Source organism: Vibrio sp. Vb339 (assembly GCF_902751245.1).
GTDB classification, from domain to species: domain Bacteria; phylum Pseudomonadota; class Gammaproteobacteria; order Enterobacterales; family Vibrionaceae; genus Vibrio; species Vibrio coralliirubri.
In genome coordinates this window covers 1956754-2009645 of the sequence record NZ_CADDIS010000001.1, presented here as the reverse complement: position 1 = coordinate 2009645, position 52892 = coordinate 1956754, and the positions used below count along the sequence as shown (strand labels likewise).

Genomic DNA, 52892 nt, shown 5'->3' with positions numbered 1-52892 from the left:
CTTTGAAACCGCGTCGCTAGATGTGGTGGAGTCGTCCTTGAAATACCACCCTTGTAGTTTTGATGTTCTAACGTTGGTCCCTGAATCGGGATTACGGACAGTGCCTGGTGGGTAGTTTGACTGGGGCGGTCTCCTCCCAAAGAGTAACGGAGGAGCACGAAGGTGGGCTAAACACGGTTGGACATCGTGTGGTTAGTGCAATGGCATAAGCCCGCTTGACTGCGAGAATGACAATTCGAGCAGGTGCGAAAGCAGGTCATAGTGATCCGGTGGTTCTGAATGGAAGGGCCATCGCTCAACGGATAAAAGGTACTCCGGGGATAACAGGCTGATACCGCCCAAGAGTTCATATCGACGGCGGTGTTTGGCACCTCGATGTCGGCTCATCACATCCTGGGGCTGAAGTCGGTCCCAAGGGTATGGCTGTTCGCCATTTAAAGTGGTACGCGAGCTGGGTTTAGAACGTCGTGAGACAGTTCGGTCCCTATCTGCCGTGGGCGTTGGAAAATTGAAAGGGGCTGCTCCTAGTACGAGAGGACCGGAGTGGACGAACCTCTGGTGTTCGGGTTGTCATGCCAATGGCATTGCCCGGTAGCTAAGTTCGGAATCGATAACCGCTGAAAGCATCTAAGCGGGAAGCGAGCCTTGAGATGAGTTTTCCCTGGCRCTATAAGYGTCCTAAAGGGTTGTCGTAGACTACGACGTTGATAGGCAGGGTGTGTAAGTGCTGCGAGGCATTGAGCTAACCTGTACTAATTGCCCGTGAGGCTTAACCATACAACACCCAAGGGGTTTTGTGGACTCAAAGACAGACCTTGAATGAGTTTGAAGAGACTTTTAAATCAGCTTTCCAGATTATTTTGCCTTCAGTTTTTAAAAAACTGAAAGTAAAAGCAAAATTTGCTTGGCGACCATAGCATTGTGGACCCACCTGATTCCATGCCGAACTCAGAAGTGAAACACAATAGCGCCGATGGTAGTGTGGGGCTTCCCCATGTGAGAGTAGGACATCGCCAGGCTTTAAATATCGTTACCTGTGTATACATGTAACAACATCTACAGTGTACTAATCTGTTGATGACAATTTGTTGGAGGGATGGCTGAGTGGTCGAAAGCACCGGTCTTGAAAACCGGCAACCGTTAATAGCGGTTCTAGGGTTCAAATCCCTATCCCTCCACCACTTATTCTTAGAAAAAAGCCTTTGATTATCAAAGGCTTTTTTTGTATCTGAAACATAGAAGAGTCACCTAACACAGATAGGTGATACATATGTATTTGATAAAACTGGCTTCTGGCGTGTACTATACATGCATTGCCACCCCTGTTTTTCTACAAAACTCCCATGACTACCCAAAGGAAGTCCGCTTCTCTTTGCTTACCAAAACGCGCCGTGAAGCGATCAAACGCAATACTCGTTTAGCCAGTGCGATCTGCTCTCTGTTCGACAGAGCACTTAATCAGTACATGCCATACAACACGTTTAAAGCCATTCTGTTGGTGTTGATTAAGCGTGTACGGCAAGAGTTTGATGCTCAAGTAAGGAATCAGCCTTGTCAGTATAATATTGTTGCTGATACCGCTCCACCAGCGCCTATCCTGGTTGCAACTAATAATCCTTTCAAGGATTTCAAATTCTTTGCCAACGAGTTGGATGAGTTCATTCAATCAAAAAGGCTAGAAAGCATTACGCATCTCTCAGTGACGCAACTGAAGCAACGTTGCACCGACTTCATTTACTTCATCAGAAAACGCAAGTTACCTGCGACCGCCAAAACCTACAGAGATAGCCTATTAAGCCGAGGGCTAAGTTCAAAAACAATCAAAGACTACCTTGCTGCCATAAGGCAGTTTTTCACTTGGTGTGTTCAGCGAGAAACGATTGCCAGCAATCCATTTCAATCCATCAAAACACCTAAATCAAGGGCCACTAAAGCGTCTGAACAGCGTTCTCGGTGGACTTTGGACGAACTCACGAAACTATTAACTTCAAGCGAGTACTGTCGCAGGGATAATCAATTTGATTGGGTAACAAGATTGCAGATCTACCATGGCTTAAGGCCCGCAGAAGCGTGCCAGTTATCAACAGCAGACATCAAGAAAGTTAATGGGATCTATTGCATCACATGTTCTGATTCAAATGAGAAGCAACGACTTAAAACCAAGAATGCTTACCGTTTGGTGCCCATCCATCAATCTATGATTCAATCAGGGTTTATTGAATATCTAGAAGAACGCAACCATAAGCGCTTGAAGCAGTTGTTTGACTATAAACCACACGGTAAGAACCATGACTGGTCTTTCCGATATAGAACACACCTCGGCAAGATACAAACGGATATAGGCATGAAGCCCAAGGAACGGCCAACCGCATATTCATTCCGCCATACGTTTATTGATGAGCTAAAAATGGCCGAGGTTGCCGAGCACGTTGTGTCGGAAATCGTCGGCCATGCTCACCCTAACATCACTTACGGGCGTTACGGAAAGAACACTGATTTACAGAAGCTCCATGAAGCTGTTAACGCCTTTCCTGTATTAGCGGGAGGAGATAATCATGCGTAAGCTCGCTCATTTTGAATTGAAGTCTGTATTAAGTGCTCTAGACGATGCTGAGTTCACCCAAAATTATGACTTCTCGAATCTAGTCGCATGCGGCATTAGCCTTGAAGCCATTAGGCTTGTCTACCGTCTAAAGACGGCATTAAAGCAAGATAGTGATTTAACGGTGGCGAATTACATCCAACATGTAAATCAGGTGTATACCGTTGTGGATTCATTCTACGGATTTAAAGAGATGCTCGGTTACGATGTGCTTTCTCAGGAGTTCGAAAGGGAAGAAAAGCTATTGCAGTTGATTGATTTCGTACAAAGCCATGGCATGGATATCAGCATTAAGACCCAAGGAATAGCATGGGCGATATCCGTGCGGCTTGAGTAAGGTGACTTGACACCTGAGCGCCGTGTACGGCGCTCTTATTGGTGTTCACAGTGATCACTCTCTACCTGCTAGTTCAGAAATGACAAAACTTTGTTAGGCATTTCAGGATACTGGAAAATTTCAGATAAACTCTGCTACTTCATAGTATTCGATTAACTACAAAGTAGTGTTTAGTGTTGATGGTGGAGAGCTCTTATCTGTGATATCAAGTCGTCACTCACACCCTCACCAAATGTACTGACCAGATTACGGCCTGGAAACGATTTTAAGCGCTCATCCAATGCCATCTCTCCGCAGACATACCACTCATCAACTTCTAGCGCTTGAGCGTGTGCGAACATGCGTCTATAAGGGTCATTGTCATCAGGGCGCAGCATTACGTTTTTATATGGAGCTAATTGGTTATCTGTAAACACATTGTGTTTGATGAGTAGATCTCTAGTGTAGTGTTCACCCGTTGGGTAAAGTAAGAGACCTGCTTCTGTTGCTGCGCGTGCTAGTTTCTGGGCTCCCGCACGATCTGGCTCGACATGTCTTAAAAAGTGGTCACTTGTGCTAAATGGTTTTTGTGATTTAAACGCCTCTCGTACTTTATCATGTCGGCTAAGGTATGCACTTGAGTATATAAGTGAGTGAGGGTCGAAAAATAGGATCTTCACAGCATTCTCCTTGGCTAACTAGAGTTGTTTCACCCCGACAATAATAATAAATGAAGTCGCGCTAACACAAATAATCAATAAGTTAAAATTATGTTTCTGCGAACTGATTAGTAAATTGTTTGGTGAGCACAAATTATGAGTTGCCGTTCTGAATCGTTGTTGGACACTTATGAGTTACGAGGTGCCAACAACCGTGAAGACTGTAGACGCATAAACATGTTAGTTTTTTTCAGCGTTATCTGCCAATTTGGTTTCGCAATGAATCGCTAGCGCTATCTAAACTACGGTGCGTGAAATCGTGTTTTAGTACCAATTCATTTTCAATGCTTTTACCTTGAAATAACACTTGGGAGTCATCTACAGTCGTAACAAATATTGGTCTGGATTCAAGCATAGCTTTGGATGTGCCCGATGCATCACAATAAGCGTTCAGACCTTCAATGCTTGTTGCCCATGAACACCCTAAGTTATCCACACATTCTGTTTCCCTACCTATTCTGTATAAGGTAATGACTTGGTTACTCGGAGTATAGATTTGTGGGAATTTAGATAAATCAAAGCGAAAACAATCATAAGCACCTGAAATTACGCCAGAAGTATATAGCTCAATAAACATTTCGTCTTGAGCATTTCCACGCATCATCTCAATAATTATGCCTTTATGACATGTAAAGAAATGCAGTAAACACTCCAAATTTTCGCCATGCTTGCTAGTATAAAAATCAAGATTAAGATCTTTACCCGATTTAATTGTTTTGTTGAGGTAATCTAGTTCGTTCTTGTTCAGGAACTCACGCTGTAAGTGATCTATATCGATGGCTATAGCACTGAGTAATGAAGTTAAATATTGGTTCAAACAGATATTCCTCAACGAATTTATAAGAGAAGGAGATATGCGTTTATCTCACTGTTAAAAAGAAAACAAATGACGTGATTCTCGAGAGTTAGGCATAATATGCGTCATAGTGTGGCTTGTCGTTCGTTTCTATGGCGTTTGTAATGATCTCCCAAGCGTTAGTTAACTGCGGCTGCACAGCTTCGGGGAACTGAACGCCTAGTTCCATTGACCTAGCGTGGCATTTTTCATTCATGTACTCATACAACGTATTTGCTTTAACTTCCGCATCTTCAATGTTTTTCAATAGATTAGGTGCTATCTGGTCTTTGCCGTTACCCCTGAACTCAGTCAGATTGAAACGGAATGAAAAATACACTTCCAGTATCTTCCTCACGTACGATTGCACTGCAACAGAATCACAATTTTCTGGTCGCTCTACAGCTTCTTTAACCTTGCTGATCAAGTAAGCATACTCGGATCTGTGATCTTTAAGTAGCTTAGGCAATGGGTCAATCTTAGATTGATCGCCTGTACGATTAACTAAGAAGAACTGTGCTCGCTTTGCTGTGCCCGTCTTAGTCCTACTGAAATAGGACAACCACGTTTTTACTAAGTTAAAGAACTCAAAGTTATGCGTAGAAATGAAAAGCTGTTCGACCTGCTCATGACCTAGCTTACTTTTGATAATGCCTAGAACGTTATAAATGTGGTTTGAATCAAGGCTACAGATCGGGTCATCCAAATACACGATAGGTTTGATGCCATTTAAGGATTCATCTTCTAATTGTGTAATGAAGTACGCAAATGCTATTGCAGTACGTTCACCATCAGATAAGTGCTTTGCTTCTCGATCTTCACGCATGAACTTATACGTGCCATCTACAGGCTTAATCTCTATATCAGTCTTACCGAAGTACTGTCGCAAGTTGTCGTTTAGACTATGCGCTCCCTGTTTAGTGTTATTAAGTTCAGCCTTTATCGCATCAATACGTGCCTGATTAGCGTTGATCTCGTTTTGTACGGTGACAGCAACATCTTTAAACGCCTGTATATCAAGCTGTGCTTGCGGGTGGTCGTAGTTCTGTGTTTCTTGGTACACATAGTGACATTTGATTGCTTCAATAGCCTGACGCTGCTCTGTGGAATGGTTAGCAGCCCGCTCATTGTGCGCTTTTATCGATGCGTTGAACTGCTCCATCAAGTCTGTAACTAGCGGTAAAGGGTAGTCTGATGCATTAAATGGAAGTACCTCAGCCATGTGCTCTTTCTTGTCAGTGAGTAACTTAACCAGTGACGCTTTTAGTTCTTCGACAGAATCATCGATTGGCTGGATTTGGCTTCTTAATTCGTCAAAACCTTTCTGTAGATCTGGGTAAAGTTGACTGGTATCTGGAATACTTAATGTGAATGTTTGTGATTGAACCGAAGTGATAGCAACATCAATCCTTTGGCTAAGGTCTTTGTACGCTTTCGAAAAATAAGCATTTAACTCATCAATTCTTGCCTGACTAATCGTGTTGTGACAGAACTGGCAGGTGGTATGTCCAGCGTTACGCTCTATCCCTTCTTCTACCCAGCTTCTAAGGCTTTTATCTGCATCCAACTCAGCAATAGTTATCTGTGTTACTGAAGTCGCCATGATTGATTCAATGTCACCCAAAATACCTTTCATTTCTGTGGTGCTAAGTTTAACTTTAGGCACGCTTGAAACAGCACTGGCTCTCGCTGTATCAATGCAAGCACTCATTTGTTCTGGTGTTAGATCATGGCTAGCTTCAGCAGATGCAAGCATGGATCTTACGCTTGAAGCGTTGAATGTAGACCTACCTAGAATACTCAATACCGCAACGTTTCGACCTACTTCAGTTAAACGATTGTTTTTCTCTTTTTCTTTGCTTGCTGCGAATCCTGTGTTTTGATCTCGCTTAACTTCCTTTACAGGAATAGCCTCTTCCAATCGTTGAAGCTCTGTTTCTATTTCGATGTTACGTTCACCTACGATCAAAACAGGGCTTACGCTTGATTTATCAAAATTAACGTTTTTAGCGATGTAATCTGAATTGAAAACACGTAGGTTTTCTATTTTTTGTAAGTTGTTACTTTTGATGGAGCTAGCTTCATGACAATCGACTTCAAAAGATGCCCCAGTGAAGCCTTCTGGTATTTCACCAAGCTGCATTGCTTGGAAAACACGTGAAAGCGTGGTCTTTCCAGAATAATTAAAGCCATAGAATAAGTTAAATTGATAGAAAGGTTGACCAGCGTTAGTGTTGGTATCCTTGAAGATACCGAAGTTTTTTATAGACTTTACGTTCTTAAACATGCAGATACCCCAACTAGGTGACTCTTCATTCTACTATGCATCATCTAAGATTGGATGTGACTGCTATCAACTTAGTTGCTTAATTTAATTAGGCGTTTGAATTACCATCCCTGAAGGAATTCTTCATGGTTGCCAGCACGGAATGGGGCAGATGTGAGTTAACTCATTCATGCCTGTTAGCGGTCGATGTTGGCAACTTGCCTCTAATTTAGGCCGAAAAAAACATACAATTATGTCGATCTCATGAACATTTGGGTGTTGGTACGGCAGTATCACCATGGTCTTGATTGATGTTTCTATGAGCGTTTACACCTAACCCATTTAGGCGATCATTTTCCCTCTTAAGGTGAAAGATCTTTTCTTTCAACACTTCAGTGTTAGTTTTCGATTCGGAAAGATCACTGGTTAATGTCTTAATCGTTTGTTCTGCTTTCTCTAGTGATTTGTGGACACTTTCAGAACGGGTGGTGGATATCACGAGCTGTTCTTTCGTTGCATCCAAAGCATTGTCAAGCTCGAGATACTTGAGCTCCAATTTCTCAAGTTCTAAGCGCCTTTCTTCTAACTGAGTCGTCAAAACGGTTTGCTCATTCAGTGCCACCGCATTTTTGGCGGTTAACTCGTTGATCAAGCGCAGAGAGCCATCCAGCTTAGTTTTGAGTTCATTGAAATCATTCTCCATCAGTTTCAAGCTCTGCGTATATTCAGAGTTAGCCTGTTCCAGTTCCAAATTCCTATCTACGAGTTCATAATTTTGTTGTTCAAGGCTTTCATTAATTGAAACCTGAGCGCGTACGCGCTCCTCTGTCGCTATTGTGAGTGTTTCGGCAGTGGTTCGAGCTTCTATCGCTTGTTCTTTCTCATTGAGCGCTCCTTGAAGCCTTGTTCGAGTCAATTGTTCATGATGGGCGTTTGTAATTTCATTGAGACGAACAATAAGCTCAAACATCGATTTTGCTAGTGCGGCCTCTGACAGTTTATAAGCTTCCTGAATCTCTAGAGGCAAAGGTTCAGGGTCAGTTGCGACGGTGCTGGGTAGAGTTTGGATTGCATCAGGATGTTTCACGAAAGCGGGGAGTATTCCCATTTCCGTAAGACGCTTTATATCGTTATCGAATGAGGTTGTTTTGCCTTTGAGTAGTACTTCTCGCACACGCCAGCCTTTCGGTTCTATACCTCTGTTTAGCAAGTCATTAACGACATTGATTAACTCTTCTTCTGTATATGATTTTGGCCTAGCCATCTTGATCACCTTTGTTCTCGTTATAAGTAGTGAAGTGTGTTGGCAACGTTAGTTAGTTTGTTCGTAACAAACTAACTTTGCTGCGTCTTCACTGGAAAAGTACGATGATTTGGTGATGTTCGTCAAATGGTGTTTTTTAAGAAAGTTGAATAAAATTAATTACTTAAAATGAAAGTTATCTATAGTAAAAACAAAAGACATTTCAAATTAACGGTTGTTTTTCAACTATGTGGATTTCGGTTGTACTGGTTATATTTGGTAAGCGAGTAGGGGAAATAGCGCTTTTTTCTAGTGATTAAAATTGAGATCTTATTCACAAATGGATGGATGGGCTGTTTCTCTAGGAAATACAGCTAAGCTAATACTCATTAGTCTAATGGTTGTTAGTCTAACGTTCGTTAGGCTAACGTTCGTTAGGCTAACGTTCGTTAGGCTAACGTTCGTTAGCTTAACGATCATTAGCTTAGCTTTCTCTAGACCAAATAAGCCCGAAGTATTTTGATGAAGTTTGATTCTGTAGGGGTGTTATAAGTCCATTATTAAGGACTTATAACGGTGTAAGCCCCTGGCGATGGCTATAAGGGCATTATAATGGACTTAAGAAAGGTGATTTTCTGACAGCGAGATGATGGTATTGCTTGTTAGCTGAACTGACCCATCAAACACAAACTATATTGTCTGGTATTCAATGGGTTGGTGGAGGTGAGTGCGTACTAAGAGAAATCTCCTGTTTCAATTCTAGCTATCATTTCGAGGACTTGTGCTTTTCCATCCGATCTTTTTAGTGCTTCTAAAGGGCTTACACCACCGAGTGGCTTTTTACTATTGCTTAGCCATTCATCGCATAACGCTTCATCATTAAAAATGGCCATCAGGCGTGACTTAATTTCAGCATCTAACTGTTCATTCATTTCTATTGTCTCCTAGAAGCAAGCAAAACCATGTTATTAGCCAGGTGCAGCAGAATCGGGCTTCGTGCATGTACATGGTTAAATCGATTTGATTGTTATCTATCACAAATTGTGGATCTTAACTTAGCAGAAACGGTGGTGAGCGTACAACGATAGACAATGAAATTTTGATCCCTATAAACTAATGATTTAACTAAGTTTTGTAGTGTTAGGTTTTAGCAATTCTTTAAGGTCGGTCATACAATGGTTCTGATTCTAGCTAGACGACCATCGTTGTTATGGATGATTGGCCGTAGATAAATGTGGTTTTTAGTATGTTATCGAATAGATACTGTCGTAACATCAAGTCTACAATGATGAATTAGTATTAAATGTTCAAATAAAACAAAAGCTTGAAAGTTGGTGTCGGTGTCGTTTCGTTAAAAACCTTTATGATCGGTCATGCTGTGGTTCTTAGTTCAACTAGCGCTGTATTTCATGATTGCTCGTAGATAAATTTGGTTTTCTAGTATTTTATCGATGAAGACAGCCATAACTCCAAGCCTACAATGATGAGTAATTCATAAATATTGAAATAAAACAATACGTTGAGATTATGTGGTGGTGTGATTTCTTTTAAATTCTTTAAGATAGGTAATGCAATGGCTGTGATTCGAGTAGGTAGCCCATCGTTGTTTCTCATGATTGGTCGTAGTGAAATGTGGTTTTCTAGTCTTTTATCGACGAAGACAGCCATGACTCCAAGCCTACAATGATGAATAATTCATAAATATTGAAATGAAACAATTATTTGGGATTGTGTAGTGGTTTGATTTCATTGAAATTCTTTAAGATCGGTCATGCAATGGTTCTGATTCTAGTAAGCAGCCCATCGTTGTTTCTCATGACTGGTCGTAGATAAATTTGGTTTTCTAGTCTTTTATCGACGAAGACAGCCATGACTCCAAGCCTACAATGATGACTAATTCATAAATATTTAAATAAAACAATACGTTGGGATTTTTTGTGGTGTGATTTCTTTGAAATTCTTTAAGATCGGTCATGCAATGGTTCTGATTCTAGTAGACAGCCCATCGTTGTTTCTCATTATTGGTCGTAGAGAAATGTAGTTTTCTAGTATTTATCGAACGAATACTGTTGTACTACCAAGTCAACAATGATGAGCTAGTGTTTTATGTTCATATAAAACAAGAGCTTGATAATTGGTGCAGGTGTGGTTTCGTGAAAAACCTTTAAGATCGGTCATGCTGTGGTTCTGATTCTAGCAGGCAGCCCATCGTTATTTCTCATGATTGGTCGTAGCGAAATGCGGTTTTCTAATATTTTATCGACGAAGACTGCCATGACTTCAATGATGACTAATTCATAAATGTTGAAATAAAACAATATGTTGGGATTGTGTGGTGGTGTGATTTCTTTGAAGTTCTTTAAGAGCGGTCATGCAATGGTTCTGATTCTAGTTGGCTGACCATCGTTGTTTCTCATGATTGGTTGCAGTGAAATATGGTTTTCTAGTATTTTTGAACGAATACTGTCGTAATACCAATTCAACAATGATGAATTAGTATTAAATATTTGTTTAAACAATTAGTTGTAGCTTTATATCGGTGTGGTTTCGTGGAAAATCTATAAGTTCGGTCATGCAACGGTTCTGATTCTAGTTGGCTGACCATCGTTGTTTCTCATGATTGGTCGTAGTGAAATGTGGTTTATTACCCTTTACCCTGCAATAGGACAGATCTTGCTTTCGTTTTGTCATGCATAAGTGTGGTGGGTTCGCCCATGGTGACTAATTTTTGCCCCTTTATAGTTTAGCTAGATTTTAAGCTGATAAATCTAGCTACTAGTTTTCGATACATTACCTAATTGTATGACGTTATCGATCTATGATCAAAAACAGCCGTATTCGTCCATCAAAGGTGTTTATAAAAAGTGTTTTTTTGTGTGTATTGTTATGCAAATCTACTGGGTGTGAGATCCTGAAAGTGGGCTTACAGAACAGAGTTGGTAGCGCAGATAGACTTCTATTTACGCTACCGTTTCATGCAAAAAACTATCGAGTTGAATATATCTTGCTCGTTCCGTTCAGTTCAGCATTGTCAAAATAAAATGATCCACTAAATTCTATACGACCATAACGGTGGTTTGAGCCTATGGAGCCACCGATAACACCTTTTTCACCTAGAAGTGTCCACACTATATCTAAGTTATTCTCATTCAACATTATTAAGAATGGCTCTTTCTTAATAAGTAAATGTGTTTTAGAGTCAGTCAAAGCCTCAGCTGCGAAACAAACAATATTTCCATCCTTATCCTCGTAACTGCTCTCGGTTTCGCTACTGATCAACCCCATCTTCTCAAAGATTAATGAACTAGGCTTAATAAAGCTCAAAGTGTCAGTTTTTGATTTATCGAATTCTTCTTCCCATAAGTAATTGATCGAAGTGACACTAACATCAGCAATCCTAGTTCCAGAATCTTGATCTGTTACCTCAGTCCAATCTGAACAGCTATAATAGTCTGATTTGAAAGACTGGAATGCTTCAGACCAATAGAATTCTCTATTAAATAATTCGTACCTATCGCTTCCTTCTGGTATCCACCTGCCCATATAATGCTGATTTTCTGCCCAAGCTTTAAAAGTGTCAAATTCTTCTGATTTGACTAAATACCCTCTGATGTGACACCAAACTTCTTTTCGAGGATGTCCCCACTTTTCATTACCTATAATTTTGGGTTCTTTCCATGACGGGTAGCTTTCTAATACCAACCACTCAGTGCCATTGTTATCTTTTACTTCAATTAAGCCATACGGATTGCTTATCGTAGAAGGATTGCTAACCCATTCTTTATAGGTACAACCCCAATCAAATACTTCTTCATTCGCCCACCACATGTCTTGATGGCTTAGCTTATTTACTCTTGTATTTCTGAGTAAGATAGTTGGATCTATGTCTCTTACATATGGTTCCCAAGGTCCTTGAAAAGGACTTTCTTTTCGTTCTGTGCCATACCCTTCAAAACGAATATAGTTATCAGAAAGCATTGCCATGTATTCATAGTAGGCAATCCATTGATATTTTTTCCCGATCCGCTCTTGGAAAGACTCTCTACGTCCTCGACCTGTCCCAATTTGTTTATCAAATTCTCCATGCTTTTCGGGATCCCATCCAAGTTCTATTACACGATTAAAAATAAGTCGCTCAGCAATTCTCAGGTCAAAGTGCTTGTCAGTATCGAGTACGTTATTATTGTGATCTAAATATGGCTCTATATCTCTTTCAAACTTAGTCAATAAGTCTTCTGACAATGATTTCTTAAACGCACCTTTGCTGGCCGAAATTTCTTCTTCACTCTTTCGGCCTACTGAGACATCCAGCCTAATAGTAGTTTCACCTAACGATATTTCTTTAGCGTTATCATCGTAAATAATAGGATCTGTAGAGTCATAGAGTTCTTTCTGCTCATCAGTTAATTTACTTTGGAAATTTTTAAAAACCTGCTTACGATCAATTGGGGATTCACCAAATTTACAACCTGACCAATTTGAGTGATTGCTATTTGTTCCAATTGTATATCTAGAGAAATCACCACCCATTATGGAGCCCCATAGAGACCAATATCCATCCTTTTTATAAAGTAACTTTAGCTCATTTTTAGTTGGTATATTTTCAGGCCATTTACTTTTGTATGGAGGCTTAGTTTTTGATAGTTCGAGATTTTCTGGTAATAATCCAAGGTATGAGACGTACTCGATAATCTCCCTAGCATAGTCTCGCAATAGAATATTTGGATATACGTCCTCTGGCTCAAACACTGTAGCAAAAACCGTTTCAGCTAATTGATTTAACTCATCATGATTTTTTGTTCGCAACGTACAGCCTAAGGCAACTGCAAACACTCTTTCCCAAATATATGGGTCGTCTATCCCATCAAACTTCTTTATTACCCTAATCAATACTGGAATTTTCTCTTCTAACAAATTAACCAAAGCTTTAGTTGAACAATCCCTCAGCTCCCTATTGCATGAGGTTAAAAACCAGCATAGTGTAGTTGCAACTAACTCGGTTGAATCATCAGATATATAGCTTTTATCTGCGTCACTCCAAGCCCAGTCAATAAGTTGTCTGAATGTAGAATCTTCATCATACTTGTGCTTCAACTCTGTCGTCCAGAAAGCATCCCGATCAGGTAAAGGGTGCTGTGATAGCCAGTCATGTAAAAAAGCAGCATTCATGGGATGCCCCTCTACACCAGAAATGGAAATCAACTTTTCCAAAAAATGGTCCAGCGTATTACGATAACTGAGAACATTCTTGTTTATATAATCTCTTAATTTTTCGAAGTCTATTGCGGCGACATCTCTCCAAACCAAGCTGTCAATAAAAGCACACACTAAATTATGGTTTTCGCTGAAATCAGGCAGTAATTCGTACAGCTCTTTTCCATATCTCTCTGGCAATTGAATAGACAAAGCCTCAACAATTCCTTGATTGTAATAAAAGTCATGTTCATCGTTGAAGTAACTTTTAAGAAGGCCACCAGTTTTAAACTCATTTTCAATATTTTCAATATCACCAAGTAAATAATTAACAGTTAAATGATCATCGAATTTTTCAAAAGAGATATAAACAACTTCATCAATAGTACCATCTTCACAGTAAACTTTATCTTTCTTGAGAACACCTTCATTTATCAATGCATTTAGAAAATTGTTATCATTTACATAATCTTGTACAACCGATTTTACTGCAATATGCGCATCTCTTAATGAAATAGTCTTATTACTATTGGCCTGTTTGACCTTAATTAATTCGTTAAGAGCGTCATTAACTAAATTGAAGTGAGGGTCATAGTTGTATTTTTTGGGGCTAGATAATGACTTATTAATACCTCCTATGTAAAAGCTATGAATTTTAGAAATGCCATTAAACCCGCGAGGAACTTTATTTAATCCATTTTTATTAAGACCCTCACAGAATAGCTTAAGAAAAAGAGGGTTTTTGAATTCTGGATTTAGATTGGGTGATGATGGTCTCTCTATGTTATAAAAATCAAAGAACATATTAATAGTTTTTTTCTCAACATCTTTAAACCCAAAGTGTTTGTGGATTTCAAAATTGTTGCGATTCAACTTCTCATAACTAATAGTTAAATCCTTATACGTCGTTCTAATTGACATTACTAATCCGATCCAATCAAAACATTTTATTTCATCAACAAAACTATTGATATTGTCTTCCCAAAAATTATTGCCATTCCCTTCATTGATTGCATCAATAAATATCAGAAACCTTTTCCCTTTTTTTTGCCCATATAAATTTAGCTTTTCAAGAAATTCAGTTGATGTGGTTTTTAGTTGTAGTCTTTTAAGAATCTGTATCCAAGGGGATTCATCAGTGGTGAGTTGCTGCCCTAATAAAAACAGGGACGGATATCCTTCTGAAACTCTTGATTCGATGACATCAGCAAGTAAGTGAGACTTACCGATTCCTGCTTCTCCTTCAAGAAGCAGAAATGGATTGTCCGATAACTTTACTGTTATAGATACTAGGAATGAATATAAAGTGTCGCACTTATAATTAAACTCCCTTAAGTCTCTCAAAGTAAATAAATGCTTATCACTAAATCTATCTCCCTCACCATCATTTTTTGACTCTTCCCTGATTTTCAAAAGTACCGACTCTGATTCAGAAATAGCATTTTGACAATTGGCAATATATTCACAAAATTTGTCTACTGGGACTTGGCTTAAGTTAGAAAAATCAATCTCTAGGTACAACGTTGTAATGTCAGCTAAGGATTTGGTGATCAAAGATAACTTTTTAGATATTTCATCACAATTTTTTAGCTTATTCCCTTTGATTAGAAAACTGTCGATATGTTTGTAAAATATATCAGAAAAATTTTTGGTTCTTCCAAGTCCGTCAAATATCTTTGAAATTTCAAGCTTTACGTTTAGTTCAGGCGTGTAACGCCCCCCCAAATCAGCTATAGCTTCTCGATTCTTCTTGTTTAACCAATCATCGCTCAGGTGAAAGGTTATTTTCTCATCTAATGATTGCAACAACAGTTTAATCTGAATGATTTCATCACTGATATCAAATATCTTTTCTTTATAGGTATCTTCAATGTGGAGATTTTTTAACGTTTTGCAGCTATTAATTTTTAGCAACAACATCCCATAAAAAATTTCAAGTTGCTCTTTGGTTGGGGGTGTGACGTTTGGGTATTCACTAAACTTGTTTAATAACTCATCTTTATTTGGCAATTCTTTAAATAAAATGTGTTCATTCAATACCTCAAACAATGGCTGAGATTGATAAAATGGAACCTTGTTATTTTCTACGGGGTATTCTTTTTCAAACTCACTGGTAGTCTCTTCAATTAGTTGATATAGCCGATTAACATAACTTTTTTTAGGAAATAATGCAGCTTTAACCCAGCCATAACCTTCTTGAGAGATGAACTGGTCAACAAGCTTTGTTGCTACATAAATTGATACCGCTGTAATTGATACGGGGTCCATGCTTAATCTATCCTTACACTTTAATATTTCTTCGAATATTCATGCCTTTTAATAAAGCATTACACCTCACCATAAAACGTATTCATAAAGTTATTAAGCTTCTCAGCAAATCTGACATAGAAGCAGGAACCCAGCTGATGCGCTTCAATTTTTTAAAGTATCCAAACCTGCAAAAACTCGAGAACGAACAAGTTATCGCTGACATCATGACTAAGTAGCCTTATTCATCAACACGTTGATTTTTATCTATTATACAGTACATGGATGAGAAAGTGCAGGTCACACTTTAAGCGGTATAGTATGATAAAATACTACTGGAAAACGCAATGGGACAGATGTACTTCAAGGGTAAATCGCGTTTTGCATGTTCAGCAAAATTTGCTGCATAAAATGAACCTGACACCAAAGTTCGAGGATGAACGTTTCTGTTCATTTTCTATCACGGATAGCACCAGATCAAACGGTGCCGTTCTGCATTTTAGGCTACTAAAAGTTATCCGAAGGATAGAAATCGCTTCTAGCTTGTAACAAGGTTTTGTCCAAAAGTGATTCAGTGGATATGAAAAGCCAGATATCCACTGAATGATTGCTCTCTGAGCCTTAAACAACAACGTGCCAGGCTATATAGCTGGCACGTATGAATAGGCTAGTGTTGGTGTTCGATCTAGTCCGTTATGATTCGCTGCATGCTGTCGTGAAGCTTATCAGTAACTTGGATTTTGTAGTCTGCCAAGTTATGCACCCTAAGGTCGGTAGGAATTCCGTTATCACGATAGACATTCAGTAACTTCCAATTACTCTTTCCACGTTCCAGTTGCACAAACGTCGATTGAGGAGCGCCTTGATAACTAGCGGCGACTTTGGTGTAGACGGTTACGCAAACCTTGAGACCTACTTGGTCTTTCTTGTATAGGATTTCATCGAGCCTAGTTTGAAGGTCTTTAAGTTTGCTATAGACCTCTTCAGGAGTCATGGTTCGTACCGATACTCGATGTTGGACTAGCTCAAGGGCTTCGATTAACCCCTTAATTTTCATGATCTTCATTTTAAGCCTCCTGATTCTGAGTTGCAGATCGGTAGTGCCTAAATTGACCTGCTATTCTTTGGGTTGTGGCTGTTGGTACACCATGAAGATTCTGAGCCTGGGCACTTAGTTCAATTACCCCTACATCGACTTCTAACTCAATGCCCATCCTGTCAGTAAGTTTCTGATAGAACTCAATTTCCCCAAGTTTAATAAATCTACTAATTAGAACAACATTTCGACCTAAGGCTAAATTTCGTTTGGTTTTTAGCTGACACCATGCATGTGCGTATCTGATAAGGCGAGGGTTGAATTGCTCAGCTTCGATTAGAACTGCATCTATGTTTGATGCATATGCTTCTTTTCCTATGGCAGGGAGGCCAGGGAGGATAGTTAACGTTTGTTTTTTCACAAGGTATTCCTTTTTAAGTATTAATTAATATGCACTCTCCTTACACCTTCATTACGAAGTGAAATTGTTTTTTATTGTTTGTTAATTGGTCAATTCATCTATGTTAGATCAGATAATTCGACTGCATTTGATGAGGAATCTATATGAGCAATAAATCTAGGTCAAGAGTTATTTTTGTTGAATGTCCTTAGTTTTCAATGATTTATTAATTACTCTGGTCGTAATCTATATCTAATCAGAAACAACAAGAGCGCGTCGAATTGCATGCTACAGCATCACTATTGTTTGTGTTGGCAGTTCTTCTGCCAACTTTGGCACATTAACTGCCAACTTTGACATATCAACTGACATTCTTGGCACATTGAGTGCCAGTTTAGACATGCACCTGTGATGGTTTTTAATTTCGATATTAACTCGCGAATGTTAATTAAAAAGCTCTAGTTGCTTGTGCTAATTGACTAGGTTGATCTAAACATTTTATTTATATATGCAAATTTGAAGTTTCTGAAAATTGGTTATAACAACCGCAAGATACGCACTGAAAAGTTCTAAGTACGGATCCGTTTGATAAATTATAGGCTTTTTTCAGTTGAATGATTTTCATGAATTTTTCTGGTTTACATGAGGTTTTTAGCTAGCTAGTGTGCTAAAAACCACTAACGAGAATCAATCCGTGTTAAATCAAAAACTAAAATCAAAACGACGTTTAATCACGTTCTCCGACTTTGTTGATCTATTCAAATTGAGTGTTCGAAACTCCCATCAAAAATCGACAAGAAATGCCGATAACTCAAAACTGAACCAGCTAAACGGATACTTCGGTGAGTACGATATCGCGGAGATAAATCATGTCGATATCATTGAGTGGATCGCTTATGTTGAAGATGAAAAACAGTATGTAAATAAAACGATCAATGAGTATTTTCGCTTACTCAGAGCGGTATTTAATATTGCCGTAAATAACGGAAATATGCCTAAATCGCCGATGACAGGCATCAGGAATAAGGTAATCAGTGAGTATGATTCAGCTCGCCCGTTCACACTGCAAGAGCTAAGAACCATAGAGAATACTCAAGCTCAATTTGAAGACGGGAAATTGCTCGCATTAACGATGGCGTATAGCGGATGTCGTCCCTCAGAGGCGATTGCGCTAAGGGTATCGGATGTGGATCTAAAGAATAATATTCTACGAGTGCGAAATGCGATGGTTTTGGAGGAGTTTAAGTGTACTAAAACTAAGGGGTCAGAACGCAAGATTCAGATCAATGAAAAATTAGGCGTTGTTCTTCGTAAGCAGCTTAGCAACGCCGAGGCTAACAAGCTGGTTACTATTGAACGTAAGGGAAGAGATGGTAAGAGCCGTAAAAAAGAGAATGGTATTTTTCTATTTACCGATCAGAACGGAAACCACTTTAAGGATGTAAAGACTTACACTCAGAAGTTTTGGACTAGGTTCATGAAGCAAGCAGACAAATTACATTTGACAACATATTGTGAATCTATCGAAGCTCGGGGTATATCGCAAATGCGCCATACGTTTGCCAGTCATGCCCTGACAGCAGGAGTGAACAAAGATTGGTTAGCGAAGACGATGGGGCACGCTGATACTGAAATGGTTGATAAGATTTACGCTGAATGGATTGTCGAAGATGGAACCGATCAAACAAAGATATTAGATCTGCATTTTAATAAGAAAACCAACAGCGCAACGAACGCTAGCTCCTTTGAGAAGGTTGCATGATGAATTGCCGTAGTTACTCAAAACCCCCATACATTGAAGACCTGTTTATCAACAATGGTGAATTCGGAATCGAGCTAAGAATATACGTTACAAGGAGTCGCTATGAACAGCATTCATTTGTTCTTTAGTATCGCTAATTTTACGTATAGCCAAGCAGATAGAAAAGCGTTAAACAACTCACTTGCACACTCTTTGCGTATCCCTTTTCAGCAAGTGAAAACGCTCGAATGGCGAAGCCAGTTGGCTCATCATAACCTTATTACATGTTACGGTAAGACGGAACAATTGGAGCAACTCAATCTTGAGGAAAGAAAAGACATTTTGATAAACCTTTTGCCTGAACCTCGTGTAGCAAACCGCGAAGTAAAGCTAAAGAAAAGAGCAGAATCGAAACGTAAACTAAAGGAAGCGATGGCATCAGAAAGAAAGCGAGCAAATAACCGTGCCGCCGATTTAATGCAGCGATGGCTCAATGTAAGCAATGGCGATGCTATTCCACCAAGCTGGTGGAGAAGCCTAAATGAAAATCCGCCGCCAATGGCGAGGCACAAGCAGCGAATGAAAATGCTCACTGAGTATTTTGATTTACATAATGAGCTATGTGGAGCTGAACCAAGATCTAATCAGGCGTATCTACAAGAGGTCGTTTTCAAAATTCCACATCGATGGAAAATTGATACGGGTGTTATTCCGTTAGAACAATACTCCGAAATGGTAACGGCGTTCTATGAGGAATATTTTCCCGATTATGATGTAACACTAGTCTTAAGTCATCATGACGAAAGGTTACTTAATACGGATACAGGTGCTCATTGTCATGTGTATGTCTCTACGCTAAATGAACAAACCAAGAAACGTGATTTACTAAAACAGCAGCGTATCGAAACAGCGAAATTTCAACGTTCGTTCGGCCCTGTGCATAGGACTGAGTTACTGCCTTTTGATGGAAACCTGCAAGGCTGGCAGGTATCTAACTCGCAATTTGAATTTGATAGGATGTTTTACTCGTTTGTGAATGCTCGCTATCTGAATAGCCTCGGTATATCGGCAGAATTTTTCCCTGAAGCTGAGCGACGTTCACAGCAGCGTAGATCCATGAATATTCAATCGACGCTACCAAAAGCACAACGCAGCTTTAACCTTGAGAGTATGGTTAAAGAAGAAGTCGCAAATGAACGAAAGGCGTTAGCTAAGATTCAGCAATTACTGTCTTCGACAGAGAATCAATTAGTGAAGAAGCAAGATGCGTTACTCATGGTGCAAATGAAACATGCTGAAGAGTTGGTTCGATTTGATATCGAGACAAAACAGAGAAACGACAAGCTATCTTTCTTGGATACCGAAATCAACGCCAACGCTCAGGAGCTTACGCAAGTTAAAGCTGCTCTGGTACTCATGAGGAGCCAGTTGGCAGAGGTCACTGCGAAAGTTAAAACAACGATAGTGGCGTTGGTTGAAGCTAGTTTTATGCGGCTAGTGATGAAAGCAAATAAGAGACCTGCATTGGTTGAAAAGTTCACCAGTATGTTTCTCGACAACCTCAATGAAAACCTACCAGGTTTTTTGCAGCCACTAGCACTTTCTGCTCAATCTCTAATGACTAGCGAGAAAGCGGAGAAAGTCTTTCGAGCTTCCATTTCAGAGAACGAACTTTCCTAACTAAAACCTGTCTTTTTTAACCATACCTAAAAGAGACAGGTTATTCATCACAAATCCCCTTTTAAAAGACAGTTTAAAATAGACACGACTTCGTAGACGGTTTAAAGTAGACAAAATGCTATTTTAGGGAAATACAAAATGATAAGAGCTTATTTAAGAGCCTCAACCGACGAGCAGGACTCCTCTCGTGCTAAGCAAGAGTTACGAGAATTTGTTAAATCCCAAAACCTACAGATTGCGTCTTTCTACCAGGAGAATATCTCTGGTACAGCAGCCGATCGCCCTGAATTAGATCGGTTGATTGAAGACTCTGAAGATGGTGATGTTCTATTGATTGAAAAAATGGATAGATTGACCCGCTTGCCATTCCAAGTATGGGAAACACTTAAAGCGCGAATTAAAGCTAAAGGCATATCAATCGTAGTTGTCGATCAACCTATGACCCATCAGTCCCTCTCCAATGCCGATGTATCAGTCTCAGCAATTCAGCAGGCGCTTACAAATTTCATGTTGGATCTAGGTGCAGCTATGGCCCGTGATGATTACGAAACACGGCAGAAGCGTGCCCAGCAAGGCATTGCGAAAGCAAAGATAGAAGGGCGCTACAAGGGCAGACCTGTGAACGCAGAAACCGCGCAAAAGTGCCGAGCGGTTAAATTGCTCGTTTCTGACGGTGAAACCGTCAGTGCTGCATGTAAAGCGCAAGGCGTAGGTAGAGCAACGTATTATAAGTACCTCACAGAAAAGTCCAAACATTAAATGAAGCTTAGTACATAGTTGGTTCATATAAATGTTAGTTATTCGTCGTTAAACCTGGTTCTAAGTTTCTCATCTCAGTTTAATTTAGTAGGTTGAAAAGCGCTTTCTGTATTTTAGGTTTAGTGGTTTAGTGGTTTAGTGGTTTAGTGGTTTAGTGGTTTAGTGGTTTAGTGGTTTAGTGGTTTAGTGGTTTAGTGTTATGATATTAGTTTATTTTAATTATTTCAGTGACAATAACACATTGACTAGACTAAAATGGAGTTGCAAGGCTTATAACTAGTTTTTGACCACGAGTAAAAACTTGATTGAAGTGTGAAGTAGTAATAGATAATACGTGTAGTTCATAAAAAAATCGTAATAATGTGATTTTTCTATATAACAACCTACAGAAGAATGCCTTTGAAATCATTGGTAATCTCCTCCTCATTCCAGTCTATATACTCGTTTAAGTTGGATATTTATTAGATTGTTATTTATTGGATGTGTCTATTTATCAAAAGAATAGACCAAAGAAGTACGAAAATTCTCTGGGCAACAATCGAACAATGAGACGTTTGATTTAAAAACTAGTTGTATATAGATGTTAATCCAATGAGTCTAGGTAGTTCATACCCTCAAGTAATCAACGCTTTAAATATGATTTCAAGTTATACAAATAAACCATATTAAGTGACGTGGAAAAATTCTGTGCTATGGTAATACCAAGTAATAGTTGGTTTTTGTGATAATTTTATTTTTAAATTGTTTATAAAATGGAGGGGGAGTGTTGGAAATATTTATTGGGCGATTTGATGATTTTAATGAGTTTAAGATTAAACGGAGTGGTAATAAGACTCGAATCACATCAAAGAATCAGGACTCTATCGAATTTCATGATTTTATTGCAATTTCCAGCAATGGTTTTGACGTTATTTATAATGGGCAGCTATACTCTTTAGAAAAATTTACATTGCTTGTCGAAGCCATGAATTTAAGGGATCTAATTGTTTTGACTAGCAAGGAAAAAATGCTTCTTGCCGAAAACGGTTTTAATGACTTTCACAATGTGTATGTTTTAGAAGAAAATTTTCCAGTATTTCCTGGTGTTAAATATCATGATGATTTAACGCGCAATTTTCATGAATTATCTCGATGCTTAATTAAAATTCGTAGTCTTGGGATTAGAGGTGTTAGTCTTGGTATTGATACCGTTACTAGAGGTATGCGTAAAGTAAATCGAAAAATACGGTGGAAAAACGAACTCGATTCTAACTTCTATTTTTCGACCTTCTCTGGGTATCAAGAAGTATTCAAGATAAAGGAAGAGTGCGATAATCGAGTCGTCATTGCCCTAGACTACAATTCTATGTTTGCGAGTTGTATGAGTGGTGATTTTTTAGATCCGAAAAAATTATCGTACAAAACATTTAATATTGAATTTGGTACAGAATCAATTAAACCTGGTTTTTATAGAGTTAGGTTGGTTAATCCTAAAACAAGTTTCATTAAAAAGTTCCATCCATTTAGATTTGTTAAATTAAAAAAATCCTACGCATTTAAAATGAAAGACGAGGATGTTTTAGAGTTGTTTTTGTTTGAAAGTGAGATTGAATATTATAGTGGTCACTTTGAAAGCGTTATAATTATCGATGGGATCATTTCGGACGATTCAATTAAGCATCCTTTAGCCAATTATTCAAATAAGTTATATAATAAAAGACTAAAAGCAAAAAAAGAAAACAATAGAACTTTAGAGTTGTTATTAAAGTTTAAATTGGCGATGCTCCACAGTTCCACAAATAAAGTATTCAAAAAGAGAAAAAACTTTGATAGCAAACTCGAACTAGTGAGGTTTGTTGAGAGAGAGTTTTGTTTTGTTCGGCCCGATGATTGCTCTATCAACACATTTCTTGATTTTCTCGCCAAGACCACCACTTTTTCTATTGAAATAAAGAGCAATGGGATATTGTTGGAGTACCCTAGTTATAATGAATCAGGGCAAATATTTAGTTTAACCGCGCGTGTATTGGCAAATGCTAGGCTTAAGATGACAAAAACTATTGAGTATCTTCTTGATTTTGAAAGTATCGAATTATGTTATGTAAATGTTGATTCTATCCATATTTCAATTCCTAAAACTCTGCAGCCTGCTTTCTTTCATTACTCTAACGCATTGATCTCTGAGGGGTTAGGTGACCTAAAAATTCAGAGCATTGCTAGCAGAGGATATTGGCTTGATGTCGGTCGCTATTGGTTGATTGATAATGGCAACGTGAAGAAATTTGCTAATGTAGGCTTCAACTCTTCGGGGTCTGACAAACCATTCGTAAGTCAAAGAAAAAAACTAATTAGGTATAAAAGTAGCGCTTTTGATTTCTGCAAGCCCTATTATGTAAACATCGAGGATTCATTTACGTTCAAGAATAGGCTCCTAAATGATGGAAAATACGAACGGTATAGTTTTGAGGAAATCAACTCATTGGAACAAATGTTTAGAAGTGAGCAGCTGGAAGCATGTAAAACTCTGCAGCGAAAAGCTAGCATTTTTTATGGACTAAGAGATATAATCGGCAGGTAGTTGGCAAGCCATCTTAAAAGATGTACTACCGATAGTGCTTCGCGCGAGAGCTACCGCTCCACTGTTAGGTCATTATGGACAGTGTTATAATGGGCTAGCTTGCCAGCCCTTACATTCTTAGTTTTACGAGTTAACTGTGATAAACACAAGCGTCAACAATAGCCGTCACATACTGAGCTAACTCAGAGTTAGTATCTATGGATTCCATTTTTTTTATACAGTCTCCAATTTTTGCATTCGTATAATAATCAAGAGTGTGGAGGTGCCTTGCTTTCCATCGACTAACATACATTTTACCACTAGGTAACGTTGATGCTTCTATTGGTTTAGACATTTCGTAAAAAAAGTCCAGTTTCGTTTTATCATTAACATCATTTTGATAGTCGATATCGTGACAAAAGAAATCATTAAGTAGTAAAGCAAGCCTGCATGCGGATAAAAGATTTCTAATTTCAATAGTGTTTTCTGGAGTCTCCAAACTATCGATTTTTAATAGAGTGCTAACTGTTTCATATATAAAATTTCGAATCTCTCCTGTACGCACATACGCACTTTCTTTATCGATATTTTTCTCAACCATTCTTACTAGCTCTTCAAGCTCGTCGTACTTAAAAGAATCTAGCTTTATACCAATAACATTGATAAAAAATTGACTAACCAAGATTTGAATTGCATTCTTTTGGTTAACTATTTCTTTATAATATAGAGGAGTTTTTTCTTTTATAAGATAATTCTTTATTATGTTATTGGTTTGTTGATTAATTAGGTACCTGATTGCATGTGATAAAATTTCATTATTACTATTGTACCTAGAAAACTTTTTATAGAGTTTTAGTCTTAATACTTGTCTAGCTATTTCATTTTTTACTGCTTCTTCTTTCCAGGCACGTTCTCGAGCCTCTTCTTGTTCTTGAGATTCAAGAGTGTCTATATTGCATGACATCCCATCGAAACCATAGTTATCACCAATGCCACTGTTTCCATAAGTCATAACATAAAATACCTTTAATCTAAACTTGATGTTTTGTAACAGAAAAATTGAATAAAACGCCCATCATATAGCAGATTACACTAAATCTACAGTGCTGTATTCGGTAAAGTATTTCTCCAGTATACATGTGTTAGTCATCAGCTATGATCATAAACTTTCAGAAGCGTAACTAGAAATGCATTGCTAAATCGAAAATTGAAGCCCCCATTGGAACAAATGATTAGAAGTGAGTAGCTAGAAGCATGTAAAACTTTGCAGCGAAAGGCTAGCATTTTTTATGGCCTAAGAGATATATTCGGAGAGTAGTTGGCAAGCCATCACAAAAAGATGGACTACCGATAGTGCTCCGCGCGAGAGCTTCGCTCCACTGTTAGGTCATTATTGACAGCGTATAATGGGCTAGCTTGTCAGCCCACATTCTTAGTTGTAATTTTATGAGTTAACCGTGATAAAAATAGGCGTTAGCAACAGCCGTCACATGTTGATCTAACTTATTGTATTATATATTTATTTTATTTTTTATTCAGTCTCCAATTTTCGCATTCGTACAATAATCAAGAGTGTGGCGATGCATTGCTTTCCATCGGCTAATATACAATTTTACTACTAGGGAACGTAGATGCTTCTATTGGCTTAAACATTCCGTTAAAAAGTTCAGTTTCGTTCTTTCATTAACATCATTTTGATAGTCGATACTGTGAAAAAAGGAATCATTAAGTAGTAAAGCTAAAAGAGAGTAGTGTCGAAATAGTGTAAGTGTTTAAGACGTTACATCACAAACTAGTCAAAATTAGGTAGTAAATGCTTATTGGTTTAGTAACATCTAATGTGAATCATTGATGGATATCTGATTTTTCTATTTTCAACGGAAAAAAAACCATTGAGTCAAAGACTTTGATTTTTATAGGTCTCAGTGTAGATAGTTTTCAAATCCCTATCCCTCCACCACCATTAGAAAGCCCGCTGAGAACTCAGCGGGCTTTTTTTCGTCTTGAGTTTGGCAAAAGAACCTTTGAATACTTCAAAGTGGAAGATTACCCGTTAGTTAAACATCGGTGTTTTGGTGTTAAGCACTAAAAAAGCAGAGCTTAATCGCTCTGCTTCGATGTTGAAATGAATATTCTTTGGGACTAGTACAATCAGTTCGCTTATTTAGCGACGTTACCTGCCACGTTTAGCGCATCCCAAGTACGTGAAAATGGGGGAGCGTAACAGAAATCCATGTAGCCTAGCTGTTGAGTGGTCATCTTCGCGGTGATAGCAACTGCTAGTGCGTTAATACGGCCAACCGCTCCTTTCTTACCTACGATCTCACCACCTAGAAGAACCTTAGTCTCTGGGTGATAAACCAACTTCACCTTGATGTCTTCTTGGCCTGGGTAGTAATCCGTTTGGTTTTTATCTGAAATTGTTGATACTTTGACATCTAAGTTGTGTTCTTTCGCCAGTAGTTCATTCACGCCAGTACACGCCAGTTCGTAATCGAGTACTTTCAAACAAGAGGACCCCAAGAAGCCCGACATGTAAGTGTCTTTTCCTGCTAGCTTATCTGCCATCATGCGTGCTTGTTTGTTGGCTGTGGTTGCTAGAGGAACATAAACGGGTTTGCCTAGTGCCATATGATGTACGACGGCACAGTCACCTACAGCATGGATGTAAGCATCTTCAGTAGCACCATATTCATTTACCAACAACGCGCCATTTGCGGCTTTTGGTAGTTCGAATGCTTCAGTGTTTGGTTTGAAGCCGAGTGACAGGATCACGACATCAGCTTCTACATTACCGTTATCGGTTTCTACGATGTAACCACCTTGCTCGGCATCGCGAATCGCAGATACGCTGCAACCGGTTTTTAGCTCTGCACCGGATTCACGAATTGCACCTTCAACTACTTCAATGATCTCTGGGCTGAACTGACGGCTCATGATGTGTTGTTCACGTTCGATAATCGTCACGTGCTTATCTAAGCCATGTGCTGCATCAAAGACTTCCAGCCCGATAAAGCCTGCACCGATGACACACACGCGTTGTTTACTATCATTTTTAAGTGCTTGTTTGACAGCTAAGCCATCTTCCATGCTTGTTAGTGTGTATACGTGTTCTGAATTGTATTCACTGAATGAGGGAACGATCGGACGAGCGCCTGTCGCAATCACCAACATATCGTAATCGATAGTGCTCTCTACGTTTTGGTGACGCACCGTAATCTGTTTTTCAGTGCGGTCGAACGACACCATTTCCGTTTCTACACGAACATCTAAACCAGATTTGATGGCTTGTTCTGGCGTACGAGAGATCATTCGCTCGGTGTCATCAAACATGCCGCCTGCAAAGTAAGGTAAGCCACAGGCTCCGAAAGAGATGTAGCTACGCTTATCTAAAACGATGACTTCGTCTGATGGTTGATTACGTTTGTATTTAGCTGCGAAACTCATACCCGCGGCGCTACCGCCTATAACAACAACTTTCATATTTACTACCTAAATAACCTGAACTCAGGAAAAACAGAAGAGCACTCAAGTGGAGTGCTCTTAATTAAGTTTGAGAATTATACTGCTGCTTCTTTTGATACTGTCGCTGTAACGTCAGCGTCGTATTGTTCAGTATCCAATGAGCCATTCTTCTTCGCTGTAAGAACGCCTGACAACATAGAGCCTGAGATGTTCAGCGCTGTACGAGCCATGTCAATTAGCGCTTCAATAGACACTAGAATCGCGACTACTGTGATGTCTAGACCCATGATGGTCAGTACCGCTACTGCTGCGAACGTTGCACCACCACCAACACCTGCGATACCGAATGAAGCAATTGCGATAACAGCTATCAGTTGTAGGATGAAGCTTAAGTCTACAGGCATGCCCATTACTTGTGCCGCCATGATTGCGAGCATAGCTGGGTAGATACCTGCACAACCGTTTTGACCGATACTGGTACCAAATGTCGCTGACATGTTTGCTGTTTCTTCGTCTACACCTAGGCGTTGAGTTTGTGTTTCAACGTTTAGTGGGATAGCTGCCATGCTTGAACGAGAACCGAAACCGAACACCAATACTGGCCAGATTTTCTTCATGAACTTAGCAGGAGAAAGACCGAACATGGACACCATGACGAAGTGGATGCCGAACATAACGCCGATTGCTACGTAGCTTGCTAGAAGGAAGCGGCCCATTTCTGCTAGTGCGAACAGGTCGTTTGTCATCATGAACGTGGTCATCAGAGCGAATACACCGTAAGGCGTTAGCTTCAGAATTTCACGTACCATTGAAAGCACCACTTCTTTTGCAGAGTTGATGAAATCAACGAAGTTTTGCACTTTCTCTGGCTTACGGTTTTTCACTTGAAGGATACAGTAACCAAGGAACATACCGAACAGTACAGTTGAAAGCGTAGAAGTACGTTGAGAACCCGTTAGCATGTCAAAGATGTTGGTTGGAATGATAGACAGAGCCATACCAGATAAGCCACTACTCGCCATTGCATCTTGTGTTGCAACCAGTGAATCACCGCGAGCTTCAATCGCACTGTTTGTGCCGATTGTGCTTACTAGCGCGTTCGCATCGATGCCAAATAGGTAAATACTTGCGATACCAACGGCTGCTGAGATTGCACAAGTGAAAAGCAGAATACCGATGATTTTTGGTGCGATACGAGATAGCGCGCCGCCGCCTTCAACGTTCATGATCGAAGAGATCATCGCCACAAACACAAGTGGGATAACGATCATTTGTAGAAGTTTGATGTAGCCTTTACCGAACACCGAAATCAGTTCAGCAAAGCCAGATGTAGCAACGTTGCCGACACCGAAAACAAGTTGAATTGCGCCACCGAACAGTAAGCCAGCAGCAAGCGCACTCAGTACGCGGAAGTTAAAACTTTTCTTTTGCTTTTTGAAGTTCGACAACAGTGCGTAGAACCCAAAGAACAGTACGCTTAATGCGATAAATGAAACGCTCATGAGAATCTCCTATGATACCCATTAATACCTAAATCGGTTATTTTTTGTATGCGATGGCTTCAACTTCAACCAGTGCGTCTTTTGGTAGTCGTGCTGCTTCAACACAAGAGCGAGCTGGTGCGTTCTCTGTACCAAACACCTCTGTGTACACTTCGTTAAAGGCAACGAAGTTTTCCATGTCAGATAGGAAGCAGGTCGTCTTCAGCACTGTGTCCAGTCCTGCATTACTCGCTTCTAATACAGCTTTTAAGTTTTCTAGAGACTGACGAGCCTGCTCTTTGATGCCGCCCTCAACAAACTGCATCGTTTCTGGAACGAGAGGTAATTGACCTGATGTATAAACCATGTCGCCGTAAGACGTACCTTGTGAGTAAGGGCCGATAGCTGCAGGTGCTTGTTCAGTGGCAATGATCTGTTTCACGATGTAACTCCTAAATTATTGGTTTTATTCTGATTTAAATTCACGGATAAACTTGTAAACCGCCTGTCGGCTGATCCCAAGTTGCTCTGATACTTGTGTAGTCGTCTCTTTTAGCTCAAATACTCCGTTATCAAATAAACAACGAATGATGGCTTTATTGCGACCTTTGGAAGAAACCGACTCGTCTTGGTCAACCTCGTTAATGGCTGAACTCAATGCTTGTTGAATCACGTCGTTTGCATTGTTGCTGAATGTCTCGCTGACAATTGCTTGCGGCACATTGCACTGAGGCATCAGTGTTTTGACGATTTCTGGGAATGGGAAAGACAAGTTCATGTTGATACACAGCATGCCGATCGGCTTTTGTTGTGGACCAGCCAATACGCAGGTAGTCGATTTCAGTAGAGATCCGTCTGCTGCATTGGTGAAGTAGCTTTTTGGAGAAACTTCGCCAGTCTTCTCGAATGCACTCCACATGCGTAAACCTAAATCGGTGATCGGTGAACCAATTTCACGCCCCGTATGATGACCATTGACGATCTTCACGACTGAGTTTTCTAAGCTTTCAAATGAATGGATGACTACTTCACAGTAGGGACCAATCAAATCGGCAATTGTGTCTGCTAAGCGGAAGTAATTGCTTAAGCATTCTCTGTCTTCATCGGTGAATCGAACTTGTTTTACATTCATGATTTCGGTTTACATTTTTGAACTCAATGACTGAAATCTACTCCTTTGGTGGTATTTCCACAATACACAGTAAACTTCTGTAAACCTGACGTAAACGTCTAAAACATCAACAAATCGTAAGTTTTAGAGCTAAATCACGAACGAAATTTGAACATGATCACTCGAAATAGGTAAATCAGGTTTAATTTCTTAAACTTCATCAAGGTTTACATATTTAAAACCAAAGGTTGCGTTATCGAATGTTTTGATGATCTAGGACAAGTTCTACATTCAGCTGAAAACACGCTTCGCAAATTATTCATCTGGTTTTCTTTAGATTGTCACTTTTGAGCGATAGGGTTAGCGGGTAGTACTGTCTTTTACTATAACTGTATTTAAATTATTCGAATTTTCTAGAAGTGTGGATTTATGAACAAAGCGGTTTGGGGTTTAGCCCTCAGTCAGACGTTGCTCTGGTGTTGTCTCTATTACGTTTTTCCGGCGATGCTTCTGCATTGGGAGCAAGTACACGACTGGAGTCGGTCTGAATTCATGTTAGGGCTGACGCTGGCGGTTGGCGTGTCTGCCATTGCGGCTTTGCCTGCTGGGCGCTTAATTGACAAAGGTTATGGCGCACTGATGATGACGGTTTCGGCAGTTATTGGTGGATTGCTTCTGTTCTTGGTTAGCTTGGTAGAACAACTTGCTTGGTTTTACTTGCTCTGGGGATTGATGGGAATCGCAATGGCGGGTTGCCTTTATGAACCTTGTTTTGCCTTTCTGATTCGTAGCTTAAAAACGAAAGCCAAGCGTGCGATCACCATGATCACCTTGCTAGCAGGCTTTGCGAGTACCATTTGCTTTCCAACAGTTCATTACTTAGCTCAGCATTACGGCCCAACGGTGACATTGCAAATTTTTTCCGGAGTCGTTTTGTTCGTCGCCGCTCCGTTACTGTTCATCAATACTAAATCGCTTGCTCGGTTTAATTTGCCTTCCAACGCCGGTGCTCTGCCACAAGTTCCTCCGACGGTCTCACAAGGTTCAAGCGATCGTTTTAGTTCTGCTTCATATCTATCTAACCCAATGTTTTGGCTGCTTGCTTGTGGTTTCTCTATGCTCGCGCTTAATCATGGTGTGGTGTTAAACCATCTATTGCCATTATTAGATGAGCGCAATGTTCCTGATGACTTAGCAATATTGGTGATCTCTTTGATAGGTCCAATGCAGGTCGCCGGGCGTGTAATGTGGTTGTTGGTTGATAAACACTGGTCGATCATGCGGATCACCGTTGCGTGCTTTATGAGTATCTGTTGCGCGACCTTGTGTTTGATTCTATCTGAGAACTTTCTGTATCTGGTGTTTGGTTTTGTGCTCCTACAAGGCTCCGCTTATGGTGTGATGAGTATTGTGAAGCCTTTAACGACTCGTGAGGTGATGGGGGAGGCTAACTTTGGTTCTTTGGCGGGCGCAATGGCGGTGCCTTATTTGCTAGCATTTGCGTTGTCGCCATACTTTGGTGCGGTTATCTGGCAGATAGGTGGTTATCAATGGGTGTTGTGGAGTATCTTTGGTAGTGCCATTGTCGGTTTTATTTCTATAGTCACCGTATCAAGGTTACATTTAGCTCGCTCTCAACCGTCTTTATCGAAAATATAGGGTTTACTGACAACGTAGATTTTTCCGACAACATAGAGCGCCGTCCATTTAGGTTTTGACTAACCTGTATTGTTATCGCTTCAAAATGAATCACTTTGAGCACTCCTTTATGGGGTGCTTTTTTGTATGTGAATTTAGCAGCTATTAGATGTGTGTATCTATTGCTTGGAGAACACCAAGACGTTGCGATGTTTATTGCGCTTTTTATTGTCAAATTACTGTGAATTACCTCCGTATATAAGTTGATATTCTCCCGCAAGTTCCTTGATTTTTTGGTATTTAAAACAGCGAGTTAAGCTTGTCTAGACAAGTTGACTAACCCCTTGAAATATTTCATTTCTGCAAATAAACCGACACGTAACTTTAATATTCAAACGTCAAAGTGGCCTTAAATCAAACAGGGACATTGACGATGAATAACATCATTGAAGTTAAGAAGGTCAACAAAACATTCGGTTCGAACAAGGCACTGAATGGCATCAATTTGACGATTACCAGTCGTAAGATGACGGCGCTACTTGGTCCGTCTGGTTCAGGTAAATCTACACTGCTTCGTCACTTAAGCGGTCTGATCATCGGAGATAAAAGCACCGACTCTCAAATTAACGTACTTGGCCAAACGGTACAGGCGAACGGTAAGGCAGACAGCAATGTTCGCGACATCCGTGCGCAAGCGGGTTACATCTTCCAACAATTCAATCTCGTTAACCGCTTATCTGTGATGACCAATGTACTGATTGGCGCACTGAGCTCTACACCTAAGTGGCGCACTCTGACGGGTATTTTTACGGTTGGACAACAGCAAGAAGCGCTTGAAGCACTGCGTCGCGTTGGTATGGAAGATTTTGCAGGCCAACGCGTTGGTAACCTATCAGGTGGCCAACAACAGCGTGTCGCAATCGCACGTGCGCTGATGCAGAAAGCCAAAATCATTTTTGCCGATGAGCCAATTGCTTCGCTTGATCCAGAATCAGCACGCATCGTGATGGAGCTGCTTACGGACATCAATCAAAAGGAAGGCATTCCTGTCATCGTAACACTCCACCAAGTCGACCACGCTCTTAAGTATTGCGAAAACATCATCGCGCTTAAAGACGGCCAAGTGTTCTACGAAGGAAAGAGTGCGGAACTGACTAAGCCTCAGCTTGAAGACCTATATCGTTCTAAAAAATCGACAAACACGCCACATATTCAACCTAACGACGTGCTCGCTGCGTCTTTTTAAGTATCAGGGAATTTAAGATGTTTCATTCAATGAAATCAGGAATTAAGAAGGCCGTGACGCTAGCAACCGTGTTGATGACGACACTCACTGCTGGCCACGCTTTTGCTAAAGATTCGATTAACTTTGGCATCATCGCTACCGATGCACAACAAAACTTGCGTAGCCGCTGGGAGCCTCTTTTGGATGACTTAGGTAAAGCGTTAGGCATGCCAGTGAACGCCTATTTCGCACCCGATTACGCAGGCATCATTCAGGCACAACGTTTTGGCAAAGTGGATTTTGCTTACTACGGAAACAAGGCGGCAATGGAAGCTGTTGACCGTGCAAACGCTGAAGCCTTCGTTCGTTACATCGATGAAGATGGCTTACAGGGTTATTACAGCTTACTGATTGTTAACGCTGAAAACGACAACATCAACACGCTTGAAGATGTTCTAGAGCAACACAAAACACTCAAGCTTGGTAATGGTGATCCTAATTCTACTTCGGGCTTCCTCGTTCCGAACTTCGAAGCATTTGCCAACAATGGCATCTCCGCGAATGACTTTCACCGCAATGTGACCGCAAGCCATGGCGCTAACGTGATGGCCGTAGCGAATAACCAAGTCGATGTCGCAACTAATCACACCATGAGCCTTATTCGCATTGAAGATCAGAACCCTGAGCTGTTTAGCAAGCTGAAGGTGGTTTGGCAGTCAGAGCTTATTCCATCAGATGTGATTACCTACCGTAAAGACTTAGATGAAGGCTTGAAACAAAAGGCGCGTGATTTCTTCGTGAGCTACGGCGAACAGCCTGAGCAGCTTAAAAACCTAAATCAACTGGCTTGGTCTGGCTTTGCTGCTACAGATAACAACCAACTACTGCCTATTCGTCAAATGGAAGCGTTTAAGAAGCTGGTTGAAGCGGAAAACAACAGCAACCTTAGCGAGAAAGTGAGAGCCGATCGTATGGCGCAATACCAAGCCGAAATCGACCAGCTGCAAACAGAAATTGATGCGCTGAAAGGTTAATCCAATTCCCCTGCGCCGCTGTGGGCGGCGCTATAAAAGAGTATGAGAACAATGACTGCAATGACTCAACGTTACGAGCCTTCATCAAAGCTGTCGATTAAAAACGGCGTGATTGCTGTGATAGCACTACTGGTCCTTAGCTGGGCGTGGCAAGGCGCGGAAATGGCACCAATGATGTTCTTCGAACACCCAGAGAACATGGTTCAGCTAGGTAAAGACTTTTTCCCAGCTGACTTTAGTGAAAGCAATGTCTACTTAACCGAAATGCTAGTGACGATTCAAGTGGGCATTTGGGGAACCGTGTTATCGATTCTGTTAGCGATCCCATTCGGCATTCTGAGTGCTGAAAACCTGATGCCGAGCTGGGTGACATTTCCAATTCGTCGATTGATGGACTGTTTACGCGCTATCAATGAAATGGTGTTTGCAATGCTGTTTGTCGTGGTTGTCGGATTAGGGCCATTTGCAGGCGTGATGGCGCTGTTCATTCACACAACGGGCGTGCTTGCCAAGCTCTTTGCTGAAGCGATTGAAGCGATTGAACCCGGACCGATGGAAGGTGTGAAAGCGACAGGCGCGAATCCTATCGAAGTGATTCTTTACGGCGTAATTCCACAGGTGTTACCACTTTGGATTTCGTACTCACTGTACCGCTTGGAGTCGAACATTCGCTCGGCAACGGTTGTGGGTATGGTTGGCGCAGGTGGTATCGGTGTGCTGCTTTGGCAATCTATCTCAGGTTTCCAGCTGCAACAAACCGCAGCAATCATGGCGATTGTTATTGTGACGGTAAGCATTATCGACTTCGTTTCTCAAATCATCCGTAAGAAGTTTATCTAGGCATCTCAGATGCCTATTTAACCAAACTTGTCTAGATAAGTGATTGAATTTTAGGAAAGGAAACCCTTATGCCCGTTTACTTAGATATTGCCTCAGAGCTTGAAAAGGAAGTGAAAGACCACTTTGTGCCAGGTGACTACTTACCACCTGAATCCAAATTGGCTGAGCGCTTTGCAGTAAACCGTCACACGCTTCGCCGCGCAGTCGATGAACTCGTGTCAACGGGCTTGATTCAACGCCACCAAGGCAAAGGCAACATGGTGATTCGTCAGCCAAGTGAATATCGACTTCACTCAGGAGCGCATTTCACCAAGAACCTTATTGAGCAAGGCGCGATGCCAAGATGTGAGGTGCTTCAGTCTCGTCTTACCAATGTACCCCCAAAGATTGCGGGCTACTTGAAGATTGAAGAGGGGAGCAAGGTTATTCACATCCGTACCCTGCGAAAAACCGGAGATACACCGAGAACCATCATCGACCACTACCTACCCAATGTGGCGTGGTGGCCGATTCTTAAGAACTTCACCAACGGTTCTTTGCACCAATTTATTCAGCGTGGCTTGGAGACTGATTTAGAGCGAAAAGAGACTCGAGTGGGCGCGAAAATCCCAACCAATGAAGAGTGTCGTTTGCTGCAAATCAGCACCAGTACACCGCTACTCAAAATTAAAACCACCAACGTAATCAAAGGCACGCAAGTGATAGCGGAATTTTCAAGTTCGAACACCCGTGCCGACGCAACCGAAATTGTAATGGAGCACTAAATGACAGCTTTGAAAGAGCGACAAAAGTGGATGTCAGTACTCGCGCAGAGCCAGTTCTCAGAATTGAAAACGCGCTGGGAAGCATTAGGGCTAGACGCGGAATACGCAATGGTTCGCCAACCAGAGATTGGTTTAGCACAAGTGCGTGCACGTATGGGCTCAACAGGCCGTCAGTTCAACATGGGGGATGTCACGATTACTCGCGCCGTCATCAAGCTAACGAGTGGAGAGCTTGGTTACAGCTACCTACAGGGGCGAAGCAAGCCTCATGCAGAGCTAGCAGCGGTCGTCGATGCCCTGATGCAAAACGGACAGCAAGCCGAAGTGATCAACACGCAACTGATAGAGCCTTTGGCTGCGATGAAACATGAACGAGACAGTCGCCGTCGCCAAGAAGTGGCTTCAAGCAAAGTGGACTTTTTTACTATGGTTCGTGGTGAAGACTAGGTCCGCGGAGAAGACGAGCTTCGCGAAGAAGACTAGGTCTACGGCGAAAACTGGCTTAGTTAAGAAAAAGCTTCGCAGGTAAGCAAAAGAACTACATGTCATTCAAGAATAAGATTAACGAATTAAACAGGTTAGAACGAATTCAATGAGTATGATTTCTCCTGCATTTCAAGATGCAGTTCATGACAGTCAGCAGTGCTTTCGATTGCTGCTCAAGGCGATGTCTGAACCCGGTACCGTCGTAACACTAAATCGTTGCGAAGGTTTTGGTTCAATGATGAGTGCAGCCGCTCAAACGCTACTTTCAATAGCCGACAATGCAACGCCGATCTGGCTATCTTCGACATTAAAAGCCGATCACGCGGTCACTGAAAACATCAAGTTTCACATTGGCGCACCGATTGTCGAACAGACTCAACAAGCGAGCTTTGCTGCGATTTCAGCACAAGATCTACAGGATGTTGATTGGTCAGAACTGACATTCAATCTCGGCAATGAAGAATACCCAGATACCTCAACAACGGTTGTGATTGAAGTTGATAGCTTAACGTCTGGAACTGAGCTGTCTCTGAGTGGCCCAGGCATTCAAAGTGAACAAGCTGCGTTTTTTAGCGGATTACCGGCGGGCTTTATTGCTCACCTTAAAGAACGTCAATCATTGGTGAAGTTCCCATTAGGTGTCGACTTTATCTTTGTGGCGAACCAGCAAGCGCTGTGTTTGCCTCGTACAACTAAAGTGGAGGCGACAACATGTACGTTGCTGTAAAAGGTGGTGAAAAGGCCATTAGTCTGGCGCACCAACTGCAAGCGAAGAAGCGTCGCGGTAATCCTGATTTACCAGAATTAAGCGTTGAACAAATTCAAGAGCAGCTGTCAGGTTCGGTAGACCGAGTGATGACGGAAGGCGGAATTTATGACAAACAACTTGCGGCATTAGCCATCAAACAAGCCGCGGGCGATTTGGTTGAAGCTATCTTCTTGTTGCGCGCCTATCGCACCACGTTACCTCGCCTAATCACTGCGCAACCCGTTGATACCAATACAATGCGAATTGAACGTCGTATTTCAGCAACCTATAAAGATTTACCGGGCGGTCAGATCTTAGGCCCAACCTACGATTACACGCACCGCTTATTGGATTTCAGCCTACTTGCCGAAGGGGAAACACCGCAGATCCCCACGCAAGATGTGACTGATTCTGAACCTTGCCCTCAGGTGCTGGGCATTCTCGAAAACCTCGACATGATGTTGACCGAAGAAGATGACCAACAAGTACCAGAAGACATCACTATGAACCCGGTGAACTACCCATGTAACCGCAGCGCACGCCTACAAAACTTGGTGCGCGGTGATGAAGGTTTCTTATTGGCTCTGAGCTACTCAACCCAACGTGGCTATGGTCGTAATCACCCATTCGCTGGCGAGATTCGTACGGGCTTTTCAACGCTATCGATTGAGCCTGAAGAGTTAGGTTTCAGCATCGATATTGGTGAAATTGAACTGACAGAGTGCCAGATGATCAATGGCTTTGTTGGTAATAAACAACAGAAAGCCAAACTGACTCGCGGCTACGGCTTAACGTTTGGGGCGACTGAGCGTAAAGCAATGTCGATGGCATTGGTTGACCGTTCTTTGCAGGCCGCAGAATACGACGAGCCTGTTGATGGCCCAGCTCAAGATGAAGAGTTTGTGCTTTCTCACTCAGACAACGTAGAAGCCGCAGGCTTTGTCTCTCACCTTAAGCTTCCTCACTACGTCGATTTCCAAGCAGAACTTGAACTGCTGAGAAAAATGCACAAAGAGCACGATGAATTGATGGCTCAGCAAAGCAATGACGAACAAGGAGGTCAGTCATGAACACAACAACGCTTAATGCACCGATAGGTAACGCTTCAGCGCCATTCAATACTGAAGAAACAGCATCTCAGAGCCCAGTAGGTGCGACGGGTTACAACTACGGCTACCTTGATGAGCAAACCAAGCGCATGATTCGTCGTGCTTTGCTTAAAGCGGTTTCCATTCCGGGTTATCAAGTGCCATTTGGCGGTCGCGAGATGCCAATGCCTTACGGTTGGGGAACGGGTGGTGTGCAGATCACCGCTGCAATAATCGGCCAACCTGATACGCTAAAAGTGATTGACCAAGGTGCAGATGACACAACAAACGCCGTGTCGATTCGTGAGTTCTTCAAGTCCATCGCCAGTGCCAACACGACTGAAAAAACGACAGAGGCGAGCATTATTCAGACTCGTCACCGTATTCCTGAAGTTGATCTTCAAGAAGATCAGATCTTGGTGTATCAGGTGCCGATCCCAGAGCCGCTGCGCTTTATTGAACCACGTGAAACTGAGACTCGTAAAATGCATGCGTTGCAAGAGTACGGAATCATGCACGTCAAACTGTATGAAGACATCGCTCGTTTTGGACACATCTCAACGGCTTATGCTTACCCAGTGCGAGTAAACGATCGCTACATCATGGATCCATCGCCAATTCCTAAATTCGATAACCCGAAAATGGACAACATGGCCGCATTGCAATTGTTTGGCGCGGGTCGTGAAAAGCGTATTTACGCCGTTCCTCCTTACACCAAGGTTCAAAGCCTAGATTTTGAAGATCACCCATTTGAGATTCAACAATGGGACGAGCCATGTGCGATTTGTGGTTCGACAGATACTTTCCTTGATGAAGTCGTTATGGATGACCAAGGCTCACATATGTTCGTGTGTTCAGACACGGATTACTGTCGCGAACAACAGGAGAACAACGCATGAACGCTGTGACGAATATGAAACACGAATGGAACCAGTCAGAGCAGCCTCTGTTGTCTGTCTATAATCTCACCAAGCTTTATGCGCCGGGTAAGGGCTTTCAGAACGTATCTTTTGACCTTTTCCCTGGAGAAGTGTTGGGCATTGTGGGTGAGTCGGGCTCGGGTAAAAGTACCTTATTGAAGTCGCTTTCTGGCCGTCAAACCCCAGACAGCGGTGAAGTGATTTACCTGCGTGGTGACGCGGATAAACAAATATCACAACTGGAAGATTTATACCAAATGGCGGAAAGCCAGCGTCGTCACTTGCTGCGTACAGAGTGGGGCGTGGTGCACCAACATCCAATGGATGGCTTACGCGGCCGAGTGTCGGCAGGCGGTAACATTGGTGAACGCCTAATGGCCGTAGGCGAACGTAACTATGGCGAAATTCGTGAGAAATCCGCGAAATGGCTCGGTGATGTTGAGATCCCAGCGGATCGAATGGATGACATGCCGACGACTTTCTCTGGCGGCATGCAGCAGAGATTACAGATCGCTCGCAACCTTGTGACTCACCCTAAGTTGATCTTCATGGATGAGCCGACTGGTGGTTTGGATGTATCGGTACAAGCTAAGTTGCTCGATCTTCTTCGCCGCTTGGTGACAGAGCTTGAACTGGCCGTGGTCATCGTAACCCACGATCTTGCTGTAGCTCGCTTGCTTGCCCATCGACTCATGGTGATGCGCCGCAGTGAAGTAGTAGAAAGCGGCCTTACTGATCAAGTGCTTGATGATCCTCAACATCCATACACACAACTGCTAGTTTCTTCTGTATTGCAGAATTAAGGACGATGACATGAATACCAAATTAACTGTAAACAACGTCAGCAAAACCTTTGTGCTGCACAATCAAAACGGCGTTGAACTGCCAGTATTAACAGGCGCTAACTTCTCAGTAGACAGTGGTGAATGTGTGGTTTTACACGGTCACTCAGGTTCTGGTAAATCAACGCTGTTACGTGCGCTTTATGCCAACTACCTAGTGGACTCTGGCTCAATTAACGTTGTACACCAAGGCAGCATGCTCGACCTTGCGAAAGCGACACCAAGAGAAATCATCAACGTACGTAAACACACCATAGGTTGGGTGAGCCAGTTCTTACGTGTCATTCCACGTATCAGTGCACTGGAAGTTGTGATGCAACCTATGTTGGAAATGGGTGGCTGCGCGCAAGAAGCACAAGAGAGAGCTAAGTTACTGCTGACTCGCTTAAACGTACCTGAGCATTTGTGGCACTTAGCGCCTGCAACCTTTTCTGGTGGTGAACAGCAGCGTGTGAACATCGCACGTGGTTTTATTGTTGATTATCCAATCCTACTGCTTGATGAGCCAACGGCTTCGCTTGATGCGACTAACAGTGCGGTGGTTGTGAGTTTGATTGAAGAAGCCAAAGCAGGTGGTGCTGCAATCATCGGTATTTTCCATGACGAAGCAACACGAGATTTGGTCGCTGACCGACTGTATGACGTGAAGCTACAAAAAGACATTTCACCAAAACAACTCACCACAGCGTGTGCGTAAAGGGAGCTGACGCAAATGATTATTACCAACGTAAATCTGGTGCTTGAAAATGAAGTTGTGCGTGGCTCGCTTGAGTTGCGAGACGGCGTGATTGCTAACATGTCTGACTCTACTAGCCAGCTTCCGGGTGCCTTTGATGGTGAGAATGGCTTCTTGATGCCGGGCTTGATTGAGCTGCATACAGACAATCTAGAGAAGTACTTCACGCCAAGACCAAAGGTAAACTGGCCGCCGCTTTCGGCAATGAGCGCGCATGATACTCAGCTGATTGGATCGGGCATCACCACGGTGCTTGATGCGGTTGCTTTAGGTGACTATCGAGATGGCAATCGCCAAGAGAATCTCGACCAGTTTATTAATACCGTAGCCGAGAGCCAGAAACGTAGTTTAACCCGTGCCGAGCACCGTATTCACTTGCGTTGTGAAGTGCCGCACTCGACCACCGTTGGCTTGTTTGAGCGTTACGTAAATATGCCAGAAGTCCAGTTGGTTTCTTTGATGGATCACGCGCCGGGTCAGCGTCAATTTGTGAACATTGATAAGTACCGTACTTACTATCAGGGCAAGTACAACATGACGGATGCTGAAATGGCGCTCTACGAAAAAGACCAGGTTGCTCAGTCACAGCGCTGGTCGAAACAGAACCGTGATGAGATCACCCGTCAGTGCCGTGATTTGAATATTCCAACCGCAAGCCATGACGATGCAACCAGCGCGCATGTCACGGAATCTAAAGAGTTGGGCATGGTCATCGCAGAGTTTCCAACCACAGTTGAAGCGGCGAAACGTTCTCATGAATTAGGATTGAAGGTAATGATGGGTGCGCCAAACGTGATTCGTGGCGGTTCGCACTCGGGCAACGTCGCAGCGCATGAACTGGCATCTTTGGGAGTGTTGGATATTTTGTCTTCCGATTATTACCCAGTGAGCTTGTTAGACGCGGTATTTACGCTAGTGAATGATGAGCGCAACAACCTCGGTGTAGCACAAGCGGTGCAATTGGCGACATTGAATCCTGCACAAGCTCTTGGCTTAACTGACCGTGGTGTCATCGCGGAAGGTAAGCGTGCTGACTTGGTGCTAGCGCATCGTTTGGATGATCACCAACTGGTATCTCGTGTGTGGCGTGAAGGCAAGAAGGTATTCTAATCCATGTCTAAAGGTTACTCATTTGATGTGAATGGGGTGGTGAACGCTGCCCCTAAAGCTGACAAACCGGGTCAGCTTTATTACGTAATTGGTCCTTCTGGAGCAGGGAAAGATTCAATTATCTCAGCGCTACGAGAGCAGTTTGTTGAAGACTTGGTGGTCGCTCATCGCTACATCACACGTGCGGCCGATGCTGGTGGCGAAAACCACGTAGAGCTCAGTGATGATGAATTCTTTATTCGCTACTCACGCAATATGTTCGCAATGAGTTGGCAAGCGCACGGCATGAGCTACGGCATTGGCCAAGAAGTGTATCAGTGGATGGATGCCGGTTTAAGTGTTGTGGTTAATGGCTCACGAGCGTATTTGGATGCGGCAAGAGAGCTGTTTGGCGAACGATTAGTCCCTGTTGTGGTGAGCGTTAACCCTGAGGTGCTAGAAGCACGCTTGCGAGCTCGCGGACGAGAGAGTGAAGCGCAGATAGCCCTTCGCTTAAAACGTGCGGCAGACTATTGTATCGATTCAGCATCAGGCTCATCGGCTCTAAATAATACGCTGTGTATTGATAATAGCGGTACGCTTGAGCAGAGCATTGCGCAGTTTTCCCGTTTAAAAGAACAAGCTGAAAGGCTCGCAGAACCTATAGGTGGTGTCGCATGAAGTTAACCATGTTAGGCACAGCCAACAGTGCGATGGTACCGGTTTATGGGTGTGATTGTTCGGTGTGTGGTGCTGCTATTGAAGAACCAAGTTTAAGACGAGAAAAGTCATCAGCGTTCCTTGAACATAATGGCAAGTATCTGCTGTTGGATGCCAATGCTCCTGATCTCATGCGCCGTTTTCCAGCGGGCTCGATAGACAAGATCTTATTGACTCATTACCACATGGATCATGTCCACAGTTTGTTTGATCTTCGCTGGGGCGCTGGCGATAAGATCTCGGTGATTTCACCGGATGACCCGCTTGGCTGCGACGATCTATATAAACACCCAGGTATCTTGGACTTTTCCTTGCGAGCACAAGCATTCAAATCGTTTGTTTGGCAGGGAATCACCATCACGCCATTACCCCTCAATCACTCTAAACTTTGTCTTGGTTATTGCTTCGAATTCGATGGCAAGCGCTTGGCTTATTTAACCGACACGGTAGGGCTGCCAAAACAAACTGAGCGTTGGTTGAAAGAGTTTCCCGTTGACTGGTTAATTACCGATTGTAATTACTCGCCAATTGAAGACCCGCAAGCTCGAGCCAGCCTAAACCACAACGACTTCCACCATATTTTAGACATCGATGAAACCTGTCGCCCCAAAAATCTGGGCTTGATTCATGTGAGCCACCACATGCTTGGCTGGGCTGAGCAACATCCACAAGCCTTTTCACAGCGATTGCGCATTCTCAACGATGGCGAGGAGATAACCCTATGAGCCAACCTCTTTCCCCTACCTTAAACAGCGAACCTAGCGTTGCTGAAAGTAGTAAGTTACACAACGTTGAACTTGGGCGTTGGACAGAAATCGCTGACCGTTGCGTGCTAAATAACGTGCAAGTCGGAGACTACAGCTACATCCAAAACGACTGTAACCTGATGTTTACCGAGGTTGGTAAATTCACATCAATTGCGGCGGCCGTTCGCCTGAACCCGAGCAACCATCCGTGGTGGCGTCCAACGTTGCATCATTTCACTTATCGCCCTGGCAAGTATCAGCTAGGTGAAGATCCTACTTCCTTGGACGATGAGGTGTTCTCGTGGCGTGAGGAAGACAAAGTACAGGTTGGACATGATGTGTGGATTGGTCACGGAGTGATTGTGCTGCCGGGTATTACGATTGGCAATGGCTCGATTGTCGGAGCTGGCAGCGTGGTGACCAAAGACGTACCGCCATACTCAATTGTGGTTGGTAACCCAGCCAAAGTGCTGCGTCCTCGATTTGACGACCCTAGCTATGTCGAGCGGCTAGAAAGCCTTGAATGGTGGCATTGGGATGATGAAAAACTCGCTGAGGCTTTGCCACTTTTCCAAAAAGACTGCGGTGAGTTTTTGAGTCACTTTGAGCAAGTTTAAACTCGATATCCTTTAAATCTTAAAACGAAAAAGCAGCCTAAGTGGCTGCTTTTTGTTTACGATGGAAAGTAAAAATTTTGATTGATTCAAGTAATCAGTTCTTTGATGCTCAATGTTTCGCCAATAAGAAATCTTTAAAATGAATAGCAACGGCGGATGCGGTTGTGGCTGGTTGGTAGTACATATTTAGGCTCCAAATACTGGTGTCATAGCATTCAAAAATAGGCACTAGTGTTTTGTCATTGATGTGATTTTCTACCAAAAATTGCGGCAGATAAGCGATACCAGTTCCGTTCAGCGCAGCTTGAAGCAGTAGGTCACTATCATTAACTTCCAACGACTTAGGGATTTTAATTATCTGGCACTCATTGTCCTTAGTGAATACCCAGTCATTACTTCCGGTGAGCGTCGTTGCAAAGAGGCATAAATGAGTTTTTAATTCAGAAGGGCTTTGTGGGATATTGTTTCTAGCAAGATATTCTGGAGAAGCGACGACGACAAAGGGGCTCTGCATTATTTCACGACGAACTAGGTGTAAGTCTTTTTCTCGATAGCCTTGATAGGATGCGTTCGCACTGATCGTAATATCACTGTCGGCGGCATGATCAAGTGCCCATGGTGAAATGTTGAGATTAAAAGTGACCTCGGGGTTAGTGCTGAGATATTCGCTGATGTGATTCATTAAAAAATGATTGGCGTAAACTGGGGTGCAAATTACATCAATATGACCTTTATCGTGTTTTTGATAGTCTTGCATGGTACGCATGATGGTTTCAGATTGGTCAACGAGCACTGAAAACTCATCAAATAAAGTTTGACCCGCTGGGGTGGGTTTTAACAAGCGGTTGTTACGTCGATACAGTGGCATTCCAAATTTTTGCTCAAGTTCCTGAAGCCAGCGGCTACCTGCTGATACTGATATGTTGAGCTTGCGAGCTGCGGCTGAAATTGACCCTGTGCGTACAACGTAAATAAAAAATGCCATTTTATCTAACATCAAAATCTCCTAGATCGAGTAAACGAAAAGGCAGGCAATGTTTAAAAATGCCTGCCTTTAATACTATTTACACCGTTGCTTCTGCTGTTTTGCTTGGAACTTTTTTACCTAATTTTTTAGCCATTACTTTTTCCATGTCTTCAAGGGCAACTCCTTTCGTCTCTGGAACGTACTTAACAACGACTACCATACAAATCAGGGACAACGCTGCGAATACCCAAAAGGCGAAAGCGCCGTTAAAGTTTTCTTTCAGATATGGGTTTTCGTTAAGCATTGGGAAGCTTTGAGTCACAATAAATCCTGTAAACCATTGTGCACCCACGGCGATAGCCATTGCTCTTGAACGAATACTGTTTGGGAAGATTTCTGAGATCATCGTCCAACATGCACAGCCCCAGGACGTGGCATAAGCGACTACATACAAACACAGTGCAAAGAGTGCTGCATAACCTTCCGTTCCGGTATAGAGCACATATCCGACGATTGTCATGCCGAGTGCACAGCCCAAAGTTCCGTATTTCATGAGCGGTAGGCGACCAACTTTGTCGATTAAGTACATACCTAATCCGTTACCAAGAATGAACACCACACCTACAAATGTTGTTTGGAACAACGCGTTCTCGGTGCCACCCGCAATAGGTTTTAGAATTTCTGGTGTGTAATACATAATGACGTTGATACCAGTAAGTTGCTGAGCTGCCGCAACAAATGTACCGATGACAAGAATGGAAAAAAGAAGGGGAGAGCGTAAGCTTATTTTACTGTTTTTTGATGCATTTGCAGGGACTAAAGATTTTTGGATCTCGAGGATAACTCTGTCTGCATGTTCTGGGTTGGAAATTCGAGAGAGTGTTTCTTTTGCCTTACCAATTTGTCCCTTGAGTACTAGCCAGCGCGGGGATTCTGGAATCATGATTAATAGACAGCCGAACAGTGTCGCTGGCAATACTTCAGAAGCGAGCATCCAACGCCATCCCACATCAACCAACCAGGCTTCAGACATCCCTTTCGCAATTAGGTAGTTAACGTAGAACACACCAGTTTGGCCTATAACCGCTGATTGTTGAAACATACTGACTGCTCGACCGCGAAAATCTTTCGGTGCAACCTCAGACATGTACATTGGGGACACCACACAAGCGATACCAACTGCCACACCGCCGATGATTCTGAGTAACACATAGATGGTAAATGTAGGCGCGATAGCGGAACCGATGGCGGAGATGATAAACAATACAGCAGACAAAAAGAGTGCACTTCGACGACCGTATTTGAGGGCAACGGTTCCTGCGGATACAGCTCCGATAATACTTCCTAAAACTACGCTAGATACTGCCCAACCCGTTTGAGCGGGTGTTAAACCAAAGTGATCTCTGATTGGCCCAATTGCTCCGGATATTACTGCAGTATCGTAGCCGAGTAGGATCCCCCCTAGTGCGGCGATACAACAAATTCTAACTATGTAAGCGATATTATGTTTGTGAGACTGTGTCCCATTATTAGGTGACATTACATACTCCTTTGTATTGTCCATACACTCTCTTAACCATCAAATAAGATAGTGCTGGGCGATTATTCGATACTCGGTGAATGTAGGGTTAGAGTATCGAATTAATAACTCGCCAATGAATTTAGTAATAATAATAAATAGATTTGATAAATATTTTTCATTCTAGCGATATTGAGAATCATAATAGCTCAGAATGACTACGGCTATTAAATTAATGTCTCTTCGGTCAATAATGTTAACCTGATCAAGGTGTGGAAAATATTTTCCAAATGATTGTGCTCGTATAACCTGTTGTTTTTTATTGATATTATTTAAGTGTGATCTGTGCCATTCTTTTCCTTAATCCCCCGTCAGCGCTAGCTTTTTCAATATATTTTGAAAAATGGAAAGCCAATTTTTCAAAATGAAAAATATTTTTCATTTGGTTTGGTTTGGATTATATTGAATCTCAGTGAAGCAAACCTGTATGGTCAAATTTTCAAACAGATGCAGTGATACGATCTAATTGAAATTTCATTGGCCTAAGTACATTAAATATAAAAATTTTGGAGTACGACCATGAGCAAAGTTCAATACGGAATTAGCCCTTTAACTTGGACAAACGATGACATGCCAGAACTGGGTGGTGAGATCCCGTTGGAGACATGTTTGAGTGAAATGTCTGAGTCTGGCTTTACTGGTACCGAGCTAGGCACTAAATACCCGAGAGATCCGGAAACTCTTATTCCTTTGTTGAAAAATCACAACCTAGTATTGGCATCTGGTTGGTTCAGCGGAAATTTGATGACATCAACTGCAGAAGAAGAAATTGCAGAAATGCAAGGTCATATCTTGCTGCTTAAAGCTGCTGGTTGCAAAGCGATGGTTTACGGCGAAGTGAGTAATACAGTGCATGGTGACATCAGCAAGCCGTTATCATCTCGCGTGATTTTGACTGAGGAAGAGTGGAAAACTTACGCTGAAAAATTAACTACTGTTGCTGATTATCTGTTGAATAAACATGACATCAAGCTTTCTTTCCACCATCACGTAGGAACGATTGTTGAGACAGAAGAAGATATCAATCGTTTGATGGAAGCTACAGGTGATTCTGTTTATCTGACACTTGATACAGGCCACATTACTTATGGTGGTGGCAACCCTGTCAATGTTATTGAGCGTTGGGGTCATCGTATCGGTCATATGCATTTTAAAGACCTTCGTATTGAAGTTATGAACGCAGCTCGTGATGCTGATAAATCATTTTTAAACGCAGTGCTTGATGGGGTATTCACTGTTCCTGGTACTGGTGATGTGAATTACGACGACGTGTTTGCTGCACTAAAAGCGCGTAATTATGAAGGCTGGCTACTGGTAGAGGCGGAGCAAGATCCTGCTAAAGCACACCCGCTTACGTTTGCTAAAACGGCTTACGAGAACATCACGGGTTACGCAAATAAATACGGCTTGTAATAACAAATGGCTTATTGAGGGGCTATCTCCCCAATAAGCCAGAGTCGACACATGGACAATACGTAATTGGCAAGGTAATGCGGCAATTACGTATCAGAAAGATCGAGGAAGAAGATGAAAACTGTACGCCTAACCGTTGCTGAAGCCTTAGCTAAATATCTTGCAGCGCAGAAAATTGTAGTCGATGGAAAAGAAGAGCAATTATTTGGTGCTGCTTTCGCCATTTTTGGTCACGGTAATGTGACATGTTTTGGTCAACAGCTAAAAAACATCGAAGAAAAAATCCCGACGTGGCGTGGTCAAAATGAGCAATCAATGGCTACGGCTGCCATCGCTTATGCAAAAGCGAATAAGCGTCAACGTATAGGTATTGCGACCAGCTCAATTGGCCCTGGTGCCACTAATATGGTTACTGCAGCGGGTATTGCCCATACAAACCGCCTGCCATTATTACTTATCTCTGGTGATGCTTATGTAAGCCGTCTTCCAGATCCTGTCTTGCAACAGCCGGAAAACTTTGAAGATCCATCGGTGACCTCTAACGACGCATTCAAACCATTGACTCGTTACTGGGATCGCGTGTTGTCGCCTGCCCAATTGATGCATACGCTTCCACAAGCACTAGATACTATGCTTGACCCTGCGACTTGTGGACCTGTTTTTCTTGGATTGCCACAAGATGTTCAAGGTATTGCTTACGATTTCCCAGAGATATTTTTCGAAGAGAAATGTCATCGTATCCGTCGCCCTGAGCCGGAAATGGTCGTACTAGAAGAAGCGAAAGAGATCTTAATTAAAGCGAAGAAGCCTTTGATTATTTCAGGTGGCGGCGTGCACTACTCACTTGCAACCGATGAACTAGCCGCGTTCGCAGCTAAGCATAACATCCCTGTTGTCGAAACTATTGCAGGCCGTGCCACCATGCTGCAAGACAATCCACTTAATGCTGGGCCTATCGGCGTTACTGGCTCTAACTCTGCTAACCATATGGCTAACGAAGCTGATGTCGTACTTGCGATTGGTACACGTTTACAAGATTTCACTACGGGATCTTGGAGCGTATTTAAAAATCCAGAAATGCAGCTAGTTAGTATTAACGTAGCCAAATTTGATGCGATTAAGCATCGCTCTCATCCCGTTATTGGTGATGCGAAAACCAGTATGACGAAATTGACTGGTCTTTTGGCTGACTGGCGATCAGGTGATGAGTGGTCTTCAAAAGCGAAAGTAGAAGCCGATGAGTGGAAAGCGTTAGTTCAACGTCGTACTCACCCACAAGCCGGTGAATTGCTTGAAGGCACCTCTTCTTATGCTGAAGTGATTGGCAAGCTAAACCGCAGTATGGAAGAGGGCGATACAGTATTAACTGCCGCTGGCGGATTGCCTGCTGAACTGTCCATGAACTGGCAGAATTACCAAATCGGTAAATTTGATATCGACTTTGGGTACTCGTGTATGGGGTATGAGATCGCGGGTGGTTGGGGGGCGAAAATCGCCAACCCAGATAATGATGTTGTGGTTCTTGTCGGTGATGGTTCGTACCTTATTCAAAATTCAGATATTTACTCGTCGGTTCTTACTGGCCACAAGATGATCGTCGTCGTTTGTGACAATGGCGGCTTCGCTGTTATCAACAAGCTTCAAAATAATACGGGTAATGAATCATTCAATAACCTGCTGGAAGATTGTCGCCGCCCAGACGGAGAGTTAGCTCGTGTTGACTTTGCTAAGCATGCAGAAGCACAAGGTGCCATCAGCGAAAAATTGACCTCTATTACCGACTTTGATGCAGCATTTGCAAGAGCGAAAGAAGCTGACCGTACCTACGTTATCGTTGTGGACATTGACCCAGTATCTCCAGTTGCATGGTCGAAATGTGATTGCTGGTGGGAAGTGGGGCTTCCTGAGGTTACGCGTAACGAAGAGACCGCAAAGAAAGTCGCTGATTGGGAAGAGGGCCGTGCGGCTCAGCGTCGCGGTGTTTAATCAAGAATATCCAAAATTAAAATCACAATAACTTTAACCACTGATACATCACTCAATCAGTCGATGTATCAGATAACGGAGCAAGATTATGTTTAATGAAGAACGTCGTTTTGAACAACCTCTACGCTGGGCAATGATCGGTGGTGGACGTGGCAGTCAGATTGGTTATTCACACCGAAATGCTGCACAACGAGATGGACTGTTTAAGCTTGTTGCTGGCGCTTTTGATTTAGATGCTGGGCGCTGCAGAGATTTTGGAACCAACTTAGGATTAGACCCTGAGCGTTGTTATGCGAATTACAAAGAGATGTTCGCAGCAGAAGCACAACGTGAAGACGGGATTCAGGCTGTATCTATTGCCACGCCAAACTCTACGCACTACGAGATTTGTAAGGCAGCACTCGAAGCAAACCTACATGTTGTTTGTGAAAAACCTATCACGTTTACATCTGAAGAGGCGGAAGAACTAAAAGTTATCGCCGAGCAAAACAATCGAGTGATTGGAGTGATGTATGGCTACAGCGGCTTTCCTATGGTGCAGCAAGCTCGTGAAATGGTACAGCGTGGCGACTTAGGTGACATCCGCGTTATCAATATGCAGTTTGCTCATGGTTTCCATAACGAAGAGTACGAACTTAACGATCCTGGCTTGAAATGGCGCGTAAGCCCAGAAGTATCAGGTCCAACGTATGTGCTGGGTGATATCGGTACGCACGCATTTTACTTGTGCGAAGTGATGACTGGCCTTGAAGTAGACCGCTTAGCTTGTATGCGTCAAAGCTTTATTAAGTCACGTACACCGTTAGAAGATAACGCACACGTAATGATGGAATTCAAAGGTGGTGCAGTAGGCACACTTTGGGCTTCTGCGGTAAATGCTGGCTCTATGCACCAACAAAAAATCAGAATTGTGGGCTCTAAAGCATCGATTGAGTGGTGGGATGAGCAACCAAACCAACTGCGCTTAGAAGTGCAAGGTGAACCATCGCGTATTCTTGAACGTGGTATGGGCTACTTGCACCAAGATGCGCCTGGCGTCGCTGTAAATCGAGTGGGCGGTGGTCATGCTGAAGGTTACTTCGAATCTTGGGCGAACCTGTACCACCGTTTTGCACTTGCGTTTGACGCGGCAGAGCGTGACGACCAGCAAGCGCTGTCTGATATTTGGTTCCCTGGTATTGATGCGGGCATTGAAGGTGTACGTTTATGTGAGAAGTGCGTTGAGTCTGCGGACCAAAACGCTGCTTGGGTTGAATACAGCAGATAGGAACTGACCATGACAAAGATTGCACTTCCAAAAGATCGCAAGCTGGATGCCATCGTATTAGGCCGAGCTGGCGTTGATCTCTACGCTCGCGAATTCAATACCGACATGGCTGATATCTCTGGCTTTAACAAATTCGTTGGTGGCTCTGCAGCAAACATCGCAGTAGCAGTTAGTCGCTTGGGTGGTAGAACCGGCTTTATTGGTTGCGTGGCAAATGACGCGTTTGGTGACTACGTAAAAGGTTATATGCAGGGGCAAGGTATCAATCTTGACGGAATGATGACTGATGACACGGGCTCTCGAACTTCTGTTGCATTTACTGAGATGAAGCCAAGCGACTGTACTGTGCTGATTTATAGAAACAACGCATCAGACCTAACCATAAAACCAGAACAGGTGAGCGCAGAGTATATCGCGAGTTCTAAAACTCTGGTTGTAACAGGTACCGCACTTTCAGAGAGCCCAAGCCGTGAAGCTACGCTCATTGCTATGGAGCATGCTCGTCGAGCGGGAACGGTGGTGATTCTTGATGTTGATTACCGTCCATATTCTTGGCGCACAGATGTCGATGCATCCATTTATTACGGTATTGCTGCGGGTTTATCTGACATTGTCATCGGCAATCGTGAAGAGTTCGACATGATGGAAACAGTCCTAGCACCTGGCAATCAAGATGATGACCAAACGGCAGAACGATTTTTACGTGAAAACACTCAAGTGGTTGTGATTAAGGCTGGAGAGCTTGGTTCTAAAGTGTATTGCAAAGATGGCTATAAGTTTGAACAAGGCATCTTCCGAGTCAAGGTGAACAAACCATTTGGTTCTGGGGATTCGTTTGCTGGTGGTCTTATTTGGACGCTCATCAATGACGGTGAACTTGAGGATGGTGTTCGTCATGGGTCAGCTGCTGCGGCAATTAATGTGAGTGGCGAAAGCTGTACTGAGGCAATGCCAACCAAGGAAGAACTGCTCGATTTTATTGAGAGCCGAGCGTAACGCTTTTGACTTGAACCTTCTTTACAGATCAAGGAATGAGTCAGTCGGATCGGTAATTTTCTCAGCCATTAATACGTTCAGTCATTAATACGCTTTGGATTACGAACCATCTCGGTCCGACATTTTTATTCGTTTTGAATTAAATAATAAGAACTATGTTGAGTTGCAACGACGACTCGACGAATGAGGAGAAAGGATTATGGGTAAGCATATACCCCCATTTAATAATCAAAACCAGCCAATCGTTGATGTTAACGATGAGGTTACACCACTTTGTTATTTCAACCAGGTTCACTTAAGCCAGAGTGAGCAACACACTCACACTGTTGAAGGGTATGAGTCGGTAGTTGTACTTGCTGGTGGTACGTGTTGTATCACAGTGAGTAACGGTGTCGATGAGCCTCAAGTCTTTGATAATATAGGTAAGCGTCGCACGGTATGGGACGGTGAGCCTGAATCTGTTTATGTACCGCTTGGTTATACAGCAATCATTGATTGTGTAAGTGAAAGCGCAGATGTGATGATTGCAGGTGGTAAATTTGATGCCTCATTAGAACCGTTCTGCGTTCGAGCTGATGAAGTTGAAATGGTTCAATACGGCTCAGATGATACAAAAACACACCGTAAGATCAAACATGTGCTTGGGCAAAGTAACGCTGACAAACGTGGCCGTTTACTTGTCAGTGAGCTATTTACGGTTGGCGCTGGTGGTTGGTCTGGTTTTCCTCCGCATAAACATGATGAAGACCGCGTCAAAGAAGATGGCAGCAAAGAGACATTATACGAAGAGGTGTATCAATTCCGTTTCAATCCTGATTTTGGTTTCGGCGCACAGTTTTTATACGAACATGAAGACGATTTTGGTCCTGTTTATCACGTTCGCACAGGTTCAGTAATCGCTATTGATAAGGGATACCACCCGAGTGTAGCTGCGCCGGGCTATGAAATGTATTACTTCACCATCATCGTAGGGAAAACGTCTAAGTCTTTGATTCAGCACTTTGACCCTCACCATGAATATCAAGTTGAAACCATTCCAGGCATCAAGGATATGATCGCCAAGTTTAAGTAGAGGGATACGTTATGTTGGTTAATTTAAACGATTTATTACCTGATGCGGCTGCATCAAATTATTCAGTTCCCTGTTTTAATGTCTTTGGCTTTGAAGATGCTCGCGCAGTCGTAGAGGCTGCGGAAGAAGTGAACAAACCGGTTATCTTAGCGTGTAACAAAGATGTCGTTGATTTTTATGGGGTAGAAACGGCAGCGGCGATGTTTTTAGGTCTAGCGACTAAAAGTACAGTGCCAGTTTGTCTGCACCTCGATCATACCTATGAAGAAGACATTGTATATCGAGCATTAAAGGCCGGCTTTAGCTCGGTGATGTTCGATGGCTCACAGTTGAGCCTAGAAGAGAACATCGCTCGAACTCGCAAAGTCGCGGATGTCGCCCATGCATTAGGCGCTTCGGTAGAGGGTGAAATAGGTTCTGTTCCATACGATGAAGGTCGTGACCATATCAAAACAATAGATACTAGCCCTGCTGATGCAGCTAGGTTTG

At 42.3% G+C, this 52892-nt stretch carries 42 protein-coding genes, 1 tRNA gene and 2 rRNA genes (1 of these 45 running past the window's edge); 30 read left to right on the top strand and 15 right to left on the bottom strand.

Annotated elements, in window-relative coordinates:
* The 5 genes from HRQ85_RS08730 to HRQ85_RS08710 form a co-directional block, all read left to right on the top strand.
* Positions 1-777: ribosomal RNA gene (locus HRQ85_RS08730) — 23S ribosomal RNA — on the top strand; the annotation flags it as partial.
* A gap of 126 nt (positions 778-903) precedes the next feature.
* Positions 904-1019: ribosomal RNA gene (gene rrf / locus HRQ85_RS08725) — 5S ribosomal RNA — on the top strand.
* 71 nt (positions 1020-1090) lie between these two features.
* Positions 1091-1181 (top strand) — tRNA-Ser (locus tag HRQ85_RS08720).
* Positions 1182-1270: 89 nt separating this feature from the next.
* Positions 1271-2563 carry a tyrosine-type recombinase/integrase gene (locus HRQ85_RS08715; RefSeq protein ID WP_172379319.1) on the top strand — a complete coding sequence of 431 codons (1293 nt, stop codon included), beginning with the start codon at positions 1271-1273 and terminating at the stop codon, positions 2561-2563.
* Positions 2556-2939, top strand: a complete 384-nt coding sequence (locus HRQ85_RS08710; protein ID WP_108209592.1) for a hypothetical protein — start codon at positions 2556-2558, stop codon at positions 2937-2939. Before HRQ85_RS08715 ends, HRQ85_RS08710 begins: the two co-directional genes overlap by 8 nt.
* 170 nt (positions 2940-3109) lie before the next feature.
* Here HRQ85_RS08710 and HRQ85_RS08705 read toward each other — a convergent pair whose 3' ends face one another.
* The 8 genes from HRQ85_RS08705 to HRQ85_RS08670 all read right to left on the bottom strand — a co-directional run bounded on the left by HRQ85_RS08705 (position 3110) and on the right by HRQ85_RS08670 (position 16878).
* Positions 3110-3598, bottom strand: a complete 489-nt coding sequence (locus tag HRQ85_RS08705) for a hypothetical protein (RefSeq protein WP_108209593.1) — start codon at positions 3596-3598, stop codon at positions 3110-3112.
* Positions 3599-3833: 235 nt separating this feature from the next.
* On the bottom strand, positions 3834-4454 hold the full coding sequence (locus HRQ85_RS08700; protein ID WP_016795498.1) for a hypothetical protein: 621 nt from the start codon (positions 4452-4454) through the stop codon (positions 3834-3836).
* Positions 4455-4542: 88 nt separating this feature from the next.
* Entirely contained in the window at positions 4543-6759 is a 2217-nt protein-coding gene (locus HRQ85_RS08695) for an AAA family ATPase (protein WP_172379318.1), read from the bottom strand.
* 241 nt (positions 6760-7000) lie between these two features.
* Positions 7001-8002: a hypothetical protein gene (locus HRQ85_RS08690; protein ID WP_172379317.1), complete on the bottom strand. Its 1002-nt coding sequence runs from the start codon at positions 8000-8002 to the stop codon at positions 7001-7003.
* 713 nt (positions 8003-8715) lie between these two features.
* The gene (locus tag HRQ85_RS08685; protein WP_108209596.1) at positions 8716-8913 is read right to left on the bottom strand and encodes an MbcA/ParS/Xre antitoxin family protein; all 198 of its coding nucleotides are present in this window, start codon (positions 8911-8913) and stop codon (positions 8716-8718) included.
* 2053 nt (positions 8914-10966) lie between these two features.
* Positions 10967-15442, bottom strand: a complete 4476-nt coding sequence (gene avs2 / locus HRQ85_RS08680; RefSeq protein WP_172379316.1) for an AVAST type 2 anti-phage system protein Avs2 — start codon at positions 15440-15442, stop codon at positions 10967-10969.
* A gap of 664 nt (positions 15443-16106) precedes the next feature.
* Complete coding sequence (locus tag HRQ85_RS08675) at positions 16107-16487, bottom strand: hypothetical protein (RefSeq protein ID WP_172379315.1); 381 nt, start codon at positions 16485-16487, stop codon at positions 16107-16109.
* A 1-nt stretch (position 16488) separates the two neighbouring features.
* Positions 16489-16878 (bottom strand): hypothetical protein, encoded by a 390-nt coding sequence (locus HRQ85_RS08670; protein WP_172379314.1) that lies wholly within the window; start codon positions 16876-16878, stop codon positions 16489-16491.
* Between the two features lie 673 nt (positions 16879-17551).
* Here HRQ85_RS08670 and HRQ85_RS08665 point away from each other — a divergent pair.
* The 4 genes from HRQ85_RS08665 (at position 17552) to HRQ85_RS08650 (ending at position 23594) form a co-directional block, all read left to right on the top strand.
* Positions 17552-18619 carry a tyrosine-type recombinase/integrase gene (locus tag HRQ85_RS08665; protein WP_172379313.1) on the top strand — a complete coding sequence of 356 codons (1068 nt, stop codon included), beginning with the start codon at positions 17552-17554 and terminating at the stop codon, positions 18617-18619.
* Positions 18620-18721: 102 nt separating this feature from the next.
* Complete coding sequence (locus HRQ85_RS08660) at positions 18722-20278, top strand: hypothetical protein (RefSeq protein WP_172379312.1); 1557 nt, start codon at positions 18722-18724, stop codon at positions 20276-20278.
* 138 nt (positions 20279-20416) lie between these two features.
* The gene (locus HRQ85_RS08655; RefSeq protein WP_172379311.1) at positions 20417-21037 is read left to right on the top strand and encodes a recombinase family protein; all 621 of its coding nucleotides are present in this window, start codon (positions 20417-20419) and stop codon (positions 21035-21037) included.
* Positions 21038-21800: 763 nt separating this feature from the next.
* Positions 21801-23594, top strand: coding sequence for a hypothetical protein (locus HRQ85_RS08650; RefSeq protein ID WP_172379310.1), 1794 nt, complete (start codon positions 21801-21803; stop codon positions 23592-23594).
* Positions 23595-23724: 130 nt separating this feature from the next.
* Here the strand turns inward: HRQ85_RS08650 and HRQ85_RS08645 are convergent, their stop codons facing one another.
* The 5 genes from HRQ85_RS08645 to HRQ85_RS08625 all read right to left on the bottom strand — a co-directional run bounded on the left by HRQ85_RS08645 (position 23725) and on the right by HRQ85_RS08625 (position 29651).
* Entirely contained in the window at positions 23725-24585 is an 861-nt protein-coding gene (locus tag HRQ85_RS08645) for a hypothetical protein (protein ID WP_172379309.1), read from the bottom strand.
* Positions 24586-25733: 1148 nt separating this feature from the next.
* Complete coding sequence (locus HRQ85_RS08640) at positions 25734-27056, bottom strand: CoA-disulfide reductase (RefSeq protein WP_172379308.1); 1323 nt, start codon at positions 27054-27056, stop codon at positions 25734-25736.
* Between the two features lie 77 nt (positions 27057-27133).
* Positions 27134-28540 (bottom strand): cation:dicarboxylate symporter family transporter, encoded by a 1407-nt coding sequence (locus HRQ85_RS08635; RefSeq protein WP_017102501.1) that lies wholly within the window; start codon positions 28538-28540, stop codon positions 27134-27136.
* Between the two features lie 37 nt (positions 28541-28577).
* On the bottom strand, positions 28578-28961 hold the full coding sequence (locus tag HRQ85_RS08630) for a RidA family protein (protein ID WP_017111552.1): 384 nt from the start codon (positions 28959-28961) through the stop codon (positions 28578-28580).
* A 24-nt stretch (positions 28962-28985) separates the two neighbouring features.
* Positions 28986-29651 (bottom strand): helix-turn-helix transcriptional regulator, encoded by a 666-nt coding sequence (locus HRQ85_RS08625; protein WP_065676814.1) that lies wholly within the window; start codon positions 29649-29651, stop codon positions 28986-28988.
* Between the two features lie 408 nt (positions 29652-30059).
* Between HRQ85_RS08625 and HRQ85_RS08620 the strand changes: the two genes are divergently transcribed.
* From HRQ85_RS08620 to HRQ85_RS08550, 15 genes are all read left to right on the top strand, one after another.
* The gene (locus HRQ85_RS08620; RefSeq protein WP_172379307.1) at positions 30060-31289 is read left to right on the top strand and encodes an MFS transporter; all 1230 of its coding nucleotides are present in this window, start codon (positions 30060-30062) and stop codon (positions 31287-31289) included.
* A gap of 412 nt (positions 31290-31701) precedes the next feature.
* Complete coding sequence (gene phnC / locus HRQ85_RS08615; protein WP_172379306.1) at positions 31702-32514, top strand: phosphonate ABC transporter ATP-binding protein; 813 nt, start codon at positions 31702-31704, stop codon at positions 32512-32514.
* Between the two features lie 17 nt (positions 32515-32531).
* Complete coding sequence (gene phnD / locus HRQ85_RS08610) at positions 32532-33527, top strand: phosphonate ABC transporter substrate-binding protein (RefSeq protein WP_050621794.1); 996 nt, start codon at positions 32532-32534, stop codon at positions 33525-33527.
* A 51-nt stretch (positions 33528-33578) separates the two neighbouring features.
* Complete coding sequence (gene phnE / locus HRQ85_RS08605; RefSeq protein WP_086774585.1) at positions 33579-34367, top strand: phosphonate ABC transporter, permease protein PhnE; 789 nt, start codon at positions 33579-33581, stop codon at positions 34365-34367.
* 68 nt (positions 34368-34435) lie between these two features.
* The gene (gene phnF / locus HRQ85_RS08600; RefSeq protein WP_172379305.1) at positions 34436-35131 is read left to right on the top strand and encodes a phosphonate metabolism transcriptional regulator PhnF; all 696 of its coding nucleotides are present in this window, start codon (positions 34436-34438) and stop codon (positions 35129-35131) included.
* Positions 35132-35578, top strand: coding sequence for a phosphonate C-P lyase system protein PhnG (phnG, locus tag HRQ85_RS08595; RefSeq protein ID WP_172379304.1), 447 nt, complete (start codon positions 35132-35134; stop codon positions 35576-35578).
* Positions 35579-35723: 145 nt separating this feature from the next.
* Positions 35724-36344 carry a phosphonate C-P lyase system protein PhnH gene (gene phnH / locus HRQ85_RS08590; protein WP_172379303.1) on the top strand — a complete coding sequence of 207 codons (621 nt, stop codon included), beginning with the start codon at positions 35724-35726 and terminating at the stop codon, positions 36342-36344.
* Positions 36329-37435: a carbon-phosphorus lyase complex subunit PhnI gene (locus HRQ85_RS08585; RefSeq protein WP_172379302.1), complete on the top strand. Its 1107-nt coding sequence runs from the start codon at positions 36329-36331 to the stop codon at positions 37433-37435. The genes phnH and HRQ85_RS08585 overlap by 16 nt, the downstream gene beginning before the upstream one ends.
* Positions 37432-38352 (top strand): alpha-D-ribose 1-methylphosphonate 5-phosphate C-P-lyase PhnJ, encoded by a 921-nt coding sequence (locus HRQ85_RS08580; RefSeq protein ID WP_172379301.1) that lies wholly within the window; start codon positions 37432-37434, stop codon positions 38350-38352. Before HRQ85_RS08585 ends, HRQ85_RS08580 begins: the two co-directional genes overlap by 4 nt.
* Positions 38349-39176 carry a phosphonate C-P lyase system protein PhnK gene (gene phnK / locus HRQ85_RS08575; RefSeq protein ID WP_172379300.1) on the top strand — a complete coding sequence of 276 codons (828 nt, stop codon included), beginning with the start codon at positions 38349-38351 and terminating at the stop codon, positions 39174-39176. The genes HRQ85_RS08580 and phnK overlap by 4 nt, the downstream gene beginning before the upstream one ends.
* A 10-nt stretch (positions 39177-39186) precedes the next feature.
* Complete coding sequence (gene phnL, locus HRQ85_RS08570) at positions 39187-39912, top strand: phosphonate C-P lyase system protein PhnL (protein WP_048612810.1); 726 nt, start codon at positions 39187-39189, stop codon at positions 39910-39912.
* 15 nt (positions 39913-39927) lie between these two features.
* A complete protein-coding gene (phnM, locus tag HRQ85_RS08565) occupies positions 39928-41061 on the top strand; it encodes an alpha-D-ribose 1-methylphosphonate 5-triphosphate diphosphatase (protein ID WP_172379299.1) in 1134 nt (377 codons plus the stop codon).
* A gap of 3 nt (positions 41062-41064) precedes the next feature.
* Positions 41065-41721 (top strand): ribose 1,5-bisphosphokinase, encoded by a 657-nt coding sequence (gene phnN, locus HRQ85_RS08560; protein ID WP_172379298.1) that lies wholly within the window; start codon positions 41065-41067, stop codon positions 41719-41721.
* Positions 41718-42485, top strand: a complete 768-nt coding sequence (gene phnP, locus HRQ85_RS08555; protein ID WP_172379297.1) for a phosphonate metabolism protein PhnP — start codon at positions 41718-41720, stop codon at positions 42483-42485. Before phnN ends, phnP begins: the two co-directional genes overlap by 4 nt.
* The gene (locus HRQ85_RS08550) at positions 42482-43123 is read left to right on the top strand and encodes a DapH/DapD/GlmU-related protein (protein WP_172379296.1); all 642 of its coding nucleotides are present in this window, start codon (positions 42482-42484) and stop codon (positions 43121-43123) included. Before phnP ends, HRQ85_RS08550 begins: the two co-directional genes overlap by 4 nt.
* 109 nt (positions 43124-43232) lie before the next feature.
* On the opposite strand, the gene HRQ85_RS08545 is transcribed toward HRQ85_RS08550, so the two are convergent.
* Together HRQ85_RS08545 and HRQ85_RS08540 are read right to left on the bottom strand one after the other, a co-directional pair.
* On the bottom strand, positions 43233-44120 hold the full coding sequence (locus tag HRQ85_RS08545) for a LysR family transcriptional regulator (RefSeq protein WP_048612814.1): 888 nt from the start codon (positions 44118-44120) through the stop codon (positions 43233-43235).
* Positions 44121-44187: 67 nt separating this feature from the next.
* Entirely contained in the window at positions 44188-45630 is a 1443-nt protein-coding gene (locus HRQ85_RS08540) for a sugar porter family MFS transporter (protein WP_048612815.1), read from the bottom strand.
* A gap of 558 nt (positions 45631-46188) precedes the next feature.
* Between HRQ85_RS08540 and iolE the strand changes: the two genes are divergently transcribed.
* The 6 genes from iolE to HRQ85_RS08510 all read left to right on the top strand — a co-directional run.
* A complete protein-coding gene (iolE, locus tag HRQ85_RS08535; protein ID WP_048612816.1) occupies positions 46189-47082 on the top strand; it encodes a myo-inosose-2 dehydratase in 894 nt (297 codons plus the stop codon).
* Positions 47083-47196: 114 nt separating this feature from the next.
* The gene (gene iolD, locus HRQ85_RS08530) at positions 47197-49068 is read left to right on the top strand and encodes a 3D-(3,5/4)-trihydroxycyclohexane-1,2-dione acylhydrolase (decyclizing) (RefSeq protein ID WP_172379295.1); all 1872 of its coding nucleotides are present in this window, start codon (positions 47197-47199) and stop codon (positions 49066-49068) included.
* An 88-nt stretch (positions 49069-49156) separates the two neighbouring features.
* Complete coding sequence (locus tag HRQ85_RS08525) at positions 49157-50335, top strand: Gfo/Idh/MocA family protein (RefSeq protein ID WP_048612818.1); 1179 nt, start codon at positions 49157-49159, stop codon at positions 50333-50335.
* Between the two features lie 9 nt (positions 50336-50344).
* Positions 50345-51331: a 5-dehydro-2-deoxygluconokinase gene (iolC, locus tag HRQ85_RS08520; RefSeq protein ID WP_050633231.1), complete on the top strand. Its 987-nt coding sequence runs from the start codon at positions 50345-50347 to the stop codon at positions 51329-51331.
* 199 nt (positions 51332-51530) lie between these two features.
* Positions 51531-52403, top strand: a complete 873-nt coding sequence (locus HRQ85_RS08515; protein WP_059019119.1) for a 5-deoxy-glucuronate isomerase — start codon at positions 51531-51533, stop codon at positions 52401-52403.
* Positions 52404-52414: 11 nt separating this feature from the next.
* Positions 52415-52892 carry the 5' portion of a class II fructose-bisphosphate aldolase gene (locus HRQ85_RS08510; RefSeq protein ID WP_048612821.1) on the top strand. The gene runs 350 nt beyond the window's last position, so only the first 478 of its 828 coding nucleotides appear in the window; it begins with the start codon at positions 52415-52417; the stop codon falls past the right edge of the window.

Bases quoted from the DNA above. Each gene is read 5' to 3' on its own strand.
- HRQ85_RS08715 (WP_172379319.1), top strand. From the start codon at position 1,271: ATGTATTTGATAAAACTGGCTTCTGGCGTGTACTATACATGCATTGCC.
- HRQ85_RS08710 (WP_108209592.1), top strand. From the start codon at position 2,556: ATGCGTAAGCTCGCTCATTTTGAATTGAAGTCTGTATTAAGTGCTCTA.
- HRQ85_RS08695 (WP_172379318.1), bottom strand. From the start codon at position 6,759: ATGTTTAAGAACGTAAAGTCTATAAAAAACTTCGGTATCTTCAAGGAT.
- HRQ85_RS08690 (WP_172379317.1), bottom strand. From the start codon at position 8,002: ATGGCTAGGCCAAAATCATATACAGAAGAAGAGTTAATCAATGTCGTT.
- HRQ85_RS08685 (WP_108209596.1), bottom strand. From the start codon at position 8,913: ATGAATGAACAGTTAGATGCTGAAATTAAGTCACGCCTGATGGCCATT.
- avs2 (WP_172379316.1), bottom strand. From the start codon at position 15,442: ATGGACCCCGTATCAATTACAGCGGTATCAATTTATGTAGCAACAAAG.
- HRQ85_RS08675 (WP_172379315.1), bottom strand. From the start codon at position 16,487: ATGAAGATCATGAAAATTAAGGGGTTAATCGAAGCCCTTGAGCTAGTC.
- HRQ85_RS08660 (WP_172379312.1), top strand. From the start codon at position 18,722: ATGAACAGCATTCATTTGTTCTTTAGTATCGCTAATTTTACGTATAGC.
- HRQ85_RS08655 (WP_172379311.1), top strand. From the start codon at position 20,417: ATGATAAGAGCTTATTTAAGAGCCTCAACCGACGAGCAGGACTCCTCT.
- HRQ85_RS08645 (WP_172379309.1), bottom strand. From the start codon at position 24,585: ATGACTTATGGAAACAGTGGCATTGGTGATAACTATGGTTTCGATGGG.
- HRQ85_RS08640 (WP_172379308.1), bottom strand. From the start codon at position 27,056: ATGAAAGTTGTTGTTATAGGCGGTAGCGCCGCGGGTATGAGTTTCGCA.
- HRQ85_RS08635 (WP_017102501.1), bottom strand. From the start codon at position 28,540: ATGAGCGTTTCATTTATCGCATTAAGCGTACTGTTCTTTGGGTTCTAC.
- HRQ85_RS08625 (WP_065676814.1), bottom strand. From the start codon at position 29,651: ATGAATGTAAAACAAGTTCGATTCACCGATGAAGACAGAGAATGCTTA.
- HRQ85_RS08620 (WP_172379307.1), top strand. From the start codon at position 30,060: ATGAACAAAGCGGTTTGGGGTTTAGCCCTCAGTCAGACGTTGCTCTGG.
- phnC (WP_172379306.1), top strand. From the start codon at position 31,702: ATGAATAACATCATTGAAGTTAAGAAGGTCAACAAAACATTCGGTTCG.
- phnD (WP_050621794.1), top strand. From the start codon at position 32,532: ATGTTTCATTCAATGAAATCAGGAATTAAGAAGGCCGTGACGCTAGCA.
- phnE (WP_086774585.1), top strand. From the start codon at position 33,579: ATGACTGCAATGACTCAACGTTACGAGCCTTCATCAAAGCTGTCGATT.
- phnF (WP_172379305.1), top strand. From the start codon at position 34,436: ATGCCCGTTTACTTAGATATTGCCTCAGAGCTTGAAAAGGAAGTGAAA.
- phnG (WP_172379304.1), top strand. From the start codon at position 35,132: ATGACAGCTTTGAAAGAGCGACAAAAGTGGATGTCAGTACTCGCGCAG.
- phnH (WP_172379303.1), top strand. From the start codon at position 35,724: ATGAGTATGATTTCTCCTGCATTTCAAGATGCAGTTCATGACAGTCAG.
- HRQ85_RS08585 (WP_172379302.1), top strand. From the start codon at position 36,329: ATGTACGTTGCTGTAAAAGGTGGTGAAAAGGCCATTAGTCTGGCGCAC.
- HRQ85_RS08580 (WP_172379301.1), top strand. From the start codon at position 37,432: ATGAACACAACAACGCTTAATGCACCGATAGGTAACGCTTCAGCGCCA.
- phnK (WP_172379300.1), top strand. From the start codon at position 38,349: ATGAACGCTGTGACGAATATGAAACACGAATGGAACCAGTCAGAGCAG.
- phnL (WP_048612810.1), top strand. From the start codon at position 39,187: ATGAATACCAAATTAACTGTAAACAACGTCAGCAAAACCTTTGTGCTG.
- phnM (WP_172379299.1), top strand. From the start codon at position 39,928: ATGATTATTACCAACGTAAATCTGGTGCTTGAAAATGAAGTTGTGCGT.
- phnN (WP_172379298.1), top strand. From the start codon at position 41,065: ATGTCTAAAGGTTACTCATTTGATGTGAATGGGGTGGTGAACGCTGCC.
- phnP (WP_172379297.1), top strand. From the start codon at position 41,718: ATGAAGTTAACCATGTTAGGCACAGCCAACAGTGCGATGGTACCGGTT.
- HRQ85_RS08550 (WP_172379296.1), top strand. From the start codon at position 42,482: ATGAGCCAACCTCTTTCCCCTACCTTAAACAGCGAACCTAGCGTTGCT.
- HRQ85_RS08545 (WP_048612814.1), bottom strand. From the start codon at position 44,120: ATGTTAGATAAAATGGCATTTTTTATTTACGTTGTACGCACAGGGTCA.
- HRQ85_RS08540 (WP_048612815.1), bottom strand. From the start codon at position 45,630: ATGTCACCTAATAATGGGACACAGTCTCACAAACATAATATCGCTTAC.
- iolE (WP_048612816.1), top strand. From the start codon at position 46,189: ATGAGCAAAGTTCAATACGGAATTAGCCCTTTAACTTGGACAAACGAT.
- iolD (WP_172379295.1), top strand. From the start codon at position 47,197: ATGAAAACTGTACGCCTAACCGTTGCTGAAGCCTTAGCTAAATATCTT.
- HRQ85_RS08525 (WP_048612818.1), top strand. From the start codon at position 49,157: ATGTTTAATGAAGAACGTCGTTTTGAACAACCTCTACGCTGGGCAATG.
- iolC (WP_050633231.1), top strand. From the start codon at position 50,345: ATGACAAAGATTGCACTTCCAAAAGATCGCAAGCTGGATGCCATCGTA.
- HRQ85_RS08515 (WP_059019119.1), top strand. From the start codon at position 51,531: ATGGGTAAGCATATACCCCCATTTAATAATCAAAACCAGCCAATCGTT.